The organism is Pseudomonas sp. YQ_6 (assembly GCF_043103245.1).
Lineage (GTDB): Bacteria > Pseudomonadota > Gammaproteobacteria > Pseudomonadales > Pseudomonadaceae > Aquipseudomonas > Aquipseudomonas alloputida.
The window spans coordinates 113618-170713 of the sequence record NZ_JBICJR010000053.1 but is presented as its reverse complement, the minus strand read 5'-3'; the positions used below and the strand labels follow the sequence as shown (position 1 = coordinate 170713).

General features: G+C 55.4%; 49 protein-coding genes and 1 pseudogene (1 of these 50 running past the window's edge). 27 read left to right on the top strand and 23 right to left on the bottom strand.

From position 1 onward, the window contains the following. Positions 1–175: 175 nt before the first annotated feature. Entirely contained in the window at positions 176–1042 is an 867-nt protein-coding gene (dapA, locus tag ACF8FG_RS17985; RefSeq protein ID WP_392519046.1) for a 4-hydroxy-tetrahydrodipicolinate synthase, read from the top strand. A gap of 223 nt (positions 1043–1265) precedes the next feature. On the opposite strand, the gene ACF8FG_RS17980 is transcribed toward dapA, so the two are convergent. Next, positions 1266–1901 (bottom strand): LysE family translocator, encoded by a 636-nt coding sequence (locus ACF8FG_RS17980; protein ID WP_392519044.1) that lies wholly within the window; start codon positions 1899–1901, stop codon positions 1266–1268. Positions 1902–2340: 439 nt separating this feature from the next. Between ACF8FG_RS17980 and ACF8FG_RS17975 the strand changes: the two genes are divergently transcribed. After that, positions 2341–3234, top strand: a complete 894-nt coding sequence (locus ACF8FG_RS17975; RefSeq protein WP_392519043.1) for a dihydrodipicolinate synthase family protein — start codon at positions 2341–2343, stop codon at positions 3232–3234. A 140-nt stretch (positions 3235–3374) separates the two neighbouring features. On the opposite strand, the gene ACF8FG_RS17970 is transcribed toward ACF8FG_RS17975, so the two are convergent. From ACF8FG_RS17970 to ACF8FG_RS17950, 5 genes are all read right to left on the bottom strand, one after another. Then, positions 3375–4787 carry an aspartate ammonia-lyase gene (locus tag ACF8FG_RS17970; RefSeq protein WP_392519042.1) on the bottom strand — a complete coding sequence of 471 codons (1413 nt, stop codon included), beginning with the start codon at positions 4785–4787 and terminating at the stop codon, positions 3375–3377. Then, a complete protein-coding gene (locus ACF8FG_RS17965) occupies positions 4774–5739 on the bottom strand; it encodes a LysR family transcriptional regulator (protein ID WP_392519103.1) in 966 nt (321 codons plus the stop codon). The genes ACF8FG_RS17970 and ACF8FG_RS17965 overlap by 14 nt, the downstream gene beginning before the upstream one ends. 81 nt (positions 5740–5820) lie before the next feature. Further along, positions 5821–7182: an MFS transporter gene (locus tag ACF8FG_RS17960; protein WP_392519040.1), complete on the bottom strand. Its 1362-nt coding sequence runs from the start codon at positions 7180–7182 to the stop codon at positions 5821–5823. A gap of 754 nt (positions 7183–7936) precedes the next feature. Continuing rightward, positions 7937–9247 (bottom strand): OprD family porin, encoded by a 1311-nt coding sequence (locus ACF8FG_RS17955; protein ID WP_392519039.1) that lies wholly within the window; start codon positions 9245–9247, stop codon positions 7937–7939. Positions 9248–9353: 106 nt separating this feature from the next. Next, positions 9354–11057: a thiamine pyrophosphate-binding protein gene (locus tag ACF8FG_RS17950; RefSeq protein WP_392519038.1), complete on the bottom strand. Its 1704-nt coding sequence runs from the start codon at positions 11055–11057 to the stop codon at positions 9354–9356. A gap of 354 nt (positions 11058–11411) precedes the next feature. On the opposite strand from ACF8FG_RS17950, the gene ACF8FG_RS17945 reads away from it, so the two are divergent. The 6 genes from ACF8FG_RS17945 to ACF8FG_RS17920 all read left to right on the top strand — a co-directional run bounded on the left by ACF8FG_RS17945 (position 11412) and on the right by ACF8FG_RS17920 (position 17539). Continuing rightward, positions 11412–12110 (top strand): aspartate/glutamate racemase family protein, encoded by a 699-nt coding sequence (locus ACF8FG_RS17945; protein ID WP_392519037.1) that lies wholly within the window; start codon positions 11412–11414, stop codon positions 12108–12110. 32 nt (positions 12111–12142) lie between these two features. Next, positions 12143–13438, top strand: a complete 1296-nt coding sequence (locus tag ACF8FG_RS17940; RefSeq protein WP_392519035.1) for an NAD(P)/FAD-dependent oxidoreductase — start codon at positions 12143–12145, stop codon at positions 13436–13438. Positions 13439–13590: 152 nt separating this feature from the next. Beyond that, the gene (locus ACF8FG_RS17935) at positions 13591–14436 is read left to right on the top strand and encodes a transporter substrate-binding domain-containing protein (RefSeq protein WP_392519034.1); all 846 of its coding nucleotides are present in this window, start codon (positions 13591–13593) and stop codon (positions 14434–14436) included. 5 nt (positions 14437–14441) lie between these two features. Further along, entirely contained in the window at positions 14442–15116 is a 675-nt protein-coding gene (locus ACF8FG_RS17930) for an amino acid ABC transporter permease (RefSeq protein ID WP_392519033.1), read from the top strand. A 1-nt stretch (position 15117) separates the two neighbouring features. Beyond that, entirely contained in the window at positions 15118–15897 is a 780-nt protein-coding gene (locus ACF8FG_RS17925; RefSeq protein ID WP_392519032.1) for an amino acid ABC transporter ATP-binding protein, read from the top strand. A gap of 724 nt (positions 15898–16621) precedes the next feature. Continuing rightward, the gene (locus ACF8FG_RS17920) at positions 16622–17539 is read left to right on the top strand and encodes a LysR substrate-binding domain-containing protein (RefSeq protein WP_392519030.1); all 918 of its coding nucleotides are present in this window, start codon (positions 16622–16624) and stop codon (positions 17537–17539) included. A gap of 349 nt (positions 17540–17888) precedes the next feature. Here the strand turns inward: ACF8FG_RS17920 and ACF8FG_RS17915 are convergent, their stop codons facing one another. From ACF8FG_RS17915 to ACF8FG_RS17905, 3 genes are all read right to left on the bottom strand, one after another. Next, on the bottom strand, positions 17889–19136 hold the full coding sequence (locus ACF8FG_RS17915) for an OprD family porin (RefSeq protein WP_392519028.1): 1248 nt from the start codon (positions 19134–19136) through the stop codon (positions 17889–17891). A 302-nt stretch (positions 19137–19438) separates the two neighbouring features. Further along, the gene (locus ACF8FG_RS17910; protein WP_392519027.1) at positions 19439–20725 is read right to left on the bottom strand and encodes a CitMHS family transporter; all 1287 of its coding nucleotides are present in this window, start codon (positions 20723–20725) and stop codon (positions 19439–19441) included. A 105-nt stretch (positions 20726–20830) separates the two neighbouring features. Beyond that, complete coding sequence (locus tag ACF8FG_RS17905; RefSeq protein WP_392519025.1) at positions 20831–21763, bottom strand: SMP-30/gluconolactonase/LRE family protein; 933 nt, start codon at positions 21761–21763, stop codon at positions 20831–20833. 390 nt (positions 21764–22153) lie between these two features. Here ACF8FG_RS17905 and ACF8FG_RS17900 point away from each other — a divergent pair, with 390 nt between their 5' ends. The 6 genes from ACF8FG_RS17900 (at position 22154) to ACF8FG_RS17875 (ending at position 27442) form a co-directional block, all read left to right on the top strand. Then, positions 22154–23095, top strand: a complete 942-nt coding sequence (locus tag ACF8FG_RS17900) for a hydroxymethylglutaryl-CoA lyase (RefSeq protein WP_392519023.1) — start codon at positions 22154–22156, stop codon at positions 23093–23095. Next, positions 23092–24294, top strand: a complete 1203-nt coding sequence (locus ACF8FG_RS17895) for a CaiB/BaiF CoA-transferase family protein (protein WP_313364742.1) — start codon at positions 23092–23094, stop codon at positions 24292–24294. The genes ACF8FG_RS17900 and ACF8FG_RS17895 overlap by 4 nt, the downstream gene beginning before the upstream one ends. 178 nt (positions 24295–24472) lie before the next feature. Further along, entirely contained in the window at positions 24473–25792 is a 1320-nt protein-coding gene (locus ACF8FG_RS17890; protein ID WP_392519021.1) for an MFS transporter, read from the top strand. A gap of 136 nt (positions 25793–25928) precedes the next feature. Then, a complete protein-coding gene (locus tag ACF8FG_RS17885) occupies positions 25929–26714 on the top strand; it encodes an IclR family transcriptional regulator (protein WP_392519020.1) in 786 nt (261 codons plus the stop codon). Positions 26715–26856: 142 nt separating this feature from the next. Continuing rightward, positions 26857–27066 (top strand): hypothetical protein, encoded by a 210-nt coding sequence (locus tag ACF8FG_RS17880; RefSeq protein ID WP_392519018.1) that lies wholly within the window; start codon positions 26857–26859, stop codon positions 27064–27066. Between the two features lie 166 nt (positions 27067–27232). After that, positions 27233–27442: a hypothetical protein gene (locus ACF8FG_RS17875; protein ID WP_392519017.1), complete on the top strand. Its 210-nt coding sequence runs from the start codon at positions 27233–27235 to the stop codon at positions 27440–27442. Between the two features lie 7 nt (positions 27443–27449). Here the strand turns inward: ACF8FG_RS17875 and ACF8FG_RS17870 are convergent, their stop codons facing one another. Both ACF8FG_RS17870 and ACF8FG_RS17865 read right to left on the bottom strand, forming a co-directional pair. After that, the gene (locus tag ACF8FG_RS17870) at positions 27450–27977 is read right to left on the bottom strand and encodes an SH3 domain-containing protein (RefSeq protein WP_392519016.1); all 528 of its coding nucleotides are present in this window, start codon (positions 27975–27977) and stop codon (positions 27450–27452) included. A gap of 284 nt (positions 27978–28261) precedes the next feature. After that, complete coding sequence (locus tag ACF8FG_RS17865; protein ID WP_392519014.1) at positions 28262–28594, bottom strand: hypothetical protein; 333 nt, start codon at positions 28592–28594, stop codon at positions 28262–28264. A gap of 293 nt (positions 28595–28887) precedes the next feature. Here ACF8FG_RS17865 and ACF8FG_RS17860 point away from each other — a divergent pair, with 293 nt between their 5' ends. The 4 genes from ACF8FG_RS17860 to ACF8FG_RS17845 all read left to right on the top strand — a co-directional run bounded on the left by ACF8FG_RS17860 (position 28888) and on the right by ACF8FG_RS17845 (position 31709). Beyond that, the gene (locus ACF8FG_RS17860; protein ID WP_392519013.1) at positions 28888–29214 is read left to right on the top strand and encodes a hypothetical protein; all 327 of its coding nucleotides are present in this window, start codon (positions 28888–28890) and stop codon (positions 29212–29214) included. Continuing rightward, positions 29214–30392, top strand: coding sequence for a hypothetical protein (locus ACF8FG_RS17855; RefSeq protein ID WP_392519012.1), 1179 nt, complete (start codon positions 29214–29216; stop codon positions 30390–30392). Before ACF8FG_RS17860 ends, ACF8FG_RS17855 begins: the two co-directional genes overlap by 1 nt. A 72-nt stretch (positions 30393–30464) precedes the next feature. Continuing rightward, the gene (locus ACF8FG_RS17850) at positions 30465–30833 is read left to right on the top strand and encodes a histone-like nucleoid-structuring protein, MvaT/MvaU family (protein ID WP_392519011.1); all 369 of its coding nucleotides are present in this window, start codon (positions 30465–30467) and stop codon (positions 30831–30833) included. A gap of 405 nt (positions 30834–31238) precedes the next feature. Then, the gene (locus ACF8FG_RS17845) at positions 31239–31709 is read left to right on the top strand and encodes a hypothetical protein (protein WP_392519009.1); all 471 of its coding nucleotides are present in this window, start codon (positions 31239–31241) and stop codon (positions 31707–31709) included. Positions 31710–32078: 369 nt separating this feature from the next. Here ACF8FG_RS17845 and greB (ACF8FG_RS17840) read toward each other — a convergent pair whose 3' ends face one another. From greB (ACF8FG_RS17840) to gmtY, 4 genes are all read right to left on the bottom strand, one after another. Then, positions 32079–32570: a transcription elongation factor GreB gene (gene greB / locus ACF8FG_RS17840; protein WP_392519007.1), complete on the bottom strand. Its 492-nt coding sequence runs from the start codon at positions 32568–32570 to the stop codon at positions 32079–32081. Positions 32571–32866: 296 nt separating this feature from the next. Next, entirely contained in the window at positions 32867–33460 is a 594-nt protein-coding gene (gene gmtX / locus ACF8FG_RS17835) for a gamma-mobile-trio protein GmtX (protein WP_392519006.1), read from the bottom strand. After that, entirely contained in the window at positions 33460–37467 is a 4008-nt protein-coding gene (locus ACF8FG_RS17830) for a VPA1269 family protein (protein ID WP_392519004.1), read from the bottom strand. The genes gmtX and ACF8FG_RS17830 overlap by 1 nt, the downstream gene beginning before the upstream one ends. A gap of 560 nt (positions 37468–38027) precedes the next feature. After that, a complete protein-coding gene (gmtY, locus tag ACF8FG_RS17825) occupies positions 38028–39401 on the bottom strand; it encodes a gamma-mobile-trio recombinase GmtY (RefSeq protein WP_392519003.1) in 1374 nt (457 codons plus the stop codon). A 497-nt stretch (positions 39402–39898) separates the two neighbouring features. Here gmtY and ACF8FG_RS17820 point away from each other — a divergent pair, with 497 nt between their 5' ends. Together ACF8FG_RS17820 and greB (ACF8FG_RS17815) are read left to right on the top strand one after the other, a co-directional pair. Beyond that, positions 39899–41263: a hypothetical protein gene (locus ACF8FG_RS17820; RefSeq protein ID WP_392519002.1), complete on the top strand. Its 1365-nt coding sequence runs from the start codon at positions 39899–39901 to the stop codon at positions 41261–41263. 262 nt (positions 41264–41525) lie between these two features. Next, a pseudogene (gene greB, locus ACF8FG_RS17815) lies at positions 41526–41873 on the top strand (transcription elongation factor GreB); the annotation flags it as partial. A gap of 63 nt (positions 41874–41936) precedes the next feature. On the opposite strand, the gene ACF8FG_RS17810 reads toward greB (ACF8FG_RS17815), so the two are convergent. After that, a complete protein-coding gene (locus ACF8FG_RS17810) occupies positions 41937–44444 on the bottom strand; it encodes an FtsX-like permease family protein (RefSeq protein ID WP_318078899.1) in 2508 nt (835 codons plus the stop codon). Then, positions 44441–45127: an ABC transporter ATP-binding protein gene (locus ACF8FG_RS17805; protein ID WP_020192892.1), complete on the bottom strand. Its 687-nt coding sequence runs from the start codon at positions 45125–45127 to the stop codon at positions 44441–44443. The genes ACF8FG_RS17810 and ACF8FG_RS17805 overlap by 4 nt, the downstream gene beginning before the upstream one ends. A gap of 10 nt (positions 45128–45137) precedes the next feature. Here ACF8FG_RS17805 and ACF8FG_RS17800 point away from each other — a divergent pair, with 10 nt between their 5' ends. The 3 genes from ACF8FG_RS17800 to ACF8FG_RS17790 all read left to right on the top strand — a co-directional run bounded on the left by ACF8FG_RS17800 (position 45138) and on the right by ACF8FG_RS17790 (position 47183). Continuing rightward, positions 45138–45743 (top strand): arylesterase, encoded by a 606-nt coding sequence (locus tag ACF8FG_RS17800; protein ID WP_014591667.1) that lies wholly within the window; start codon positions 45138–45140, stop codon positions 45741–45743. 58 nt (positions 45744–45801) lie between these two features. Next, positions 45802–46092: a hypothetical protein gene (locus tag ACF8FG_RS17795; RefSeq protein WP_014591666.1), complete on the top strand. Its 291-nt coding sequence runs from the start codon at positions 45802–45804 to the stop codon at positions 46090–46092. A gap of 113 nt (positions 46093–46205) precedes the next feature. Continuing rightward, entirely contained in the window at positions 46206–47183 is a 978-nt protein-coding gene (locus ACF8FG_RS17790) for a L,D-transpeptidase family protein (protein ID WP_110159754.1), read from the top strand. 133 nt (positions 47184–47316) lie between these two features. Here the strand turns inward: ACF8FG_RS17790 and ACF8FG_RS17785 are convergent, their stop codons facing one another. Then, positions 47317–47568, bottom strand: a complete 252-nt coding sequence (locus tag ACF8FG_RS17785) for an Lpp/OprI family alanine-zipper lipoprotein (RefSeq protein WP_003250288.1) — start codon at positions 47566–47568, stop codon at positions 47317–47319. A gap of 508 nt (positions 47569–48076) precedes the next feature. Between ACF8FG_RS17785 and ACF8FG_RS17780 the strand changes: the two genes are divergently transcribed. After that, complete coding sequence (locus ACF8FG_RS17780; RefSeq protein ID WP_014591664.1) at positions 48077–48358, top strand: GNAT family N-acetyltransferase; 282 nt, start codon at positions 48077–48079, stop codon at positions 48356–48358. Between the two features lie 69 nt (positions 48359–48427). On the opposite strand, the gene ACF8FG_RS17775 is transcribed toward ACF8FG_RS17780, so the two are convergent. Then, complete coding sequence (locus ACF8FG_RS17775; protein WP_014591663.1) at positions 48428–49504, bottom strand: 3-deoxy-7-phosphoheptulonate synthase; 1077 nt, start codon at positions 49502–49504, stop codon at positions 48428–48430. Between the two features lie 232 nt (positions 49505–49736). On the opposite strand from ACF8FG_RS17775, the gene ACF8FG_RS17770 reads away from it, so the two are divergent. The 3 genes from ACF8FG_RS17770 to cysB all read left to right on the top strand — a co-directional run bounded on the left by ACF8FG_RS17770 (position 49737) and on the right by cysB (position 52409). Then, on the top strand, positions 49737–50684 hold the full coding sequence (locus tag ACF8FG_RS17770; RefSeq protein WP_318078900.1) for a putative 2-dehydropantoate 2-reductase: 948 nt from the start codon (positions 49737–49739) through the stop codon (positions 50682–50684). A 124-nt stretch (positions 50685–50808) separates the two neighbouring features. Next, positions 50809–51306, top strand: coding sequence for a universal stress protein (locus tag ACF8FG_RS17765; protein WP_003250295.1), 498 nt, complete (start codon positions 50809–50811; stop codon positions 51304–51306). A gap of 128 nt (positions 51307–51434) precedes the next feature. Next, the gene (cysB, locus tag ACF8FG_RS17760; protein ID WP_010953293.1) at positions 51435–52409 is read left to right on the top strand and encodes an HTH-type transcriptional regulator CysB; all 975 of its coding nucleotides are present in this window, start codon (positions 51435–51437) and stop codon (positions 52407–52409) included. 169 nt (positions 52410–52578) lie between these two features. On the opposite strand, the gene ACF8FG_RS17755 is transcribed toward cysB, so the two are convergent. From ACF8FG_RS17755 to ACF8FG_RS17740, 4 genes are all read right to left on the bottom strand, one after another. After that, positions 52579–53313: a phosphoadenylyl-sulfate reductase gene (locus ACF8FG_RS17755; protein ID WP_318078901.1), complete on the bottom strand. Its 735-nt coding sequence runs from the start codon at positions 53311–53313 to the stop codon at positions 52579–52581. A gap of 78 nt (positions 53314–53391) precedes the next feature. Continuing rightward, positions 53392–54732 carry an aminodeoxychorismate synthase component I gene (pabB, locus tag ACF8FG_RS17750; protein ID WP_392519000.1) on the bottom strand — a complete coding sequence of 447 codons (1341 nt, stop codon included), beginning with the start codon at positions 54730–54732 and terminating at the stop codon, positions 53392–53394. Positions 54733–54940: 208 nt separating this feature from the next. After that, positions 54941–55921 (bottom strand): alpha-L-glutamate ligase-like protein, encoded by a 981-nt coding sequence (locus ACF8FG_RS17745; RefSeq protein WP_010953295.1) that lies wholly within the window; start codon positions 55919–55921, stop codon positions 54941–54943. Next, positions 55921–57096 carry the 3' portion of an inactive transglutaminase family protein gene (locus ACF8FG_RS17740; RefSeq protein ID WP_014591660.1) on the bottom strand. The gene runs 360 nt beyond the window's last position, so only the last 1176 of its 1536 coding nucleotides appear in the window; its start codon lies off the right edge, out of view — the gene reads right to left on this strand; it ends in the stop codon at positions 55921–55923. Before ACF8FG_RS17740 ends, ACF8FG_RS17745 begins: the two co-directional genes overlap by 1 nt.

Below are 57096 nucleotides of genomic sequence, written 5' to 3'. Positions count from 1 at the left end.
CGCACGTCTGTGCGTTGCCGTTGCTAAGAAATCCAAGAAACAGCCGCTCATCTGACCGAGGCGCGCTGTCTCGTCAGGTGGGCTGACGAGACAGATGGCGCTAGGTATCCCTACCAGACCTCTTTCGACTCTTACCCCTCTGACGGTCACTTTCTGTCAGTAATAGGAGTTTTGCATGTCGAGTTTTTGTGGAATCTGGATTGCCCTGGTTACACCATTCCAGTCATCTGAGATTGATTTTGATGCTTTAGAGCGTCTGGTAAAGAAGCTCATCGCTGATGGCATTGCCGGGTTTGTGGTCTGCGGCACCACGGGAGAGGCAGCTGCACTTTCAAAAGCTGAGCAGTTATCGGTGCTTGATGCTGTGCTCACTTGGGTGCGGCCATCGCAGGTCGTGATGGGGCTTTCGGGCAACAACATGCGCGAGATGCTGGCATTCCAGTTGGAAATTCAGAAGCGTGAGATCGCAGGCCTACTGGTACCGGCACCGTATTACATCAGACCCTCGCAAATAGGTATTGAATCCTTTTTTACCGCGATTGCGGATGCAGCTTCCGTTCCGGTTATTGTTTACGACATCCCTTATAGGACTGGAGCTCGGATCGAACGGGAAACGCTTAGAAGGATCGTCCAGCATCCACGTATCAGAGCGGTCAAGGATTGCGGTGGTGATAGTGAAACCACCATGGCGTTGATCCAGGATGGCCATGCTCAAGTGCTAGCGGGCGAAGATTCGCAGCTGTTCAACAGCCTATGTCTGGGCGGGTCGGGCGCTATCTCCGCCTCGGCGCATGTCAGGGCTGATCTTTACGTGAAAATGCAGGAGCAATTGGAGGAGGGCGATGTGTTTGGAGGTCGAGAGACTTTCTATCGCCTTCTGCCCTGGATGCAGATGGCCTTTGTTGAGCCCAATCCGGCTGTTGTAAAGGCTGCTCTAGAGGTTCAAGGCATGCTGAATGGCGAGCTGCGCGAGCCGATGCAGCGTTGTACTGCCGTTACACGGCAGAGACTGGTTCACATACTGAGCGAGCTTGAAATCTAGGACAGCACGCGGGTCTCTATTCGGAGGATCGGTGGCCGTCGTGATGGCGAGCCCCCGATGTAACAGGTGTAAGCTTTTTACAACGGCTGCATTAATGACTTTTGTAGCCGCAAGGGTACAGGCTTGGTCGTTGTTGCTGGCTTTGGCTGAGCACACCCTTTGCTGAGGGCGAAGAGCTAAATTGTGGCGCAGGAAGCCAAGGCAATTTAGATATGGAAAGACCTCAGAAACGAGTAAACAGCAACTTTAGCCCTGCAGCGCCAAACACCATAGCCAGAGAGCCTTCAATGAGGCGACGGGCACGCTGGTAGGCACGAATCATTGGTACCGTCGAAAAAACAATCGCATAACCACAGAAAATTGTGACACTTAGAAATGTGCACCCTGTAAGGATGATAGCTACGGTTGATTGTGAGGCCTCTGCACCCAGGCCTAGGCTCATGGTTGCGATCCAACCCAGGAGAGCTTTGGGGTTGGTCAAGTGCATCAGGAGGCCTCGTTGATAAAGCAGGAGTCCAGACGCGCTCCGTGGGACGCTAGCCCCATTAGCAAGCTGCTCATCGGTCTTCAACGCGGATCGAGCTGCTTTGAACCCCAGGTACAACAGATAAGCCCCGCCCAAAATCTTCATGATCACTAGGGCCTGGGCATATTTTGCCAGCACTGCTGATATCCCAGTGGCTGCCAGGCTCCCCCAGAACAGTGATCCGCTTACCACGCCGGCAGCAAGGCACAGCGCTGATTTGCGCCCATCCTGCATAGCGACCCCCATTATCCGCATGTTGCTTGGCCCTGGGCTCGCAGCACCAATGATGTAGACCAAGAAAACTAGCAACATGTGATGCAGATCAGCTTGCATGATGGCCTCGCGTGGGGCGGTTAGGTCTGTAACTATAGATTTCATTGACCGATACGGTCAATATAACGACCTTGACGCTGACGGGGAATGGGCAGCCAGTTGAATCAGGCGGTATGAAGACGCGCAGGATCCCTAGCTGTCTTGGTGACTTCTTGGTGCAGCACATTTCCTAAGGCGCCTCAGCCTTGTGGTGAGGGAGGCTGGCTGCCGTGCCCAAGGTTCAGCCTGCGTGCGCCGTTGTTGGTGGGCGTAGGAATGGCTGCGCTGGGTCATGCGAGCCTTGTGCTGCCCATTTTGAAGCGGCCCTCAGAGAAACTTCGAAGATAGGCCGAATTTGGTAGCTGTAGCATTGCCGAGTAGAAATTTGCCAATCCAATGCGGCATAGAGGTTAACTCTTGAAACCGCGGTGTGCTTTGGGATCAATGAGAGGTAATTGGTATGTTTACTGGCTTGTGTGCTTTTCCATTAACCCCAATGAACGAGGATCAAGTCGATGAAGCATCATATGTTCATTTGATCTCACGCCTCGTCAAGGCTGGTGTCGACTCGATTGGCGCGCTTGGTTCGACTGGTAGCTATGCCTACTTATCGAGAGCTGAAAGGGCGCGCTTAGCACAATTGGCTGTTGAGCATGCCGAGTCCACGCCTGTCATGGTCAGCATTGGCTCTTTGCGTACGAAGCACGTCTTGGAGCTCGCTGAGGATGCTCAGAAGGCAGGGGTTACCGCTGTCCTACTGCCTCCTTTGTCCTACCAAGCGCTGAATGAAGCTGAGGTTTTTGACTTTTACAAAACAGTCACATCAAATTTGTCCGTGCCACTTTGTGTATACGACAACCCAGGCACTAATCATTTTACGTTCTCGGATGAATTGCACGGTCGCATTGCTCATCTCCCTAACGTGCGTTCGATCAAGATTCCAGGTGTGCCAGCTTCGCTCCCTGAGGCGAAGGCACGCGTGGATCGGCTTAGGGCGCTGATTCCTGCACACGTGAGTATTGGTGTGAGTGGAGATGCCTCTGCCGCTATCGGGCTCAATGCTGGATGTGAGGCTTGGTACTCGGTGATCGGAGGATTGTTCCCTGAAGTAGCGCTGGCCATCACACAAGCAGCCCTGCGCGGTGATGCTGAGGAGGCCGAGAAACTCTCAAATCGTCTGCTGCCGCTTTGGCAAATTTTTGGCCGTAGCGGTGGGAGCTTGAGGGTGGTTGCCGCAGCGGCGGAGCTCCTATCTTTGGTGTCCGCCCCAAGTCTTCCTCAGCCACTCAGAAGTGTCGAAGGCCAGGCAAGGGAAGAACTCAATGCACTACTTGAAGCGCTTGAACTGAGCTAGGTTGCCCACTGGCTCAGCGCCCCGCAATGTGCGGGGCACTGAATATTTTAGCTTGTGGCTGAGGTGAATTGGATTTCCATCCGTACCTGAACATTGCATTCAAAAGAGAGCCTTCATCAGGCCCTCTTTCAATGGCCAGCTCAGTTATCGAAAACTGGGTATGACGCTTTGTCGATCGCGGCCATCGCATCTTCATGCGACAGAATTCCAGATTCATTCAGGATGGTGAGCAAGGAGCGGCCTTCAGCAACGGATTGACGGGCCAGCTTGCTGACCTGCGCATAGCCAAGCGTCGGAACCAGTGCGGTAGCGACAGCCATGGATTCGGTGAGGTGCTGCTTGTTGCGCGCCTTATCAGCAGTGATGCCCTTCACACACTTTTCGCGGAAGCGCTGGATGCCTTCCTTGAGCAGAGTGATGCTGTCAAAGACTCGGGAGGCGACCACAGGCTCGAAGTGGTTGATTTCAAGCTCACCGTACTGAACAGCTTGTGCAACTGCCGTATCGTTACCGATCACGGCGAAGCTCAGTTGAATCATTGACATTGGTAGAACAGGATTAACCTTACCTGGCATGATCGAGGAGCCTGCCTGGGCTTCAGGAAGCTTCAGCTCGCCCAAGCCGGCGACTGGGCCAGAGGACAGCTTGGTCAGATCAACGGCAATTTTTGCCAAGGATGCCGAGCAGGTACGTAGCTCGCCAGAAATCCGGGAGAACACATCCATGTTCTGCATAGCATCGAACGAGTTCGAGGGCGCCAAATACTCGACGCCGGTGATCATCTTCAGGTGCTTGAATACGTGGGCACGGTAAGCCGGCGGCGCGCCAAAACCGGTGCCGATCGCAGTTCCGCCCAGGGGCAGCGTGAGAAGCTTTTCACGCACCGCGCCCAGTTCGGCCGCAAGTCGGTGAGCGAGTGAGGCGTAGCCGGAGAAGAGTTGGCCTAGACGCATCGGCTGGGCATCCTGCAGGCAAGTGCGGCCTATGTGCAGAATGTCTGCGAATTCATGGGCCTTCCGGTCGAATTGGCGAGCCAGTTCCTCAACCTCTTTGATCAGCGGGCCCATCATCGAGTACGTCGCAACTTTCATCGCTGTTGGATAAACATCATTGGTGGACTGCGAGATATTAACGTGGTCGTTGGGGTGAACAACCTCGTAGCTGCCAGGAGCGCTACCCAGCACCTGCTGAGCACGGTTAGCGATGACTTCGTTAAAATTCATGTTTGTGGAAGTGCCTCCCGAGCCCTCAAGCAAATCGACAATCAGAGAGTCGTCGCACAGGCCGCTCTGGACGTCGCGGCACGCCTGGACGATCGCATCACATATTTTCTGGCCCAGCACGCCGCTATCGAGGTTGGCCAGGGCGGCAGCCCATTTGCACTGGGCGAACGCGTTACGGAACTCAGGGTAATGGGCAACCGAGAGAGGCGACACGCTGAGGTTGTCGAAGCCCCTGACGGTGTTGACACCGTACAGTTTGTCTGCAGGAATTTTAACTTCCCCGACATAATCCCGTTCGGTTCTGGCGGTATGGTTCTCAAAAGTACTCAACTGATTCCTCTCCATCTAAATAGACTAGGGTATCGACGCCATTGCCCATGGCTTTCAGCCTGGGCAAGAAGGTATCGAGCACAACTTCACGTGCCGCTTTGCAGGCATCTTCAAAGAAAACGCTGTATTCATCTCGCCGGGCTACCAGGTACAACGAACGCTCAAGATCAAGGGTGGGGTTAACATGGACATCCACCTTGTCCGCCCACGCAGCTGCTTGCATGAAGCACAACGGGCTGGTGACTGCCCATCCAATACCGTCTGCGACCATAGAGGTCACGGCATCAGCTGTATCCAGCTCGAGTCGGTTGGGGACTCGGATATTCAAACTGCGCAGGTAGCGTTCGATTTGTAGGCCCACCTGGGAGCCTCGGTTGAACCGAACTACCGGAAGTGTGTTAGCCATGGCCCGCACATCATCGAGTGTCTTTAGTCGCGACCCTGCGCCTGGCGTGGTGATGACGAAATATTTTTCAGTCAGCAGCCGGTAGCGAATGACGTCATTCGTATCCATGAGCGGATCGCTGGTGACGATCAGATCCAGATCCCGACGCATGAGCGCTTCACCTTGCTGAGGGCTCAAACCTGTCCGGATAGACAATTGAGACACTCTCTCCAGTAGGCGCTTGGTGAGCGCGGAGCCGCACGTTGATGCGAATGAATCAACCAGACCAATCCGCACATCAGGTTTGACGCCTCGCCCTGCGTCGAGCACTTGGGCTTTCAAGTGCAGAAGCTCTTCACTGAGCACCGTCCCTCGGTTTCTTAGCGCGACCCCAAATGATGTCAGCGCCAGTGGACGGGTAGAGCGGTCAACTAAAACTACACCCAGTTCCTCCTCAAGCTGACGAATCAATTGAGAAACGCCCGATTGAGAAATACCCATTCTCTGTGCTGCGCCCGACATGCTTCCTTCCTCGGCTACAGCTAGGAATACTTGTACGGAGTGCATATCGATCATTTTTGTCGTGGGCATTGGCGCTTACTCAGTAGGTGAGGGAAAACATGATTGTCAGTCATGCTTTCCGGCACGTCATTGCTTGACTGCGGTGCCGCCTGCGGTAGCTATGGAATTGGACTTCGCATCCTGCGGTAACATCGATGCTAGGCGTTGGGTGCTCGTCTCTGGGGCGAACAGATGGCAGAACACGCCACCGATCAGCAAAACACCTACACAAACGCCCAGAGCGGTCTGAACGCCGAGATTCTGAACAGCGATGGGGAGCAGGAAGGTTGCGAACGCGGAACCAAAACGGCTTGCGGCCACTGCGATGCCGATACCCGAGGCGCGTAGATGAGTAGGGAACAGCTCAGGCGGGTAGACAAACTCCAAGTTCACAGCAGCCGCCAGTACACAGGCGAAGATGCCGAAAGCGATGATCGTTCCAGTAGGCCCAAACCCGCCGTAGGCCAGAGCTGCCAAACCAATTGCACTCAGGTAGAAGGTGCCAATCAGGAAAACACGTCGAGAAATGCGATCAATGCACAGCAGGCCCAAAATCGCTCCGAGCATCAGCAGTACGTTGTAGACCAGGCCACCGATGAACTTGTCCTGTACGTTCAGCGCTTCGAGCACGCGAGGAGAGAACGTGCCCAGCGCAAAGAAGGGGATCACTTGGCAGGTGTAGAAGACGCATCCGACCAAGGTATTCTTGCGCCACTGTCTGCTGAACAGTTCAGCTAATTTGCTACCCGAGTTCGCAGCTGGGGTCGTGACCTCAGGCAGCGTAACGTTCGGGCCAAATTTGTTTTTTACAATCTCTTTAGCTTCAGCGACCCGCCCTTTGGCCATGAGCCAAATAGGTGACTCAGGTACACCCATGCGCAAAGGAAGGACGAGCAGAGCAGGGATACCGCTCAGTGCGAGCATGACCCGCCATGCATCTGGCCCAGTGTCGCGGACGGCGAAACCTAAGAGATAAGCTGCGACGTAACCACCGGCCCACGCGGCTGCTAGGATACTCAATAGGCGTCCACGATACTGCCGTGGGGCGAACTCGGTAACCAGGGACTTGCTGACGACATAGTCAAAGCCAAGGATCAAGCCGAGGAGCAAGCGCAGCACAAGGAGCTGTTCTGGGCTACTCACGAAGAACTGTGATGCAGAAATGCCTGCGAATAGCAGCATGTCCCAAGCGAAGATGGTTCGACGACCATGTTTGTCTGCAAGAGGGCCGGCAATCAAGCTGCCTAGGAAAAGACCTGCGAGCGAGGCCGCACCAAGAAGCCCCATCCATAAGGCGTTGAGTTGAAGTGGGCCGGCAGCCATGCTGACCGCGATGCCGATGATCCCGAGGACGAATCCGTCGCTAAATTGACCACCAGTACCACTCACAACCGTCCGGATATGGAATCGGCTAAGCGGTATATCCTCGAAGGGAATGGGCTTGCTCATGAATTGACCTCGGCTTTGTTATTAAATGTTCGTTCAGCTCTTTGGCTGGGTCGGGAACCGAGTCTATGAGGAACTTTGTCAAAATACAGCAGGTGATGAGGTAGTATCAGCGTAGCTAATACTATGATGCATACTGGCTGATCCTGACATCCCGGAAGACTGTAAAGTTAATGTTTCAGGGCTGTCGCAAAATAAAAAACGCTAAAAAATTCAGTATGCTCAAAGCCATGTCCATCGGTTTGCGTCTTAGGCAGAACGATTTAGCGCGGTAGGATAAACTCGTGTCCAACCAAAACTTACCTCGGCGTATGCAGGAAACTCGGTCTCTCGCAGAGCTCAAATGAGGAATCTGTTGGGGGCAGCGGGTACTCGGATTACGCGCCGCCCTATGCCGGGTAACGAGCCTTAACGAACGAGGTTATCCTTCGCCAGCGAGTCGTATGAGATGACCCATGAGCGGATTATCCGCTTCGTGTCGGATTTCGGTCTTCAGCATTTCCTTCTAGATGCAGTGGAGGCTCAGGGAGCCTTCTTCGCTGGTTTAGCTGCGAGCGGTTTACTGAGTTTGCTTGGTAAGATTGAACCCTAGTCTCAGATGCTGCTGAGTGGCTGAGACCTAGGGCATGGGCTTTTCTTGGGGAGCTGTGTCTTAATGCCAGCGTGGGGAACAGGTACCATTCTTTATAGAAATAGACCGGATGCGCCCACCTGGGGGCGGGCGCACCACGAAGTTACTACTGTGTATGACCCGTTTTCAAAAAATCGACAGTGGGTAAGAGGTGATGATGCGGAGTTCGTTGAGGTCGGCCAACGCGTTGGCGTCTGAGGATCGAGCTGTTGCATACCGTGCCTGAACGGTGAGGTTCTTGGCCGGGCCCGACTGAACAACATACTTCAAATCAATGTCTCTTTCCCAGTGCTTGACGTCTTGCCCATATTTATTTGCATAGAAGCTGTTTGCGTTAGTCCCGTCGATGTCCCAACCTCTCACGTAGCGGGCCATGAAACTTAGCCCAGGAATGCCAATTGCGGTAAAGTCATAATCATATCTCAGTTGAGCAGACTTCTCGTTGGGGCCGTTGAAGTCAGAGTGCTGGACTGAGTTGGCTAGCCATAGTCTCCCATATTGCCCAGGTGTGCCCTGATGGTCGAATGTTTCGTCACCATGAACTTGCTGGAATGCCAATCCAATACGGTGGGCACCATATTTTATGCCGCTGGCAATACTCCATGTGGTATTAGCAATGTCGCCCGCTTTTTCGGAACCCTCGCTAACAGTCCTATACAGGTTCGCTGTTGCATCCCAGGTCATGCTTTCCGATATTCGGGACGTGTATGTACCACCTAGGTAATATTGCCGCCAGATATCCTCAAGCTCTGACCCGTACGCATATATAGAAGTGCTGCTTGAAGGCTTGATAACGATGCCTGCATACTTAGCAGAGTGAGCGTCAATCGCATTGTTCGCGTTTGTGAATGTCAGGCCAATTGGGCTGTCGTGGCCTCGGTCAACTCTCGAGCTTCCGCTTGTGAAATACCCGAGGTCAAGCATTGCCGAATCAAATTCATTGCTTTGGAGTGAGAATCCAGTATAGCTTTGAGGCAGAAGCCGGCTATCGGAATAGTTAAATACGGGATTCTCTGGCTGAAGATTTCCGTATTTCAGCGTCGTTTCAGATACGCGCATTTTCACAGCTGCGTCGACCCGTTGCTGATAGTCGTCGGGAGTTCCGTCCGCTCCCACTGGCATCAACCCCGAACCCACCCGTCCTGGGCCGCCATCAAGCTTCTGTGCTGTGTAGCTTTGCAGGTCAACACCGAAGCCTACAGTTCCTTGAGTAAAGCCAGAACGGTAGTTGAGCATAAGGGCATGGGCCCATTCTTCAGCATAGTTCTGAGTGTTTGACGGACGATTAAGAAAATTCCTGTGGAAGTAGAAATTCCTGTACAACAAATTCATTGAAGAATCTTCGATGAAGCCTAGTGCTTGGGCTTGCGATGATTCAGTTGCGGAGGCGTAGAGCGGTGACATTGCCAGCATTGCTAGAAAAATTGAACGCTTCATATAAACCCCGACCTAATTTGGCAGATTTTGGTATGTGCCAGTATTTGTTATAAGTATTGTCACAGCGGTCGGGCGAGCCCCAATTGATGGGGCTCGCCTACAAAGGTTAACCCATCCAAGCGCTTACGGGGGCTTGAGTCTCATGCAATTCTCTCACGGTAATCTCCACAAGGCTCGGGCCGTTGTGAGCTAGAGCTTCACGTATTGCGGCTTGTACGTCTTCATCTTCTTGCACGCGCCAAGCTTTGATTCCGTGGGCTTCCGCTACTTTGGCGCTGCTGGTTTTGCTGAAGTCAACCGAAAAGTATCGCTCGCCGTAACTCGCAAACTGTCCGGCTTTGATCCAGCCGTAGTTGCTGTTGCTAAGCACGATCAACGTAACAGGAATGTTCAGGCGGAAAATTGTTTCCAATTCGCTCGATGAGAAACCAAAGCTTCCGTCCCCCATGATTGCAACACATTTCTGATCTGGCCTAGCGTAATAGGCACCCACGACTCCGGGAAGCGAGTACCCCAGTCCGCCATGGAAGCGGTTATAAACTATGTTGTTGCCAGGCTGCGTTACGTCGAGATAAGCAGAAAGAAAGGGGGTGGGTGTGCCAGGGTCAATCACCAAGACTGCGTCTTCTGGAAGACTGGCCTTTAGTGCTTTCACAACCACCTCGGGCTCTATTTGCCCGGATTTAGAATTAATAGCTCGATTGAGCGCATTGCTTCTGGCGGACTTGACAGTGGCAATCGCATCGATCATATCCGGACGATCTACTGCGCTGTCTAATTGGGCAACTTCAAGCAGTTGTTGAAGGACGGTGCGAGCGTCTCCCAACAGTGGGAACTGAGTATTATAGTTGCAACCGATCACGTGAGGATCGATGTCGATGTGGCCTATCTGGCGGTCACCGACTTTAGGATTGCCCCACTTTTCGGTCACTACTGACCCTGCCCTCGTACCCAAGAAAATCACGAGATCACAGGTTTGCATGAATGCCCGTGCCTCAGGCGTCGACCCGTTGGTGCCCACCACACCTACTGCAAGGGGATTGGCGTCCGAAACCGCACCCTGGCCGCTGATTGATGTTGCGATAGCGACATCAAGGTAAGCGCTTAGCTTTTGCAGCTCGTCGCAGCCCCCTGAAAGGATTACCCCGCCAGCACACACAAATACTGGTCGCTTGGAGTCTCTGATTGCTTTTACGGTAGCTTTAACGACCTCAGGGTCTGCTGCAGGCCTGATAGATGGGAACTGATTGAATTGCTCGAAAGCATAGACTTCACTTTCGTCAAGTTCGCCCTTCATCACATCGTAGGGAACTGCAACATGAGCAGCCCCTGGCGCACCAGACGTCATTTCCAAAAAGGCAGTTCGCAGAACTTTAGGAAGACGAGCTGGAGTCTCAATCACTGAGTTCCACTTTGTGACAGGCTTAAAGAGCGCCTTCATGTCCAGTTCGGTCAGAACGAATTTGTCTCTACCCGCAACTGGAATATCAGAATTGATACCTAAAACACATACCGAAGAACCGTTAGCCTCAGCGATACCGGGCAGCATATAGGTTGCCCCGGCGCCACTCGGCCCCTCGCAAACTCCTACCTTCCCTGTGAGCTTTGCATAAACGTATGCCATGTAGCTCGCACAGCGCTCATCTCGTGCCAGAACGTGGGTTATCCCGTGATCAAGACGGTACAGTGCATCGTAAAAAGGGAGGCTGGTGTCACCCGTAACGCCAAATATATGTTTTACACCCTGCAGTTGCAACATGCGCACGAGCGCATCGCCACCGGTGATTGTCTTCTGACTAATGTTCGTCATGGGAAGATAAACCTTTCTCTATTTGTTGCGGAAATTTTCAGCCGCCTACAACGTGGTAAGTAGAGCAACTCAAAAAGTTGGGGCATGTACGCTTACCTGGTTGCTTAAAACGCGTTGTTGTCGGAATACGAGAACTCATGGATCAGCGGTGGGGCAATTACGCATTGAAGACGAGAGGATACGCAAGCGTAAATAAGTGTTGAGAGATTGACTTTTTATCAGGATGGTTTCGCCATGACAAAAAGTAATGATCGGAAAACTTATATACGCTTGTCCTTGGGTCTGTCTTCCGCGACTATGCAGAAAACGTCCCCATCATGAGGCCGTACTAGCAAGGGTAACGAGGGGTGCAGCATGTCACAGAATGGGTTCAAGCTTGGTGTAGTCATGCTAGCTACCAATTTCCCGAGGCCTCTAGGTGACATCGGAAATCCGCAGTCGCACGGGCATCCTGTTGATTTCCTTGTAGCTCCCGCTGCAACCCCATCATCAGTGGTTTGCACCCATGCAATTCATGCTGATGTGGTGGAAAGCTTCGTAATAGCAGCGAAGGCATTGGTGGAAGGCGGGTGCCAAGCGATCACCACATCGTGTGGATTCGCGTGCGCTATTCATGATGAGCTCCAAGCAGAGTTATCGGTACCCTTGGTCACATCGTCACTAAACCTGGTACCAGAAATTGCAGCGCGATATGGTCGAAAAGTGTCTCTTCCTGTAATCACCTATGATAGTCGCATTCTTTCTAAGTATCACTTTGGCCGGTTTTGGTCGCCTGGTGTCGTGCTCCAAGGTATTGAGAAGGGTAGCGAGCTTTACTCTGTGATCAAAGAGGATCGGTCTGAGCTTGATTTAGAACGTGCAGAAGGCGACGTTTTGGATAGTGTGGCGAGAATATTGAATAGATACCCGGATAGTAAGGCTATTCTTCTTGAGTGCACAAATCTCCCCCCATATCGCAAGGCAATAGAAAATCGGTTTGGGGTTCCTGTGTATGACATATTTTCTGCGCTTGAAATCTTGCTGGATAAGCCAGGTTTCCGAAACTTTGGTTGATCGCTATTCAGCGCGAAAATAAGGAAAATAAAATGAATGTTGTAGTAATTGGTGCCGGCATTGTCGGAGTCTGCACAGCGTTAGAGCTGATTAAAGCAGGAGCGAAAGTTACCATTGTTGAGTCTGAGTTGCCTGGCGGAGAACAGTCAGCTAGTCATGGTAACGGGGCTTGGTTGAGCCCAGCATCTGTAGTCCCGATGTCGATGCCTGGTCTCTGGAAGAAAGTGCCTGGATACCTTCTAGACCGTAGTGGCCCACTTACAATCCGCTGGAAGTCTTTGCCCGGACTCGCTTCTTGGCTATTTAAGTTTACATTGGCTGGCTCGACCACGGCTAAAGTTGAGAGAACATCAAGGGCCTTGAATAAGCTTCTTCGTGATGCGCCCAGTAGGCACATGCGTTTAGCAGAAGAGGCGGGTCTGGGACATTTGATTCGCCAAGACGGTTTGCTGTATGCGTATCCAGACAAAGCTGCCTTTGCTGCCGAGGCACTCTCTTGGAGGCTGCGAAAAATAAATGGCGTCCGCTGGCAAGAGTGGGATGAACGGATGATAAAAAGCGCCATCCCCCACCTTGCCAGTAAGTACAAGTTTGGTGCTTGGGTGCAAGACGGAGCTCATTGCCTGAATCCAGGAGAATATGTGGGTGGTTTGGTTAACTATGCGGTTTCTTTAGGTGCAGACTTTATCAAAGGCACCGTGACAAAAATTGATACGAAAGGAAATTTGTATATTAATGGAGAGCTGGTTACAACAGATAAAATTGTAATCGCTTGTGGTATACATTCTAGGGTGTTGGCAAAGATGATTGGTGATGACGTACCGATGCGTAGTGAGCGAGGCTACAATGTCGTCATTAAAGATCCAAAGTTTCAGTTGACAGTGCCAGTTATGCCCAGCGATGGACGAATGGCCAATACTTCCACAAACGAAGGGCTCCGGCTATCAGGACAAGTTGAACTTGCAGATGAAAACGCGGCTCCGGACTGGCGTCGTAGCGATATCTTATTGCATCATGCTGCTAATACATATCCATCGCTTGTAGGCCAGAAATATGATCCTGCAACCATGACTAGGTGGATGGGCAAGCGGCCTTCAACGTCAGATGGATTACCTGTGATCTCTCCATCTCGTGCTAGCTCGAAGGTTGTATACGCGTTCGGACATGGCCACGTAGGGTTGGCTGCTGCACCTAAAACGGCGGAAATTATTTCTCAGATCGTCATGGATCGAGCGGTGCAAACGAGTTACAGTGAGTTCTCGGTGAATCGTTTTTATGGAGGTGCTGATACTTCTAGTTCTGTTGAAGGAGAGCAAAATTTGCGTTGATGGGGCAAGTTGTTAGGATTAAAAATTTAAAAGCCTTTAGAGGTGTAGTAGGGCAAGGATATTTCCAGGGAAAGGATGAGGAGCATTGACGCTCATTTGAATTGGTTGCTGCCTCGAAAATAAATTTTCTAAAGATACGAGGGGTGTGCGAGATGAAATCTCAATTTGATAAAAAAACCTTCCGTGCAGCGTTTGGCGCAGCGATTTTTGCTACAGCTTCATGCTTAGCTACATTTGCACACGCCGAAACTTCTATGGAGAGGGTGGAGCGAACAAAAGTCCTTCGCGTGGGTGTCGTGAACGGTGCTACTCCATATTATCATAAAAGTCTGACAACTAATGAATGGTCTGGGTTTGGCCCAGATTTCGCCAAGGATTTAGCAAACGACCTGCAGGTAGATGTCAAATATGTTGAGACGACTTGGGGTAACGCTGTTCTAGACCTTCAGGCTAACAAAATTGATGTGATGTTTGGCATGGCATCAACACCTGCTAGACAAGAAATGGTCAACTTCTCAACGCCAATATTTCAAAATACTTACACCATGGTGTGCAAGAATGGCTACCCGGAAAAGACCTGGGATCAGTTCAACTCCCCCGACTCTAAGATTTCCGTTGATGTAGGATCATCAATGGATAACTTTGCAACTACCATGCTTCCAAATGCCGCTTTGTCCAGGCTAGAAAGTACCAGTGCCGCCACCATGGCATTGCAGTCAGGTCGAGTGGATTGTCAGATTTTGGTCATTTTGCTAGCTCAGCCTCTCCTCAAGAAGCTTCCGACTATTGGGACTATTCAAGTCCCCACACCAGTTTTGGCTGCACCAGTCACAATTGGGATGCAAAAAGAAACAGACCCTGCTTTCAAAGAGGCCGTAAACCGGTGGGTGGATAAAGAGAAAAAAAGCGGTGAGATCCGAAAAGTTATTCTCACGAACATGCAGAAGCTTGCAGGTGTAGATCCAGCTTCTTTCCCCACTTCGGTCAAGTTTGAGTAGTAGTCATGCCTTCTTATATTTGGGATTTCTCATTTTTACTCGGTTACCAGTCGTTATTCTTGACCGGAATCTGGTACACCCTCCTGTACACTGCGATCTGTGTCGTTCTAGGGATGTTGGTAGGGGTTTTGACTGCGCTTCCAAGATTGTCTAATAACCCTTGGATCTGCGGGCCATTCCGCGCTTATGTAGAAATCTTCCGCTGCACGCCAGTATTGGTACAGTTAGTGTGGTTCTACTATGCGCTACCTGTCTTGACAGGTATCCAGATTTCAGCAATGACTGCAGCTGTCCTGTGCTTGTCGCTTTACGGTGGTGCGTTTTACTCTGAGATATTTCGAGGCGGTATAATTTCAGTCGACGAAGGTCAAACCGAAGCGGCGAAAGCCCTGGGCATGCGACGTGGTCAAGTGATGTGGCGGGTCATACTTCCACAGGCTTTAAAACGGATGGTGCCTCCATTGGTTAATCAATCCATTATGCAGTTGAAGAATACGTCGCTGCTGTCGGTATTGGCACTTCCGGATCTGCTCTATCAAGGTCAAGTTATTGCGCACGATTCTTACCGTCCGCTTGAGGTCTATTCTGTTATTGCACTCGCTTACTTTGTTATTCTCCTGCCTGCCACCATGTTGTCGAAACGACTTGAGCGCCGCATGAGCCGAAATGTAGGAGCATGAAATGACTACACCTATTATTACAATTAGCAATCTCAAAAAGTCATTTGGGCAGCTCAATGTCCTGACGGATGTTTCGTTGGAGGTTAACAAGGGCGAAGTAGTGGCTCTCCTTGGCCCATCGGGATCCGGGAAGTCGACTCTATTGCGATGCGTTAATCTTTTGACCGTCCCTGATGGCGGCTCGATAAAAGTAAATACTCACTCGATGAGCTTTGGTAATGGCCGTCGCTCAAAGCTACCTAAGGACAAAGATCTGGCTGGATTCCGTGCTAATACCGGTATGGTATTTCAGCAGTTTAATCTCTTTCCTCACATGACCGTTTTGCAGAATGTTATGGAAGGGCCTGTGACCGTGAAGAAGACGCCAAAGAGTGCAGCACGTGAACTGGCTTTAGCGCTTCTCGGCAAGGTAGGTTTAGCCGATCGAGGTGACTATTACCCGGATATGTTGTCGGGGGGGCAGAAGCAACGTGTTGCTATCGCTCGTGCACTAGCGATGGAGCCTTCTGTGATGTTATTCGATGAAGCGACTTCTGCATTAGATCCGGAACTTGTGGGTGAGGTTCTCGGCGTGATGAAGTCCCTGGCGAGCGAGGGAATGACTATGATTTTGGTCACCCACGAGATTGCATTTGCTCGTGAAGTAGCTGATAAAGTCGTCTTCATGCGGGACGGTGTTGTTGTGGAGTCTGGGCCTCCTTCAGTTGTTATCGATAATCCCAAGTGCGAAGCCACGCGAAGTTTTCTCAGTCACTTTTATGGCAATAGCGTAGTTGCCTGAGCCTAGAGTGTGATTCCGTGGTGGGTGTCATTGTGGTGCGGTAATGTTCTCTTTCCGCGCCACAAATGATTATTTTCTGAACGTAATTGCATCTATTGTGTTAGGGAGGTAGTCAGGTATTACCGGATTCTTAAGTCGGATTTTGAGGCTAAATCAATGTCTTCAGTTTTAACTGTCTACGGGCTTGGTACTCGTTTGGCTGGACATGTTTTTTTTAAGGTGCTGTGGGTGCATATATATTGCTGCCCAAGATTAGTCCCCTGTTAAGTAAATTTATGTCTCAACTATTTGCATGAGAAATATTTTGTTTGGTTGTCTACACTGAGTTATGGTGTTTTACAATAGCAAAGAACTAAATCAAAAGCTCTTCTGTTTCGCAATGCTACGGATGGGTGGGCCTGGCTTCCAGTTAGTGAGCGGCACGGGGGCTAGCAAAGCTGTGACATCGTCTTTTGACCTGCAGGCCGCAACCATGGTGCTTCGCCCTTTAGAGGCCGATAATAAAATCGAGTGGGGATTTTGGCCTTTTGACTGAGTGCCCTGATCTTTTAGCCATTTCTCATTTCAAAGACTCGTCACACCTGCGCTTGACCTCTCATACTTGATGTCTATACCTATTCAGTTCTAGGATTATCCTGGGGTTCTGGTGGATAATTTCCTGGCTGAGAGTGCTTTTTGCGTTCACTCAGGATACCTTGGATAAGTGAATAGTAAGGTACAAGCCATGCGTCGTTTTCTTCCGTCTCTGTCAGCGTTGCAAGCCTTTGAAGCCGCCGCTCGCCATCTAAGTTTTACCCGCGCCGCGGAGGATCTGCAGATCACACAGAGCGGGGTGAGTCGCCAAATCTCAAATCTGGAAAAACAGCTTGGGGTGGAGCTTTTCCAGCGTGCGGGGTCTCGCTTGATTCTGACCGACGCGGGCAAGAAGTATCTTCGTGACGTGGATGTCATGCTCAATCAGTTGGAAGAAATCACGATTGACATCGTCAGAGGGCGTAAAGCTGACTCGTCGTTGAAAATCGCTGGCAATCCTACCTTCCTTTCTCGCTGGCTAGCACCTCGCTTAAAGGGGTTCGTCAAGATCGCTCCAGGAGTGCCCATAGAGATATCGCCGGTCTCCGCAGACATCGATTTTCAGACGTGTGTAACTGACATCGTTATCACTAGGGGCGCAGGGGCATGGGCAGCAGCGCGGTCTGTTGAGTTATTCGCAGAGGAGTTAGTCGTTGTAGCGTCTCCTGATTTAATTCCTCCAATGCAAAAGCTCAATTTCTTGGATTTTTCGCAAATTCCCACCCTACAGAACTCCACCAGGCCAAGCCTGTGGTTGCAGTGGTTGCGGGCGTCCCGTATAGAGCATAGCGGGCTGATCCAAGGGGTTCGTTTCCCTCAGAGTGACATGCTCATTAATGCTGCAATCAGCGGGCTTGGCCTCGCCGTCGTTCCAGTTCACTATGTGAGAGACGAGCTGGAAAGTGGACAGCTTCATCTGCCGTTCGGGGCGGCTGTTCGATCTAGTGACTCCTATTGGATCGTCTGCCCGGAGCGGAAAATGCGCAAACATCATGCATTGATCTTTCGGGACTGGTTAACACAGCAGGTGCGAAAAGAGTTTCGTGTGCCTCCTGTGATGAACGAGTAGCACGGAGCGTGCGAAGCAGGGCGTATTGGTATCGTAGCTGAGTATTATGGTTCCGAATAGGCAGTGGGCTAGGCGACTCGTGGACTGCTGCTCCGCTTGAATTTGTCTAGTGGGCACAAAACAAGGTGAGCGCGCAGGCGAGGATGGAAGCCCGTCAGGGCTGAACCCTGGCGAAGCCAGGGTTCGTGCAAGACCGCCGCCCCGCCGAAGGGGCACGTCCAAGGGTGAGAGGCCTAGCCACAACTGCTTTGGTTGCTCCAGAGCCTCGGGCTACGGTGGGAGCGATTGTTGGTTGTCGTTGGCCTCGAAGTGGCGGGTCTGTGCAGATGTGTGCCATGGGGCTTTGCAGCTACAGCAATGGAATGCTGTAGCTGATGATGAGCCGGTTTTCGTCAACGCCTCTGGCGAAGTCCGATCGATAACTTGCGTTTCGCCAGCGGATCCCGAGGTTCTTCAGTGCGCCGCTCTGGAATATGTACTGCAGTTCAGTGTTTCGCTCCCACTCATTGCCGGTGGCATTACTAGCGAGCTCGACGTCATGACCCTTCACGTACCGAGACATGAAGGTCAGGCCTGGTACTCCCACAGCGGCAAAATTGAAGTCATACCGCAGCTGCCATGACTTCTCTTTGGCGCCGGCAAAATCGTTGATCTGGACGAAGTTAATCAAGTAGGGATCGGTGCCATCAATGTAAGGGAAGGCTGTGTCACCTGACATCTGCTGATAACCGACGCCAAAACCGTGCCCCTTGACGCTGTACGTCATTATGCCGTTGGCTGACCGGTTATCTATTTTCCCTGCCGCTGAACTGCCGCTATCTCTACTGATAGCAAGTCGTAGATCTGCCTTCAACTGACCTGCAAGTAGCGGTACAGATCCAACAAGGCCGAAGAAGTGCTGGGCATAGATGTCCTCGAGTGCGCCGTACTGGTAAGAGCCGACAAGGTTTTTGGAGAAGCTGTAGTCGAAGCCTGCCAAGTCAAAATGATCAGCAGCAATGCCTGCCTGGAAGCGACGGTTCTTGTTGTTCAGCACTAGGTCTTGAGCAGCAGTTTGGTCGCGATCAGTGACTTTTGTGAGACGACCCGCTACGACATCAAGGGACTCCACTTCTCCAATGCGCAGCAATCCACCTTTGAAGGTCTGCGGCAAGATGCGTCCGTTGTTGGCTTTAACGGTAGGCATGTCCGGGATCAGCGTTCCTATCTCAAGCAGGCTTTCTGAAAACCGTGCTTTCGCTGTCAATCCAAGCTTGGAGTATTCGTCTGGAGCTCTGCCATCATCATGTACAGGCAGAAGCCCGGTGCCTGTTCGATCGGGGCTAGAGTCCAGCTTCAAACCGAGCATCCCGATGGCATCAATACCAAAGCCCACAGGGCCCGGCGTGAAGCCTGACTTAGCATCGAGAATGAAGCCCTGAGCCCATTCATCGCGCTTGTTCTGGCCCGCACCATCTCGAAAGTCCCGATTCAGATAGAAATTCTTCGTTTGAAGAGAGACCTTCGAATCTTCTAGGAAGCCGTCAGCTAGTGCGGGAGTGGCAAGATTGCCAAGGCTGAGAAAGGTGCAGATCGGGATTACGTTATGTGCCTTCATGATTACTCCTGGCGTTTACTGCGCACACAGGAGATGGGCACGCAGAAACAGCCAAATTGTTTTTGTTGGTTGGAGTGACGCGTTATTTCTGCTGGGTTACCGGGGAGGGACACGTCACCAAGGTTCGCTTACGCCCAGCGTTTGTGGCACTGAGCAGCTCACCCAAAATGGTCAAACGACCGGTTTACGTCCCGAGCTTCTTGTAAAGGGCCGGAGTCGCAATCTGGCTTCATTGGAGAAGCTGATCACTTCAACCACAGGTGAGCTTGCCCACCTGTGCATTGCTTGGTTAAGGAAGGCCCTCAGTTGAAAATGTCGATGGTTCCAATCGCGATAGCCGCAACGAACATCACCAGGCACGTACCGATGCTCCAGCCGATGGACGCTCGTTGGTTGTCTCCGTAGTCCAGGTCAAGCAGTCCACAGAGCAGATAGGTTGAGGCAACCAGTGGGCTGAGCAGATGTACTGGCTGCCCGATCAATCCGGCGATGGCCATTTCTTTAGCGCCGATGCCGTAATGGCTCGCAGTCTCGGCCAGGATGGGAAGGATCCCGAAGTAGAAAGCGTCGTTGGTCAGCACGTAGGTGAAAGGCATGCTGAGGAACGCAGTGATGACCGACATGAAATGGCCAGCGGATTCAGGGATCACATGGATCAGGCTTTCCGAGATCGCTTTGATCATCCCTGTGCCGGACATGATCCCGACGAAGATGCCAGCGGCGAAGATCAGCAGGGTTACCGCCATGACGTTGTCGGCGTATTTTCCGATGACTTCCTTTTGGTCTTTGACGCTCGGGAAGTTCACCAAGACGCCCAGGCCGAAGGCAAGCATAAAGAGGATTGGAAGGGGCATGAGGCTGAGCATCATCATGGTAATCAGCGTGATGGTGAGTACAGCGTTGAAAAGGAAGCGCCAGTCGGTCAGTTTAAACTCGGTGAAGTGGCTCATGACCTCATCGTGATCGAGTTGCACGACACCCAGACGACGGCGCTCCCGGCCACCGAGGTAAAAGGCCGCGAAAATTACCCAGCCCGCTCCAGCGATCATGAGTGGCAGCATCTCGATGAACAGTTCAGTGATGTCGACGTGCATGGCGCTTGCCGCACGCGAGAAGGGCCCCGCCCAAGGGAGGATGTTCATCACCCCGTTGGTCAGCAACAGAACGGTGGCCAGAACCTGAAGGCTCATCCCTGTGCGTCGGTATAGCGGAAGGAGTGCTGCGGTGGTGATGATGTAGGTCGTGGCACCATCACCATCCAGCCCCACGCAAATTCCGAGCACTGCAGTGCCGATGACAATCTTCAGCGGGTCGCCTTTCACGCACTTCAGGATCAGCTTGATCAGCGGATTGAACAAACCTGCATCGGTCATCATGCAGAAGTAGAGGATCGCGAAGGTCAGCATGATCCCTGTCGGGGCCAGCATCTTCACGCCATCGAACATCATGGGGCCGAGCTGGGTTGCAAATCCTCCCAGGCTTGCGAATGCAACCGGCACCAGAATCAGGGCAACCAGTGGTGAAAGGCGTTTGCTCATGACGAGGTACATGAAGCAGACGATCATTGTGTAGCTCAAGAGAGTGAGCATGTAGCCCTCTTATTATCTGTTTTGTATGAGTAATAGTTTTCGCTGGCCGTTTTTTAGCCGAGCAAAGCCCGTGCGCCATATGCACAGGGCCGCACCACGAAGTCGTTAGGCTGGAGCGTGCGAGAACATTCGCTTTCCTGAGTGGCCGGGGTCAGCCCTCAAGATGTGTCCTGTCGACGAGTCGGTGATGAACAGGCCGCGATTACCTTCGCCACCAAAGGCGAGGTTGGTGAGCGTGCGGCCTTCGGTGCATGACTTGAAGCGATAGAGCGGCACAGCGTGGGAATCAAATGCCCACACACATCCATTGCCTGCATCGCATACATACAGATTTCCTGACTCATCCAGAGCCATACCGTCTGCGCCACTCACACCCCCGGCCATAGCGGTGAACACACCCACCTTGGACGTAGTGCCATCGGGTTGAAGCGGGAGTCGCCATACTGCGTTTCCGCGAGTCATCGCTACCAGCAGTGCTTTCTCCTGAAGATCCATCACCAGGCCATTAGGGCTAGGGCCGTTATCCAGCAAACAATCCAGGCGTTGTTGCTCCAGGTCGTAGCGGAAAACTCGACCCGTTGGATCATGCATGCCTGTCTGGCCTTGATCGGTGAAGAAGAGGCGCCCCTGTCGGTCAAAGAACAGATCATTTACACCCTTGAAGCCTTCACTTCGACGATGCGTCAGGAACGGCTCGATGCGTCTGCTGATAGGGTCGAGAACGAGGATCCCGTTCTTGTAGTCGGCAATGAAGATTCGCCCGTCACGATGGATTTTCAAGCCGTTAGGCCAGCCGTCGTATTCAACAACCAGTTCCCAGTCACCCTGTGGGGAAATTCGAAAGATCCTGCCATACGGGATGTCTGTGACATAGAGATTGCCGGCCTGGTCGAAGGAAGGCCCTTCCAGGAAGCTCGCGACCTGCTGGCCTGGCTTGTTGGCTCTGACCCAGTCGGAATCCCCGTCACGCCAAAACTCTTTCGGCAGTCTGCTGAAGACTTCTGTTGGGCGTTCCTCGGGAGGGGCATACAGGCTCATGGCAAATCTCCATGTGAAAACAGACACACGACGCTGAGGCTCAAACGGCCGAGTCTGGGCCAATCTCATCAGTGTACGTTGCCTGGGATATCTTGTTGTTTCGAGCGACTGTTCTATTCGGTAGAACGTCATTGCTCTTGGTAGAACACTTTCCAAGCTATTTTCTTTGCTGTCAAGTCTCGCTCGAAACTCACGATCGCTCTCAATAGCCAGCGAAAAGCCGACCTTATCCTTTCATCGTCAGCCTCATTGACAGGTGTGAAAATGTGGGTAGATACTAAAACAGAACTTAATTCTGCCTGACAGAACAATCATAAAAACTGCGCTTCGCCTCGCAGCCGCACTGAGTGAATGTTCGGACAGGCTCTCCCCAGTAACAGGAGAACCTCCGTGAAAGAAGCGACAGATATCGACATCCTCGTCAGCGAAGTCGGGCCCAGAGATGGCTTGCAGAGCGTCAAGGCCACCATGCCTACCGAATTGAAGCTGGAGTGGATTTCAGCTTTGGCGGGCGCGGGCTTGAGAGAGATCGAGGTCGGCTCGTTTGTATCTCCGAAGCTGCTGCCGCAGATGGCCGATGCGGCCCAGGTCGTCGCTCATGCCCTGACCCTGCCGAACCTTTTCGTCACTGCCCTGGTGCCGAATCTCAAGGGTGCCGAAGCCGCTTTCAACGCTGGTGTGCACAAGATCACGCTGCCCATTTCCGTTAGCGAGCAGCACTCGATATCAAACATCCGCAAGACACACGCTCAAGTCTTCGATGAGGTTCAGGCGGTGGTTGCCTTGCGTAATGAGCGCTTCCCGAATGTCCTGATCGAGGCCGGCGTTTCGACAGCCTTCGGTTGCACACTTCAAGGCGTCGTAACCGACGACGAGACCATGGCGATTGCCTTGAAAATGGCGGAACTAGGGGTAGACGAAGTCGGCCTTTCAGATACGGTCGGCTACGCCAACCCGGTTCAAGTGCGTCGACTTTTCACTCGTCTGTTCCAAGAGCTCGGCGCGCTCGCAGGCAGCGCCCACTTCCACAACACTCGGGGCCAGGGTCTGGCCAACGTCGTCGCTGCACTGGACGCAGGCGTGAAGACGTTCGATGGCTCTCAAGGCGGCTTGGGCGGCTGTCCATACGCGCCGGGTGCTTCGGGCAACATCGTCACTGAAGATTTGGTGTACCTCCTTGAGTCGATGGGCCTGAAAACCGGCGTCGACATTGATCGCTTGGTTGCGGCACGTGAGGCACTACGCCGTGGGCTTCCCGGAGAGCCTGTCTACGGCTTCATCCCAGATGCCGGCGTTGGCAAGAATTTCACCTATGCGAAGGAGGCCATATGAGCCTGCACGAAGAACAATCTCTCCCCCTGTCTGGCATTCGCGTAGTTGAGTTTGTCCACATGGTAATGGGCCCAACCTGCGGGCTGCTTCTTGCGGATCTCGGCGCCGAGGTTATCAAGGTGGAGCCCGTGCCGGAGGGCGACAACACCCGTCGACTGATGGGATCGGGTGCCGGCTACTGGATGACCTACAACCGCAACAAGAAGAGCTTTGCGGTGGACATCAAGTCCGAGGAAGGCATGGCCGCTGTGAAGAAATTGCTCGCCACGGCAGATGTCGTGACTGAAAACTTCCGTCCTGGCGCCATGGAGAAATTGGGCCTGGGCTACGAGCAAGTCAAAGCCATCAAGCCGGACGTCATCTACAGCTCGATGAAGGGCTTCCTGCCAGGCCCCTATGAGAAGCGCACGGCGCTGGATGAGGTCGTACAGATGATGACGGGCTTGGCTTACATGACTGGGCCTGTCGGGCGCCCATTGCGCGCCGGAGCCTCTGTCAACGATGTGATGGGCGGTATGTTCAGCACTGTCTCAATTCTTGCCGCCCTGCTGCAGCGCAAAGAGACTGGCCGTGGTCAGTTCGTACAGACCGGTCTGTTTGAAAACTCGGCCTTCCTAGTCGCTCAGCACATGATGCAGAAAGTCGTGACCGGTAAAGCGGCAGCACCAATGCCGAGTCGAATTTCGGCTTGGGCTATCTATGACGTTTTCGAGACTGCCCAGAATGGTGAGCAGGTCTTCATGGGCGTCGTCAGCGACAGTCAGTGGGTCTCATTCTGCGAAACCTTCGACTTCCCTGAATTTGGAAAGGACGCCGAACTGAGTCGGAACAACCAGCGCGTTCAAGCTCGAGACCGAATAATTCCTATGGTGCGGGAGCGCTTGTCTGGCATGGATAAGCAGACCGTGATGGCTCTCTGTGAGAAAGCCGGCTTGCCGTTTTCCCCCATTCAGCGACCGGAAGACATGTTTGAGGATGAGCACCTTAATCAGTCTGGCGGTATGGCAGAGCTGACGTTGCCAGATGGCGAGCAGGTGAAGGTGCCGATGCTGCCTTTTGAGATGAATGGCCAACGCTTTGGCGCTCGTCTCAATGTCCCGACCCTAGGCAGCCATTCGAGAGAGCTGCTTGCACAGCTGGGTTACGGTGACGACGAGATCACTCAGCTCGAAGCTAGCGGCACGGTCAAAACTGCCTAATCACAACTGATGCAAGCCTCCTGCCAGGGCTCGCTAGCGACACCCTTTTCACATCGAGCTCGAAATGACTCTCGGGCGAAATCAGCAGCGCTACTGGTACTGGATGTACTAGAAGCCTGTGCTCACCGATGGCCCATCCAGCCACGGTATTCATAACAACAAAACCGAGGATACAGTCATGGCTAATGTCACGACCCCGGATACCCATTTGTCCATGCCGCAGCCTGAAGTCACATCTCTGTTGCAGCAAAGAGCAATGAAGAAGGCCGCTTGGCGGCTTATCCCATTGCTGGCACTGGCCTATTTCTTCAACTACCTGGATCGCACAAGTGTCGGTTACGCAGCCCTGCAGATGACCGACCAGCTCGGGCTGACTGCTGCTCAGTTTGGCCTGGGTGCAGGGATCATGTTTGTGGGCTATTGCCTTTGCGAAGTCCCCAGTAACCTGGCCATGTACCGGTTCGGCGCACGGCTCTGGATGGCTCGAATCATGATCACCTGGGGACTTGCCGCAGCAGCCACGGCATTCGTTATCGGCCCCTATAGTTTCTACGTTGTTCGTTTCCTCTTGGGTGTTGCCGAGGCCGGCTTCTTTCCTGGAGTAATCTTCTTCCTCACCCTCTGGTTCCCTGCCCAATACCGTACTCGGGTACTGGCTTGGTTCACAGTTGCAACGCCGATCTCCTTCCTTGTAGGTGGCCCACTTTCTATTTACTTGCTTCAAATGCACGGTGCTTGGGGGCTCGCGGGATGGCAGTGGATGTTCATCATTGAGGGTTTGCCAGCTTGTGTCCTGGGGCTCATCACGTTGAAGGTGCTTGCCAATCGGCCTAACGAGGCCAAGTGGCTGTCCCAAGAAGAGAAGGACGCTCTCACCGGCATGCTGGAGAAGGAAAAGGCGAACACCAAAAAAAGCCACGGCTTCGCTGCAGCACTGAAGGATCCGCGAGTGTGGATCTTGAGCTCCATCACCTTCAGCTTCACCATCGGCACCTACGGTATCGGTATCTGGCTGCCGCAAATGCTGAAGGCGCAGGGCGTAGAAATAAGCTTGATCGGATGGGTCGCTGCAGTACCGTATTTCTTCTCAACCATCGGCCTGTTGTTCTGGGCCAAGCATGTTGACCGGAGCGGACGCGGGATCTTGAACCTGATCACAGCGTTGGTACTGGCCGGCCTTGCTTTGATCTTTGCGGTGAATATGAACGCCCTGATTCCAGCGCTGGCAGGCATCACACTGGCCCTGGTGGGAACAATCTCGGCGAAAACGATCTTCTACACGCTGCCGGCGAAGTTCCTGAGTGGCCAAGCTGCTGCTGGGGGTATTGCTCTGATCAACTCCATAGGTGCATTTGGCGGGTTCGTCGGGCCATACCTGATGGGTTTCCTGAAGGACTACACCCAGTCTTTCACGGCGGGCCTGATGGTCATGGGATGCATCCTATTCTTCGCCGCCGTGATGGCATTGTCCCTGCGACTGTTTATGCATGATGCCTGAAGTCTGATGTTGGTAAAGCAGAACGTTGTTCTGGACAATGGACTAGCTGCTAACCGTACTCACAGGTAAGGTATCAGCCATCTGAACGGCCCCTTCAAGGGGCCGCTTTTTCACGATTGTGCCGAGAAGAAGTCTGATGTCACCAAAAAATGAGCCAACGGTAGCCGAAGCTTCCAAGAACAATGCTGACGGAGGGGTGGCAGCGGTTGATCGAGCCTTTGCGATCCTTAGAGCTTTCGAGCCTGATCAAAGCACTCTCCCGCTAGCTGAGATCGCTCGTCGCACTGGTTTGTACAAAAGCACCATCCTTCGACTCATGAGCTCTTTGGAAAGGGCTGGATTTATCAGGCGCCTGGCTGACGGGCAGTATGCTGTGGGCCATGAGCCTCTGCGATTGGCTCAGATTTACCAATCCTCTTTCCGTCTACGCGACACGATCTATCCGGTGCTTGAGGCACTGACTGAAGAGAGTGGCGAGACCTCTTCGTTCTACGTGATCGAGAACGATATCCGAGTGGTACTTTTCAGAGTAGAACCCAAGCGAGCAGTGCGCTTCAGCATCCATGAGGGTGACCGATTCCCGCTGCATGCCGGAGCCTCCGGAAAGATCCTCAGGGCATTTGGCCCGCCAGCTGATCGCGCTTTAGCTGAGGTGCGGGAACAGTTCTGGGCAGCTTCGTTCGGAGAACGTGACCCAGACACATCATCGATCTCTGCTCCTGTGTTTGGTGTCGGCCATGAGTTCAAAGGTGCTCTCACGCTGTCAGGCCCCTCCGAGCGTTTCAACAAGGATCAGCTCCAGGCGGCTCGACTATTGCTGTTGAAGCGTGCTGCCCAGGCGACAAGTCTGCTCGGGGGAAGCAACAATGAGTTACTCGCCGCTTTACAAAAGGCGGGGGAAAATAGGATTGCAACTTTTTAAATTGGGTCGGTTGCTGCCATTTACCAATGACAGTTGTGGATCGGAGGCAGCCATTCGCGAAAGTCAGTTAGTGGCCATTTGCAACCATTCGATGTGTCTACGAAACCAAAAGCGAGTCAGTTAACAACGCAGAGGCAAGCAGATGAAGCGAACACTGCTGGGAATGGCGGAGGCAGGTGAGCCTCTACTGAACCAAGCGCTGGAGGCCATCAGGGCTTACAACGAGGCAATGGCCCAAGGCCGATCCGACGCCGATCTCGAGCGCCTTCGCATCGAGGCGGATCATCTGTACCAGACTGTGATTGACTATCAACTGCACAAAGCCGGTACACTAGGCGAATCAGTACACTAATTCGAAATGTGCCGTCGGCAGGCCGCTTACGTAGCAAAGCTGATTGCGAGGCTGTCCTCAATTAGATCTCACCTCCTTGGAAGTGCCCAAACTGCTACCGCGGAAGCTAACGTAATTCAGGCAGGCTATGGTTCAGCTATTCGCATAGACCCTGAGGATTTCCATAATGGCGAAGGATCTCAACAGCGTTCTACCTCCAGATCATCCAATGTACTCGGACGCTGTAGAGGCTATGAAACGGTATCACCAGGCACAAGCCGGAGGTATCACCGGAGCGGAGCTTGAGCGTTTCCGGCTGCTGGCTGAACATCAGTTTCAGGCCGTTACTGACTATCAGCTAAGCGTCCTTGGCGGCCCAGCCAAGCCCAATCATTAGCGATAAGTTAAACGCCATACCGTTTGTTTCCCCCAGATGTGATGCAGTAGCGGCCGCCTCTAGGGCCTATGCAGACACGACCAGAGGAGCAGGGGCACGATGATCCATATTCAGGTGTTGAGCTGCGAACTGGTTGCGGAGCAGGGCGCTCCCTTTTGGGCTGCGAGGTGACAAAGCAGTTCGAGCCGCTGCAGAGGTTTTTGTAGGAGATCCATCGTTGTGGTTGGCCGTCGAGGCTGATTCGCGCCCATTCCGCTTTTTGCTCATAGACCTGAACCTTCTCCCCTCGCTTGAGGCTGGAGATCACTTTCCCTCCCGGTTGAGCGCGCAGATTCAGCTTGTCCGCGTTGACGAAATGCTCGGGTGCCGAGGCTTGTGTAGGTTGTGGTGCTGGTGATGAAGTTGAGGCCAAAGTGCTAACCGGCGCCCGGCTGACTGGTGGCTCAGTTTTAGGAGAATCCTTCTTGCCAATGGCCCAGATCATCACGAAGAGAACCAGCAGAGGCAGGAGCCATGATTGACCTTTCTTGCGCATATCCTTTGCACCCTCTAAATGATTCTGTCCTTTTTAGCGGTGGCTAGCTGGGGCCTAGCGAGCAATTCTCCATCTGCCACCACCGATGTTATTCAGCTTAGCCGAGTGAGGCGGCTGTGAGCGGCAGCAGCCTTAGCGGCATCAAGCCGTCTTCGGAAGATCACTGAATGAGAGACACCAAGCGGAGCGCGCCGGGCTGATAAAAGGCCTGCCAAGGGCTGAGTCGTCGCAAGGCGATGGCTCGGTTCACGACAGCCGGGCCAGTAGGGCACGCCCTCAACGCTCTACAAAGCTTTCAACATGCGCTCCAGGCTCTGATGCTCCCATGTCGATAACAGAGCAACCGGATCTGTCCGGTCACCAGGATCGAAATCCCAGCGCTGCCCATCCGGGCTCACGCACCGCTCGCAGTAATCCAGTTCGTCACAGTCGTTGTAGATCGTGATCCGCCATCCATCTACATCCACTTCAAAATGGCAGGCGTACACCTGCTCCCAGGACTGGCTGCCAATCTTGGTCATTGTCCGGCGCCCGAACACCGCTTCTCGTAACACCTGGCTCACGTCCCGGGCCGTTAACGCGCCTGATGGTATGTCGTGCCGGCTGTGTTCGGTCATACGCTGCTTGAGCCTCTCAGTGATCAGCCACCGATAATAACCTGTGTCAAAGGAGCTCCGTAAACACACAGGGTAGGGGCGTTTGGTGGATGCAGTGACAGGAAGAGGCTGGAGTACAAATGTGCTCCGTGTGCCTAGGGAAAGCTGACTTGCTCCATCTCGTGCATCCGGCTGGCAGGTTGCGCTGCCTCCACGAGCGACAGTTCAGGCAACGTGGCGATCCGTCTTCTTCTGGCATGCAGCCTTTGAGTCATCTCTGGTGTCTTTGATGTATCGCTAACGAGATCCGCGCTATGAATCCAACGACACCAGACGGACGCTACTTCGTTGTCAAAGGTGAGCTCTGGCGCAGCACGAATCCTTCATTGAGTGAATGCGAGCGGCAACGCCTTGTGCATGCCCTAATGGATGCTCGACGAGATGTCAAAAAGGCCAAGCGCGCTGACGATTCGAGCATGCTCAAATCTGCGCGTGAGCGAGTGAATGCTGCCAAAGTGGGTCTGGGCGAGCGGGGGCCCGTTTGGTGGGACGACGGCAGCCCGGACTACAATCGCTGTCGGGTAGACCTTTCGCCATACGCTGATTGGTACAACGCTTTGGATGCCACAAAGGGTGAGTAATGTACGTCGAAAAGACCTTCACACCTCAACAGCTATTTGAAATGGTGTGGGAGCGATCTGTCCTCATCATCGCAAAGGAAATAGGTGTCTCGGATGTGGGCTTGTCGAAGGCCTGCCGCAAAGCGGGGATCACTTTGCCTACCCGGGGGCATTGGGCCAAGCCAGTCTCAAAACGCCCGCGTCGTCCAAAGCCCCCAGCCTCCACCACGCCAATCACGTTTCACGTTCTAAATGTCGAGAAGGCTGCCAGGCTGAGGCCAGAAAATGTGATCAAAGACCCTAAAATCTTGATCGTGCCAACGGAGTTATCTGACCCCCATCCATTGGTAAAAAAATGGCTAAGTGCAGCGAGGAAGGCCAAAGAGCTCAACAATGCACTGGTATTCGACAGAACAAAGGTATTGAACTCGCACATCTCCAGGAATGAGGTGGATCGCTGCGCGCTTCTCTACGATAGCTTGATCAAAGCCAGTGAGTCGTCGGGGTACACCTGGGGTATTGGTAGTAACGGTAGCTTCGTGCAAGTTGACGGGGAGGAGCTACTGATCACAATCCAGGAGCGGATAAAACGCTTCGATATTCCACCGCCCCCTCCGAAACCTTTCAAGCCTGGGCAGCAATGGAGGCCTGACGTTACCGCGATGAGAGCGGCTCGCTTTGGGTGGGAGCCCACTGGCGTAATTTCCCTCATCGTCGATGCACGATCCGAGGTTCTCATTCAAAAAACTTGGACTGACAGCAAAACAGGGATGCTTGAGTCGAAGCTCGGTCAGATCCTCACAGGTTTCGTTCGTATCGCCCAATCTGTGAAAGCCCAACGATCATCCGAAGAAGCTAGTCGCCGTCGATGGACTGAGGAGGAGCGGGTGCGCAAAGAAAGGATTTACCAGCAACGTCGTTTGGAGAACCTGCGCCAGAATTTGATGAAAAATCTAGTAAGCTGGGAGCGCGCTCAACGGCTGCAAGCATTCATCCAAGCGACGGTTCAAAGTTCGCCTCCGGACGAGGCAACTCAAATGGCATTGGCAATGTGGGTTAGCTGGGCTACACAACAAGTCGAGCTGCTTGATCCATTAAAAGTAGATATCCCGAAAGTTATTGAGCTGTCCGTGGACTTGCCAAACTCAGAATGTGGCTACTGGAGCAGCAGCAAGCAAATCGGGGACTGGTGGCCCTGATTTTCATTTGGTTTTGAACTTGAACTGCGTTAGGATTCTCTTAAGATCATCTACACACTACGGAGTATGCACATGTCGCGGCTTGCAGAGTTTAGACAGCTTGAACAAAAATTGGCTGCCCAGCTGGCAGAATTGGAGGCCATGAAAGGCAGCTCTGAGCTGCAGAAAGAGATTGAGTTTGAAACCAAATTGCGTGGTCTTTTGGCCAAATATGGCTACAGCTTGCGCGATATCGTAAATATTCTGGATCCAGCAGCAACTCGTCGTGTTGCTTCTCCTGCTGTATCGCAGAAAGCGCCTCGCCGGGAACGTCAGGTAAAACGTTATGTCCATCCTGAGAACGGCGAAGTTATAGAAACGAAAGGGGGTAATCACGCGGGCCTGAAGGCCTGGAAAGCTCAGTACGGTTCGGATGTCGTGGAAAGCTGGCTCGCCCGCTAAGCTAATTCCTCAGCCCGGTCAGAACCATTGATCGGGCTGATATCATAGTTTCTTTGAAATAGTTACAGTGTAACTGGCATCTCGCGTGTGGCATTCATTGAGCTAGACGGTATCGTGGTCTACAGTGGCTACCATATGCGCTGCATACCCATCTCACGATTGAAAAAGGGGCTCTTCCCTCGGCAGACCCTGATGCTTGCATCCGACGCGACTGACGAAGTTGATGGCATCACCCATTGGGAGCAGGACAAAGCGGCAAAGTCCCCCTTCTGACGTGGGTCAGGGGGTGGATGCTGATGAGCGCGGCCCTCTGCTCAGCGAAGTCTACACCCGCAAGTACGCAGGCTAGGAATCGATGGGATCTGGAGGAAGGTGCGCAAATGAAAGATAGCTATGGGGCTAGCTATGAGCAAGCATCAGGTACCTAATAAGCTTTCCCAGCTCGCCTTTGAGTTCTTCTACTGGTTTTCGCGATTTGAGTTTTGCCTAAAGGAAAACGGCTACCTCAAATCGGAAAAAGCCGGGGATAGGGCCGAGCCAGGTTGGGGCGCGTTTGTAGGTGCATTCGCGCAGAAGTATGAGCTCTGCGCTATTGCCTGCGAGCTCCTCGCCGCCCCACCGGATCGGCAAGTTGTCGGTGCAAACAAGTCTCTGGACTGGAGGCCTCTGCGGTTTGATAGCTGTGGCTCTGATCTTGAGAAGGTTGTCCTGTCGGTGAAAACTGTACGCAACAACCTGTTTCATGGTGGTAAGCATGGCGCTGCCGGCTGGGACGACCCACAGCGAACTCATTCGCTGATCACCTTGAGCTACAAGGTGCTGGAAAACCTTGTAGAGCTCGCAGACTTTCGAGCAGACTATGAGCGAAGGTACTGAGGGCTTGGGTTAACTAAAGGCACATAGGAGCCTAACGGTGAGCCATGGTGGCTCGTCTAACGTGTCACCAGTCTCTGGCCTGAGCCAGTTTCTCTCTGAGCTCCGGCACGAGGAAAGCGGTGTCACGGTTATAGGTTGGATCTGTTGGAATGCGGCTTCGTGGTTCGCCATTCCCTCTTTCATAACCTGTATGCGTCGATGCCAAGTACGCTTGGTGTCCTGATCTTTTAGGTATTGCTCGTTGCCATAAAGCCTCAGCGCCCAACCAAACGCGTAGAGGTAGTCCTTGTAGTGATCGAAAGCCGTGTTGGCGACGTTTACCCGATTATCTTGCTGAGTGAAGTCAGGAGGGCGGATGAGTAAAGGCAGTCACGGTTGTGAGGGCGCATGGTGCTCATACGATATGCTTGCGACATACCAGGTCGCTTCGCCTGTTGGTGTTTGCACCACTACCTCATCGCCTTCTTCTTTTTTCAAAAGCGCACGCGCCATGGGGGAGTCTATTGAGATGTAGTCATTTCGTCCATAAATCTCATCATAGCCAACAATTCTGAATCGCTTGCTCTCACCGCCCTCATTTTCAATTTCGACCCAGGCGCCGAAGAATACTTTGCCTTCTTGCTCCGGGGAGTAATCGACGACGCGAATATCCTCAAGCCGCTTCCTTAAATAGCGAATTCGTCGATCAATTTCACGCAGCAGCTTCTTGTTGTATTGATAATCTGCGTTCTCACTCCGATCACCAAGGGACGCCGCCCAAGTGACCTTTTGGGTGATCTCGGGGCGATAGGTGTGCCAGAGATGGTCGAGCTCTGCCTTCAGGGCGTTATGGCCTGCGCGGGTGATGATGTTAGTGGCCAATCTCGGCTCCTATGGTTAATCGGGCACCGAGCGCTCTTCTATCGGGCGCTCGACGATTGCATGATGACGGTGACATTTTACCGCTTCGGCTGAGAGCCTTGAGCCACCACGTATCCTCTGTGCGAGCCTATCACGCTGAGGAAGGCAGAGTGCGATGAGCAAAGGGGGTCTTCACGCAGTGTTGCTCATGATCGATCTCTAACTCGGTGGAGAAGGGTGAGGTCAACTGCACCACAGTAAATGGTGCAATCTTGGTGTACAGCTTGGGAGACCCGCAAGCCCGGCGGGGCAAAAGGCTAGAGATGCTTCAAGGCCTTATCAATCGCATTCATTGTACCTGGTCTGAAGAGCTCGTCATTGTTTGGCCCGTAGACCTCGCCTCGTGGCCCGCGCGTGAGTGAACGCTTAGTAAAAAAGACTTCAGAACTGATGTATTCCAACGCCCGTCGCTCTCCTGGTAGTAGCTTGAACTGTGCTGCCGGCTGTTGCCGTAGGTCGATTTCAAACACTCGATCGCTTGGCAGCACCTCTTTGATTATCCGTTGTGCTGCCCTGAGCTCCGCCAACAGCATCTTGGCCAAGAGCTTCGTTTCCCCCGTTGGTAGCGCTTCAATCCACCCGTACGGCCCGGTAGCTTTAGGCTCCTTAGGCCCTACTTTGGGTGCAAACGAGTCGATCAGTGCGCGGTAGTTGGCACCGCTCGCATTATGCAAGCTCTGTGTTGCCGGGACGCCGTATGCCTTGCCAACGCGAGAAATCATCGCGTAGCTGAAATCGGTGCTGCCTCGCTCGCGTTGCTCATTGCATGCCATGTAAACAGCATCGAGCGTTTTGTGCGTGCGGGGTTTGCTGGTGGCTTTAAGCTGTGCCAAGAGCTCTTCGGGGGTCATCAGGCATACTCCTCATGCGATTGCAGAACTACCGATTCGCCCACCTGCTCGAACGTATATTCGATCACACCCGCGTCTTGGGTATTGCGTGTTCGTTGAGCGTTATCATTTTCGAGAGCGTAGGTAAGCACCGCGCTGGCTTTCTCCCCCTTCAGTAGCATCTCGAAGGATTGCGTGGTGAGCCTTTGGTTTTCTGGTAGATCTCGCATCAGCAATCGTCCATCTACAACTGCGTCCAGGTTGTCCCATGATCCCAGGCGTGAAAGCAGGAACTGGGTAGCCTGATTGCCGATGACCAGTTGCTGCCGCTTGTCCAGCCGGAAGAATGTCGGCTGAAGCTCGTTCAGCTGCAGAAGTCGATCCAAGTGCTGAGAGCGTGTCGTGAGCGCCAAGTCGGCTTTGGCTGAGACGTAGATCTGAGCATTTTCGCAGACCTCGCTCAACTGTTGGAAAAAGGATGTTTCCTCAAAGGCAAACATTACCTCATGTTCTTCTTGAATGATAAGTTGAGTGGCGTTTGAAGCATGGTCGTTGTCAACCTGTTCGTTGAGGGCGGCTTGGCACTGTTCCACTAGTCGCTTGATTCCATTCATGTCCGACAGATACATGTCTGCCGTCCGGGAAGCAGTGGAAATTTGTCCATAGTTGCCATTGATCTGAGATTCAAGTTCATCTAGCTCTGTGGTATCGTAAGTCCCACCCGCATTTTCAATGTCACTCTGATCTTCCCTGCATTTTTTGGCGCGCTGCTCCAAGTCGTAGTTGAGCTCTTCCATATCATGGATGTGGTCAAACTGGAACTTTGCCGCAAGCGAGATCTCATTGCTCAGAGATAGCAGGCCTCCCAAGAAAACTGGCCCAGTAATGAAATGTCTACAGCGAATGCAGTTCTCACTTCCAAGGTAGCCCGCAGGTACGTATGTCCACTTTCCGACTTCTGCCATGAAGCCGTCGTGGCAACGATCAGCAGCATAGGGGCATAGTCCGTAATCCCTGAACAACGTACTGCCTGGCGCTAAACTTCCTGCAAATCGAGCAATGGCTTCAGAATTGTTTGTGATCAATGCATGTCGCACCTGCTCGGTGCGACCCTGCTGGATTTTCTGCCAGTCCTCTCTAGCCTTGGAGGACAGGGCCCGCTTCTCTGCCTCCGTAAATTTTAGCCGCATCATTTTTTCATTGATTTTCACGTAGTACATAGTCATGACAACAGAGCTGTGACCTACGATCTTAACGATCATTTCCATAGGAATACGCTCGTCCATAACATAGGCGGTAATCAAGCTGACCCGCATGGTATGAGGAGTATAAATAGAGGTGTAGGAAGTGACTCCATTCGGATTTCCGTTTAGTGTTGCCAGTTCGACACTTTTAGGTTGTGAGTTATAAAGAGCGATGGCGATACGGTTGTGAAGTCTAGGGGAGAAGCTTCCGCTGCATTCTTCTGCTCCGAGCTCGCGGAATAAAAAGCAATTGCTTCCCTTGGCCAGAAGATCATTTTCTGAATAATTTGTATGGCGGCACTCAATCCAAGGCATCGCCCTGATGATCGGATTATATTTAGTCTGCCATTCCCTGAGTCTGATACACCACAGGCCAAGTGCTGCTGGCATCCAAGGCACGTCATAGGTTTGGCGCTTGCGTGAAGTTTTGTTGGTTGTGACATGCATGCCAATTTCATCGTCGTCATACCGTTTGATGAATCCCTGTGGCTTAGGCTTGCCTTTAATTCGATTGGGATTGTTAATCCATGCAATTTTACCATCACGAATGACAGGGATTTCCTGGTCACCCTCCCCGGAGTCAGCGTAGGCAATCTGAATACCGCGTAGCGGCACTGAGGCAAGGGCGTAAGTATGCATCCAGGCGGCTGGGAACCAGATACGGCACTTTCCGTTCACGAACTTGTAGACGCAGTTAGGGTCGTCAGGGTCAATCAGGTTTTCATCGAATTCATACCAGTCAGCCTCAAACTCATGCAGGTGAGTGAGGTCTGAGAAACTCTGAGCAGTAGGGGGAATAATCCAGTCCCGCAATCCGGCTACGTGGTGGAATGCCAGACAAGGTTTGACGGTTTCACTTGGCTGAAAAATGGGTGCGATTGCCGGATTGATCACCATGAATGGATCCCGGGCTCCCTCAATCATGATACGTTCGCGGGTATCTTCGCACTCAATGCTCAAATTGCTACTAATATAGTGTTCAGAAAACTCCTTGAGCGCGTTAACTACCTTGCGCTGCAGCGTTTCCTTTAGGGTGGTGATATAGAGTTTAAATTCATCTGTGTTGAAGCGGTCTGATGTGAAAATGTCGGTTGGATGGCGACCGATTTTCCTGGGGGCGAGAAAGTCGCGAACGTAGCGGACAATGTAGTTCTCTTTGGTCGAAGCGCCCCTGACACTGCGTAAGAACTTTACGATTGCCGGTTGCCACTGCTCATAAGGCGCACGCAAGGTCGAAATAGTATAAGGCTCTGTTTTTCCAAGGAAAGAAGTCCAGTTGATCCACTCATCATCATATACCTTGTCAGGTGTGAGTGGAAAACGATTGTCGCCAGTTTCAATGATATGGGCCTTGTACTCTAATGCAGAACTAAGGCCGAGCGGCTGAAGTTTTGCAACGACTTCCTCGTAAGAGTATGGCTTGATCATGTCGCATAGATCAAACCAGTTTACCCAGTCGTGAGGGAAACACCGCTCCGGATTCGCAGGAAGGCATGGGTGTTGCGATAGCTTTTCTCGATACTCTACACTGTTTTTTATGCCGAGATACTTTACGGCAAATTTGAGTTCCTCAAGAGTAGAGCACTTCTCGGGCAAGATAAAGTCGGCCCAAGTGGTGTAATCCTTATATACGTCACGTGGGGCTCCGGGAAGTTTTGGGTCTCCGTGCCGAAGCCGCGCATAATCGGTAATTGAAACAACGCCCAAGTCACGTGCGGCTGCCGCTGCCGCGCGCATCGTTGGGTAGAATGCACCAAAAAGGAAAGCGTGCCATCCGGTCTTCGGCCATGCTCGCTGATAAAAGATGTCTGGCCTTTTGGGGAGCATGGGGTCTTCGCTGAAGCGGGTCAGATAATCATTTTTGACATCGATCCCGAGTTTGCGGACGGCAGCAGTAGCTTCTTCGATAGTGGGATACTTTGGTTGCCCGCCCAGGAAGTCTTCCCAGTCTTTCCAGTTGGGATACGCTCTATCTGGCGATGGGGGGAGGCGAGTATCTTCAGAGAAACATGCATGATATTCGCCTTTCGTGGCAATACCGAGCGCCCGCACGGCAGCCTGGGCTTCATGATAGTGTTCGTAGGGTTTTCGAGCCAGCCCCAGAAAATGCAACCACCCGTGCCACATTTTCTTGTAGGTAGACTCAGGGCCTGCGGGGAGGCGAGGATTCTCTGCTCTCAATTTAATGTAGGCCGCTCGAGTTGTTATGCCTGCATTTCGTACCAGATCTCGCGCATCTTCGTATTTGAGGAGTGCTTCCTTGCCCAGACCCAAGTAATCATTCCATCCATTCCATTCCTTATAGGCTAGCTGAGGAGCTGCATAGAAGCGTGGGTCAATATCGATGCAGGTGTCTCGATAGTCCGACGCAGTACGGAAATGGTAAGAGCGTGCGATTGCGCGGGCCTCATAATAATCTGAATATTTTTGCTCTTTGTCGAGAAAGTCAATCCAGCCCTTCCATTCAGAAATGTATGTTTGGTCTGGTCGAGAAGGGAGTCTGAAATCTCTTTTGTAAAGTTTTAAATATTCGGCGGATGAGGTAATGCCAAGTCTCAAGACTGCACACTTGGCATCTTCAAAGCTGTGGGTTTCGGGTTCGGCTTGCCCGATGAAATGCAAATGGCCACGCCATTCTTCTGGATAGTATTCATGAGGGGCGCTCGGTAGGCGAGGATCCTCTGTGCGGCGCTTTTTATATTCTCTAACGGTTGTGATTTTCAAGCGAATACACGCTTCGCGTGCTTCTTCAAACGTTGGGTAGAAATTTTTTATCTTGCCCATTTGGGGGCTCCAGTAAATTAATAAAAGAAAATTGATATGCGGTCAGTTTTTAATCAGGTACTACTTGATGTGCCGCATCCGTTCGCCGAGTTGCTGCGTAGCGTGGAAGGAATTTATCCGCTGGCGGAGAGGCTTTGTGGCTAGGTTTATGGGTGTGGGAGAATTTGAATGCTTGTTTTCGAGTCTTGCTGTCTGCCTATTTGGATTTCTCAAGTTAAGGTCTCCTTTCTCTGGCTGGTTAAGCAGAGTTAGCTTCCCCCGGTTGTCCTCGTCGGCTTTCTCTGTGGTCTGATTGTCGATGTTGTGTAGGGCAGATAGGAAGCCGCCAGCCGTCTGTTCAAGATAATTGTCCAGAGTGTCGGTGATGCGCTTTAATGATGTTTGACTGCTGTGCATTCTTGGCTCTCTGGAAATTACATTGACTAGTAGGTGCTCGGGGTGTTTTTATAGGGCGAGCGCATTCATGCCTCGAAACCTTCGTCGTAGGTTTAAAGGCGTCTTCAGTAGGCCGATGGCACTTTACTGATAGGTGTGCGAGCCTTTGTGGGTCTGGGTAGAATCTATGGTGATTGCGGTGCGTCCGAATTTGGGAGCGTGGCTTTATGCGCAGCCTCAACTTGGCGCATTTTCTTGCGAAGATCCGAGTTGGTCGGTTGGATATACACTTGGCAAGAGGTTACGCATTTATGGTGCATGGCTTTTTTGATCTCGACAGCACTGAATCCAGCCTCTGCAAGTCGATAGCCATAGGCATGTCGATGTCCGTGTTCGGTAGTGCCATGGTATTTGGCCGGCTCCAGACCAATTCTCTCTACGGCGGCACGATGCAGACGCTGGAAATTCTTGATGGTTTCAGGCTCGCCATTACTGTTGGTAAATGCATACGGGTGTCCCAAGCCTTTCGGTTCTACGCGCTGATAAAGCACGTAATTACGAAAGGCCAAGAGAAATTCTTGAGCTTTCGATGGCGGGAAGAACTGAACTTCAAAGTAACGTTGATTGTTAATGGCGGGCGCCTTCCAGCCGGCATGCTGGGATTCTGATTTCAAATAATCTGTGCGTGGCTTTAGCCGGAATTTTTTAAGTAGATACTCTCTGCGGTTTGCATAGTTGTCGTTCTTGACTTTCCCATCCGATGGATGGTGGATGGTCACGACTGCTTCCATTAGATCTTCATCAATATCTATGTCGTCAAGGTAAATGTGAAATGCCTCGCTTTTACGAATGCCGCCACTGTTCATCAGGATTGTTATGCACTGACTTTTCCAATCGGTACGCAGGTTTTTTTCCTCGTCTTGCTTGCCTGCAATCACGAAACCTTCATCAAGAAGCCTGTGGAAGTGCTTTTCAGGAAAGCGCTTTACTTCATCGACAATCACGCTTGATTGTTGCCGTCCCACCTCGCGGGTAAAGAAGTTCGCCTCTGCTTGCGCGTCGCTCGTTAAGTGATTCAAGAGCTTGTTGTCTTGGCGATGATGGTAGGCGCACCAATTCAGCCGCTCCTCATAGCCAGAGGCGTCCCTGATCGGGTTCATGAGAACCCCACTGTGGCCTGGTTGACGAGTGAGCCAGTCGGTGTATCCCGTCAATAGGTTGATCAGGTCGTCGGCAGTCTCCGTCGTGCGGGGCCCCCAGTACAAGCCTGTCGGGTCTTCCAGGCGCTCGTCGACTGTTCCGTAATACAGCGCATGCCGAAAACCTTTGAGGAGGTCTGTGGGCGAGGTGAAAGGGATGCCGCCGTGGTCAACGAAGGTGAGCAGCAGCCGGACGACCAGGTTCACTTTCTGGTGCCACGATTGGCTCCGATGCTGCTCACTCTGATACTGCAGCAGGGAGGTCAGGATGCCCTTGTCGGTCAGCACAGCCGGCAAGCGAATCGTCTTCACATTGGTCGGCCCCCGGTAGTCGACCTTGACCTTGACGACAGCGTTCATCGATCGAGATCTCGGATGAGGAGGGGACGAATGAGCTGGGGGCGCTTGTTGATGTGGGGCCCATTCGAAAGCGGGGCGACGGTGCCGATGTGGGTGGAGGTCTGATTGTCGAGGCGCATGCAAAATAGATCCTAGATTTTGGGAGTGGGGGCTTGACGTCTTAGGTATACTCGGTATATATTGTTAATAGCTATAAATATATGTTAGCACTATTGCTTTTTCTTTAGGAAGCGCTTTTGCGTTTTTCCTACTATTTTGTGCCTGCCTGCCTGCCTGCCTACCTACTCATCTGTCTGCCTCTGTCTCTCTGCTTGATCGATTCCTTGAGCTCTTCCATCTGTCGCTGCTTGGCAAGCAGATCTGGAGGCGGCCGGGTGTTGGCATCCGCTGTGAGGGAGCGCACCCATTCCGCCTCTGGCGCCTTTATATAGAAGGACGCAGACTCAAGGTGTGGCGACCGTGTGGTCGGGATGGTGATCGCAAGGAGTGTGGTGCGAGTGATTGCTGAGTTGAAGGATGATGATTTCCCAGAGATCTACGAGTCCCTGGTGGGCTTGCTCCCCGATAGGCCGTGGGTCAAATGGGTGTCGAGCTTGGAGCATCAGCTTGGCGAGGTGCCTCTGATGCGTTCGTTTCTCTGGAGCCGGAACATCATTGCCTACGGGCTGAGGGAGTTTGATTCTCACGGGTTGCAGCCGCCAACCTCAGAGTCGTGGGGTGCCATCAAGAGTGCGCTGATTTTTGCGTCGCAGGTCTTGTTGCTCTGTCGGCAACACTCATCTGATGGCGGCGCGGAAAGTCAGGGAAAGCTTTTGGGTCGGGTGCGGCATGCCATCAAGGCTCCAGATGGTATGCGTGGGCTTCGCTTGGAGCTCATGGTGGCAACGCACCTGAGTCGGCAGGGTTGCGAAATTCAGTGGATGGAAGAAGACGTGGGAGTTGGTACCTTCGACTTGCTCGTCAAGCTTCCTGGCGGTGCTTCGGAGGAATCAGGTGGTGCTTCGGAGGAGCCGGGTGATGTTTGGGTGGAGGTCGAGTGCAAGAGTATTTCCGCTGACCGGGGAGAGCCATTGACAGAGGAAGAATTCCACCTGCTGGTCGGCCCCATCCTCCAGCTCATTGAGCCGCGTTTGCTCCAAGTGGAGCGCCATTTTTTTGGCATCTCGGTTGTCTTTACAGACAAGCTGCCCAAAGGGGCGGCGCGAGGGGCGGTCGTCGAGGCTGTGGCGAGTGCAGTTGGCAAAGCGAGATCTGGAGAAGATGCATTTGAGGTGCCAGGCGTTTGCCTGGTGCGAGTAGTTCTCTCTGATCTTAGGGAGGTGGTGGTCAAGGGTGAGGGGCTTGTGAGGGAGGAGGCCTATGCGCTCGCCGATCATCTGATCGGGGCGGGGAACGGTTTTCGCTTCATCAAGGGGTTTGGAGATGAGTGCTACCTTTCGATTGATTTTCAGGCCGCGCTCCCGAGCAATTTCGAGGCCGGGCTCGGCAGTGTTGCAAAGCGGGCTGTTCGCAAGCAGATGACTGGCACGCGCCCGGGGTGTTTGGTTGTCGGGGTTGAGCGTCACTCCGGGGCTTCGCTCGAACAGGTTTCACGCCAAGAGTCTGATGAATTGGCGCAAAGGGCTGCCAAGCTGCTCCGTGATAGCCCGCACCTTGCTTCAGTCGTTTATGTCAGTGCGCCGATTTTGGAGCGAATTGAGGCTGCGGATGATGGTTGGAGGCGGGCAGGGGGATCGGCAGCGCTTGAAGGTCAGGAGGAGGGGCTTGTTTCCGAGGGGGAGCTCAGTCGCACGTATGCGTTCGACAATCATGCTGGTCATTACCCGCACCTTCGGCTCAGTCGGCTTTTCGGGGTTGGCTGAGCATTGAGTCTGATTTGGGCTGCACCAGACTGGTGTCAATCGCGTCCGGGCCTCAGCGCACCTTCAAGGGCGTGTGCCTCTCTAAGGTTTTCCCCGATGAGTCCGCTGCTGCTATTTGGGGGAGGACTTTGAGTGTGCGCTTACCGCGCCGGCGATTGATCCAGTCGAAGGTGCTCGGCCCACTGTAGCCGTTGTGGTGCCGGGGCTTGAGGGGCTGAGGGGCGGGTTGCTAGAAATAGTAGGGCTTGGGGTGGGGTGATAATACCAGTACAACAAGAAGCTGCTGCGCGAAATCGACCGCAGGGTGCGATACCTGCGCAAGCGGCTTGAAGATGTGAAAGTGGTGGCGTACTCGCCCGAGCAGGAAGGCAAAGTGTTTTTCGGTGCCTGGGTTGAGATCGAGAACGACGAGGGCGAGACCATGAAGTTTCGCATTGTCGGCTACGACGAGATCTATGGGCGCAACGATTACATCTCGATCGATTCGCCCATGGCCCGTGCCTTGCTGAAGAAGGAGGAGGGTGATGAGGTGGTGGTGCATACACCTACCGGTGAAGCGACCTGGTATGTGAGCAGCATCCGTTACGGCCAGGGCGTATCGACGAACTGACTGGCCCGCCTTGCGTCAGCTTGAGGCATGTGCTGTCCCTGCAGAGGCTCTGACAGCCAGGCCTCAAGCCTCGCGCAACACCGCCAGCGGGCTGGCATTCAACGCCCGCCGCGTTCCCAGCACCCCAGCACCACCCACCAGCAGCGCCCCCGTCAGCGGCAACACCAGCAGCCACGGGTGCGGGCTCCACTGCAAGTCGAAGGCATAGCGGTACAGCACCCAGGTAATCAGTTCGCAGCCCACGGCCGCCAATAGCCCGCTGGCCGCACCCAGCAGGCCGAACTCGATACGCCGGGCCTTGACCAGCAACGGCCGCGCCGCGCCCAGTGCGCGCAACAGTGCGCCTTGGCGAATGCGCTCGTCCAGCGTGGCCTGCAAGCCAGCGAACAGCACTGCCAGCCCGGCGGCCAGCACGAACAGCAGCACATACTCTACCGCCAGGGTTACCTGGGCGAGAATGCTGCGCAGCTGGTCGAGCAAGGCATCCACCTGCAGGATGGTCACCGCCGGAAACGCCCGTGACAGCGCGACGACATCCAGGTCATGCCCCGGTGCCAGGTAGAAGCTGGTCAGGTAAGTGGTCGGCAGCCCCTGCAGCGTGCCAGGCTGGAAGATCATGTAGAAGTTCGGCTGGAAGCTGTCCCAATGCACGTTGCGCAGGCTGCTCACGCGGGCCTGGCGCTGCTGGCCGCCAATATCGAACGTCAGCAGGTCGCCCATCTGCAGTTTCAGGCTGCTGGCCAGCTCCGCCTCCACTGAAACCCCGGGGATGTCGTTGTCGGCTGGCAAGGCTTGCCACCAGTTGCCGGCGGTCAGCACGTTGCCTTCGGGCAACGCGGCGGCCCAGGTCAGGCTGAGGTCGCGCTGCACGGCGCGCTCGCCTGCCGAGTCCTTGCTGACCACCTGCTGTACCGGTTTTTCATTGATTTGCACCAGGCGCCCGGGCGTCACCGGGTACAGCGGCGCTGAAGCGGCATTGACCTGGTGCAGGTGTTGAATGAACAGCTCACGGTCATCTGGCAGGATGTTCAGGGCGAAGTGGTTAGGCGCATCCTTGGGTAGCTGTGCTTGCCAGGTATCGAGCAGCTCTGCGCGCAGCAGGGCGACCAAGGCCATGGCCAGCAGTATCAGGCCGAATGCCAGGGCTTGGCCTGCTGCCGCCATGGGGTGACGCAATAGCTGGCCCAGCCCCAGACGCCAGGTGAGTGGCGCACCGGCCAGCAGCTGGCGCAGGCTGCGTAAACCGAGCAACAGCAGGCCGCCGAGCAGAAGTGCAGCGACCAGACCGCCACCGAGCAGGGCAAAGGTGAGCAGCAGATCGAGGCTCAGGCGCCACATGATCAGGCCCAGGGCGAGCAGGGCGGCGCCGTACACCAGCCAACTGCTCGCAGGTATCGGCAGCAGGTCACGGCGCAGCACACGCAGAGGCGGTACTTGGCCCAGTGCTGCAATCGGCGGCAGGGCAAAGCCAGCCAGTGCGACCAACCCGGTACCGATACCTGCCAGCGCTGGAACGATGCCGCCGGCGGGCACCACGCTCGGCAGCAAGCCGTGCAGCAGGCGGAACAGGCCCAGCTGAGCCAGCCAGCCGAGCAAGGCGCCGGCCAGGGCAGCGACCAGGCCGAGCATGGCCAGTTGCAAGCAATACAAGCCCAATGCCTGGTGGCGCGACAGGCCCAGGCAGCGCAGCAGAGCGCTGGCGTCCAGTCGGCGTGCGGCATAGCGACTGGCCGACAGTGCCACGGCCACGCCTGCCAGCAGCACAGCTACCAGGCTGGCCATGTTCAGGTAGCGTTCGGCTTTGCCCAGCGCGCCGCCGATCTGTTGGTTGCCATCGCGGGTGTCACGCAGGCGCTGGTTGGCGGCCAGGTCTTTTTCCACGGCCTGACGGTACTGCGCCAGCGCCTCGGCATTGCCGCGCCACAGGTCACGGTAGGTGACCCGGCTGCCCGGCTGGATCACGCCGGTGGCTTCCAGGTCGGCCAGGTTCATCATCACGCGTGGGGTAAGGCTGTAGAAGTTGTTGGCGCGGTCCGGTTCGTAGGTAAGCACGCGGCTCATGCGCAGGGTTTTCATGCCCACGTCGATGCTGTCGCCGATCGCCAGCCCCAGTGCCGCCAACAGGCGCGGTTCGACCCACACTTCGCCAGGGGCAGGGCCGCCGCCGGGTGTTTCTTCGGCATAGGGTGCCGGAGCGCTGCGTACTTGCCCGCGCAACGGATAGGCGCCGTCGGCGGCCTTGACGCTGGACAGCTGGATGCCATTGTCGCCGCCGACCACGCTGGTGAACTCGACCACGTGTGCGTGGCGCAAGCCCAGTGCCTTGCCGGCATCGAGTTGTTGCTCGCGGGCCGGGGCGCTGCCCTGCAGTACCAGATCGGCGCCCAGGAACTCGCTGGCGCGCAGCTGCATGGCGCCGTTGAGGCGGGCGCCGAAATAGCCGATGGCGGTGCTGGCGGCTACCGCCACCAACAGGGCAAAGAACAGCACGCGCACTTCACTGGCGCGAACATCGCGCAGCAACTGGCGCAGTGCCAGGCCACACAGGCGGGACAGCGGCATATGGCTCACCAGACCTCCATCGGCGCCACAAGGCGGCCCGCGTCCAGGCGTATCTGGCGCCGGCAGCGGCGGGCCAGGCGTTCGTCATGGGTGACCAGCACCAGGGTAGTGCCGCGCTCCTTGTTCAGCTCGAACAACAGATCGCTGATGCGCTCGCCGGTGTGGCTGTCGAGGTTACCGGTGGGCTCATCGGCGAACAGCACCGCAGGCTGCGCGGCGAAGGCGCGGGCGATTGCCACGCGCTGCTGCTCGCCGCCCGAGAGCTGCCGAGGTGTGTGGCTCAGGCGCTTGCCCAGGCCGACCCGCTCCAGCAAAGTGCGAGCCTGTTCGCGGGCATCGCGGCGGCCGTCCAGTTCCAGTGGCAGCATGACGTTTTCCAGTGCATTGAGGCTGTCGAGCAACTGGAACGACTGGAACACGAAACCCACATGTTCGGCTCGCACACGGGCACGCTGGTCTTCATCCAGTGGCCCCAGGTCGTGGCCGGCGAGCATGACGCTGCCAGCGCTGGGCCGGTCGAGGCCGGCGAGCAAACCGAGCAGGGTCGACTTGCCAGAGCCCGAGGCGCCGACGATGGCCAGGCTGTCGCCTTGGGCCAGGTCGAGAGACAGTGCGTGGAGGATGGTAAGGTCACCTTCCGCGCTGGGGACCACTTTGCTAAGGTTCTGCGCAACGAGAATGCTGGGGCTCATGGAGAATCCGATGCGAGTGTGGTGGTTGAGTGCCGGTCTGGCCCTGTATTGCCTGGCCCAGAGCGCAGCGGCAGGAACACTGCTGGTTGTTGGCGATAGTATCAGCGCCGGTTTTGGCCTGGATAGCCGTCAGGGCTGGGTGTCTCTCTTGCAGGCCCGCCTCAGGGACGAAGGTTTTGACGACAAAGTGGTCAATGCTTCGATCAGTGGCGACACCAGCGCAGGTGGCCAGGCGCGGCTGCCGGCGCTGCTTGCAGCACATAAACCGAGCCTGGTGGTGCTGGAACTGGGCGGCAACGATGGCCTGCGCGGGCAGCCGCCTGCACAATTGCAACAAAATCTTGCCTCGATGATCGAGCATTCGCGTCAGGCAGGGGCCAAGGTGCTGCTATTGGGCATGCGCCTGCCGCCCAATTATGGTGTGCGTTACACCACCGCCTTTGCCAAGGTGTATGAACAGCTGGCAGCGGACAAACAGGTTCCTTTGGTGCCGTTTTTCCTCGAAGGGGTAGGGGGAGTGCCTGAACTGATGCAGGCTGATGGCATCCATCCGGCCCAGGGGGCTCAGCAGCGCCTGCTGGAAAATGCCTGGCCGGCGATAAAACCCTTGCTGTGAAGCTTTAAACGGGGCCGCCTTTGGGCTAATGTTGCGCCCCCCGTTTCGAGTGCTCCAAATGCCGCGCCCTGCCTGGTCCCTGTATGCCTATCAACTGATCGAGCCCGACGAGCAGCTCGACCTGTTCGCCTGCCAGGAAAGCCGCGTCCACCTCGTGGCCCGCCAGCTCGAGCTGGGCGTGCCGGTCGACCGTACTTTGTGTGGCGGCCTGCTGCCAGCCCAGCCGCGTTGGTCGGGGGTGCCGCGATCGATCTACCGCGATGGTCGCCTTTGTGAGCTGTGCCGTGCCATCCTCGATGCCCAGCGACGTGGCATGCGTCCGGTGTGGCCAGAGCTGCACGGCAGCTGAACGAAAAGCACCTTTCATCATCTGAAACGCTTGCAACGTGCCAATGCCTCCCGCTTGCATCGGCGCGGGTGTACAATCGATCCTCTTGACCCACCTTTCGAAGGATTTACCGGATGTTGCCGCGCTTTCCTGCCGTCACCCGTAGCCTGTCCCTGGCCGCCCTGTTGGTAGCGGGCCCCGCTGCTGCGCTGGAGCTGCCACTGCCACCGCCCGGTGAAGACATCGTCGGCCAAGTGCATGTGATCAAGGCAAAGTACGAGGACACGTTCGCCGATATCGGCACCGCGAACGACCTCGGCTACCTGGAAATGATTGCCGCCAACCCCGGCGTGGACCCTTGGCTGCCGGGCGCCGGCACCGAGATCATCCTGCCAACCCGTTTCGTTCTGCCGCCGGGCCCGCGCGAAGGCATCGTCATCAATCTGGCTGAGTACCGCATGTACTACTTCCCCAAGGGGGAGAGCGTGGTGTACACCTTCCCGTTGGGCATTGGTCGCGAGGGGTGGGGGTCGCCGATCGCCAACACCAAGATCACCGCCAAGACGCCCAACCCGACCTGGACGCCGCCCGCTTCGATTCGCAAAGAGCACGCCGAGGACGGTGATATCCTGCCAACTGTGGTGCCGGCTGGCCCGGACAACCCGCTGGGGCCGTTCAAGTTCACCTTGGGCGTACCGGGCTATCTGATCCATGGTTCGAACAAGAAGTTCGGTATTGGCATGCGCACCAGTCACGGTTGCTTCCGCATGTTCAACAACAACGTGCTTGAACTGTCGAAAATGGTGCCGGTGGGCACGCCAGTGCGCATCATCAACGAGCCTTACAAGTTCGGTATCAGCGCCGGCAAGGTCTATCTTGAGGCGCACACGCCGCTGGATGACCAGGGTAACCCGTCAGTGGTCGACAAACACACCGCAGTTATCAATGCCTTGCTCAAGCGTGAAGACCTGGCCAATAACCTACGCATGAACTGGGACATGGTGCGTGACGTGGTGGCTGCAGAAGATGGCATGCCGGTAGAAATTGCCGTGCCGGTGGAAAACCAAGGGGCCGCACCGATGGTGTCGAGCATTCCGCCCGAACTGCAGTAAGGTAATTTCGGCGTACCCAGGCCTGCCCTTAGTGCAGGCCTTTTCGTACCTGATGACCGCGTTTACCGGTTTCAAGGGCAATAAAAAAGCCGACCCACAAGTGGGTCGGCTTCTTAACAATCCGTGAGGATTATTACTTGCGGCTGGCTTTGTCCAGCATACGCAGGGCGCGCTCGTTGGCTTCGTCAGCGGTCTGCTGAGCCTTCTGAGCGGCTGCCATTGCGTCGTCAGCCTTACGGTAGGCTTCGTCAGCACGAGCTTGAGCGCGAGCTGCTGCGTCTTCAGTCGCAGTCAGACGAGCTTCGGTTTCTTTGGATACGCTGCTGCAACCGGTAGCCAGAACTGCGGCCAGAGCCAGAGCAGAGAATTTCAGAACGTTGTTCATCGTGTTCCCCTTCAAGGACTTTCTATTAAATAGCCATCTCTCAGGAAAGAGAAACTGGCCGGCGTACATAGTACCCATTACTTGTAGTAAGTAAACTGACAGAGCGCAAGAACTGCAAAAAAAATGTTGCTTGACTCCGCGCCGACAAGATTTGCGACGTGTCTGTGAAAAAAATCTGCAGGGTTCGCAAGCGGTTGTGCTGCAGGAACTTTTTTGTTGAACTAAGGGTGACTTTAACTGTCGATCAGCGTCTTAAGCCCTAGAACATCCGGTGGCTGTTGGGGCGGGCTTGGGAAAGTCACCCGGGCGGCGTTTCGACCTTTTTTAACCGCCACCACCTTGAGCATTCCCGCTCGGGGTGCCTACTATCTTGTGAGTGCCAGGCGATCCGAACGATTACAATCGTCCAATGGTCGAAGCGGCAACAGGTGGCGTAGAGGATTCTGTGCCGGATAAACCACCATCGGTTAAGGTAAGGGTCTGCCGAGAAGACCTGCGAGGAGTAGTGATGAGCGAAGCGCTGACCATCCACCATGACCAGGCCGGTCATCAGTTCGAGACCAACGTGGACGGTCATCGTGCCTACTTGACGTACATGGATCTGGGCAAGCAGACGCTGGACATCTATCGCACCTTCGTGCCCAACGCCCTGCGCGGCCGTGGGATCGCTGCCGCCCTGACCGAGCGGGCTCTGGAGTACGCCGATCAGATGGGTTACACGGTGATCCCGTCTTGCTCGTACGTGGAGCGTTACATGGAGCGCCAGCAGCGGCATTCGAGCAAGGCCTGAGCTGACGACAGGCACCAGACACAACAAAAAACGCCGGGCAGTGCCCGGCGTTTTTCATTCCCGCAATGTTCAGCCGCGCTTACGCTGCGGCAGCACATCCTTGAGCTTGGCATGCATGCTGCGCAGGGTTTTCTCGGTAGCCGACCAGTCGATGCAGGCGTCCGTGATCGACACGCCATATTGCAAATCGTCCAGGTTTTTCGGAATGGACTGACAGCCCCAGTTCAGGTGGCTTTCGACCATCAGGCCGATGATCGACTGGTTGCCTTCCAGAATCTGGTTGGCGACGTTCTCCATCACCAGCGGTTGCAGGGCCGGGTCCTTGTTGGAGTTGGCATGGCTGCAGTCGACCATGATGTTGGCCTTGATCTTGGCCTTGGCCAGGTCCTGTTCGCACAGGGCGACGCTGACCGAGTCGTAGTTCGGCTTGCCATTGCCGCCGCGCAGTACCACGTGGCCGTATGGGTTGCCCTTGGTGGTGACGATCGACACGCCGCCTTCCTGGTTGATGCCCAGGAAGCGGTGCGGCTTGGACACAGACTGCAGGGCATTGATGGCAACGGTCAGGCCGCCGTCGGTGCCGTTCTTGAAACCCACCGCCGAGGACAGGCCCGAGGCCATCTCGCGGTGTGTTTGCGATTCGGTGGTGCGGGCACCGATGGCCGACCAGCTGATCAGGTCTTGCAGGTACTGCGGCGAAATAGGGTCGAGCGCTTCGGTGGCGGTCGGCAGGCCCATTTCGGCCAGGTCCAGCAGCAGCTTGCGGCCGATGTGCAGGCCGTCCTGGATCTTGAACGAGTCATCCAGGTACGGATCGTTGATCAGGCCTTTCCAGCCGACGGTGGTGCGCGGCTTTTCGAAGTACACGCGCATTACCAGGTACAGCGTATCGGACACTTCTTCGGCCAGCACTTTCAGGCGCTCGGCGTATTCGTGGGCTGCCTTGATGTCGTGGATGGAGCAAGGGCCGACCACGACGAACAGGCGATGGTCCTTGCCGTCGAGAATATTGCGCACCACTTCACGGCCGGCAGTCACGGTCTGCAGGGCCTTGGCGCTGAGGGGGATTTCCTTCTTGAGCTGATCAGGGGTGATCAGGGTCTCGTTGGAGGCAACGTTCAAGTCATCGATCGGTAAATCAGCCATCGTGTTACTCGTCAGGTCACGGGTGCCGGCCGCCAACTATCCCCGTGCGGCCCAGCAGCAAGAATAATCGCAGCGGGGAGCCGAACCTTAGCGCGTTACAGATGGCACGACAATGGGCTGAACCCAGTCATTGTGGGGTTTTTACCTGAGCGAGGGTGTTGCGCGCGTATGGACTGCCCAGCGCTACGTAACCTGTGTAAAAAGAGTGCTGACCCTTTACCTGGAGATTGTCATGCATTCGCACCCCCCTCGCATCGGCATCATCGGCAGTGGCGCCATCGGCGGCTTTTATGGATTGATGCTGGCCCGGGCCGGTTTCGATGTGCATTTTCTGTTGCGCAGCGAGTACCAGGCCGTTTGTGAGCGCGGACTGAGCCTGGACAGTGCCGTGCATGGCGCACTGCACATGAATGTGCAGGCTTACGTCAGTGCCGCCGACATTCCGCCCTGTGACTGGCTCCTGATCGGGGCCAAGGCCACCAGCAACGAGCAGTTGGCACCGTTGATCGTCCAGGCTGCTGCGCCCGGCGCCAAGGTGGTGCTGTTGCAGAATGGCCTGGGTGTCGAGGAGCAGTTGCGTCCGGCCTTGCGCAGCGACATGCACCTGCTCGGCGGCCTGTGCTTCATCTGCGTCAACCGTCAGGCGCCAGGTGTAATCCGCCACCAGGCGCTGGGGGCGGTCAACCTGGGGTATCACAGTGGGCCGGCCACCGATTGCGGTGTCGCGCTGGTGAATGAAGGCGCCGGGTTGTTCCAGGCTGCGGGGATCGACTCGCAGGCCATGCCGAACCTGGCCTTGGCGCGCTGGCAGAAGCTGGTGTGGAACGTGCCTTACAACGGGCTGTCGGTGCTACTGGGGGCCAGCACTTCGCCACTGATGGCCGACAGCAATAGCCGCGAGCTGATACAGGCCTTGATGGCCGAGGTGGTGCAGGGGGCGGCAGCCTGTGGCCATGTACTGCCCGCGGGCTATGCCGAGCACTTGTTCCAGGTGACCGAGCGCATGCCCGACTACTGGCCGAGCATGTATCACGACCATGTCCACAAACGCCCGCTGGAGCTGGAGGCCATTTACGCCGAGCCGCTGGCACGCGCACGGGCGGCAGGCTGCAGCATGCCGCGCATTGAAATGCTGTACCAAGCGCTGAGTTTCATCGACAGCAGCGGCCGGCCGGCCTGAGGGTGGCCGAGGCTACGGCAGGGCCCTCCAGCCCACGGCAGCAGCGCGCCGGACGGCAAAGCGAGCGTCCGGCGCGCTGCTAAGCTGAAGCTTGCTCTGCCGCTGCGGCAGTCGAGGAGGTCGAATGATCCGCTCCATGCTGTACGCCACCGACCTCGGTGTCTACGCCCCTTTCGTGATGCAACACGCACTGGCCCTGGCGCGCACGTTCGGTGCCGAGTTGTATGTGATCCACGCGGTCGAGCCGATGGGCCAGTTCGCCGAATCCCTCCTGCAAAGTTACCTCGATGAGCAGACGCTCGATCAATTGCACAGCCAGGGGGTGAACACAGTGATGGCGAACATAGAGCAGCGTGTGCTGGAAAACTTTCGCGACGAGCTGGGCGAAGAGGCTGACCTGGCGGTGATCAAGGCCGTGCGTGTGCGGCAGGGTGACCCGGCGCAGGTGATTCTCGACCAGGCCCAGCGGCTAAGCGTCGACCTGTTGATATTCGGTAGCCACAGTGCCGGTGCCGGGGTGGATGTACCGCTGGGGCGCACGGCGGTGCGGCTGCTGCAGCTGTCGCCGGTGCCGGTGTACATGGTGCCCTTGGCGCAGCATCTGGGGCGTAGGAAAACGTGAAGATAGGTGCAGTCCATTTCCGTGGGCATGTAACAAAATAGTTCTAGATTTATTTCCAGAACCACTAATATAGTTATATATCGTCGCTGCCTGCTGCCGCGGACTCACCGCTGAACCGAGGGAAACCTATGAAGCTTCAACAACTGCGCTACATCTGGGAAGTGGCGCACCATGACCTCAACGTCTCCGCGACGGCGCAGAGCCTGTATACCTCCCAGCCAGGTATCAGCAAGCAGATCCGCCTGCTCGAAGACGAATTGGGTGTTGAAGTCTTTGCCCGCAGCGGCAAGCATCTGACCCGCGTGACCCCGGCCGGTGAGCGCATCATCAATACCGCAGGCGAAATCCTGCGCAAGGTCGAGAGCATCAAGCAGATTGCCCAGGAGTTCTCCAACGAGAAGAAGGGCACGCTGTCCATCGCCACCACCCACACCCAGGCGCGCTATGCGTTGCCGCCGGTTATCAGCAGCTTTATCAAGCAGTATCCGGAAGTGTCCCTGCACATGCATCAGGGTTCGCCCATGCAGATTGCCGAGATGGCTGCGGACGGTACGGTCGATTTCGCCATCGCCACCGAGGCGCTGGAGCTGTTCGGCGACCTGATCATGATGCCGTGCTACAAGTGGAACCGTTGCGTCGTGGTGCCACAGGGGCACCCGCTGGCCAAGCTGCCGAAACTGACCCTGGAAGCCGTCGCCGAATATCCGATCGTCACCTACGTGTTCGGCTTCACCGGGCGCTCAAAGCTGGATGAGGCGTTCAATCACCGCGGCCTCACGCCAAAAGTGGTCTTCACCGCGGCTGACGCCGACGTGATCAAGACGTATGTGCGCCTGGGGCTGGGCGTTGGTATCGTTGCCGGCATGGCTGTGGACGCCAAGCTCGACAGTGACTTGGTGGCGCTGGATGCCAGTGAGCTGTTCGAAGCCAGCATCACCAAGATCGGCTTCCGTCGGGGTACCTTCCTGCGCGGCTTCATGTGCGACTTCATCGAAAAGTTTGCCCCGCACCTGACTCGTGAAGTGATGGCCAAGGCCATTCAGTGCCATAACAAGCAAGAGCTGGAAGAATTGTTCGAAGGCGTCGAACTGCCGGTGCACTGATTCGGGGGTGATGGGGTCGCTGTGGGAGTAACGGCCCTTGCTCAATGTCTAAAAGCTGGCGCGATCCCTGTGGGAGCGGGCTTGCCCGCGAACACGGGCGAAGCCCGTGCCATCCACCGCGGTGTCTTCTTCGCGGGTAAACCCGCTCCTACAGGCCGCCCTAGCTATCTCAAGCCTTGCTGATCAGGTTGCCCGCATGCAACCCGCATTCCTTCTGCGTCGACTCTTCCCACCACCAGCGCCCTTCGCGCTCATGCTGGTTTGGCAGCACCGGGCGGGTGCATGGCTCGCAGCCAATGCTGATGAAGCCACGCTCGTGCAGGCTGTTGTACGGCAGCTCGAGCATGCGGATATAACCCCATACCTCTTCACTGCTCATCTGCGCCAGTGGGTTGAACTTGTACAGCGTGCGCTCAGGTGTGGAAAAGGCGCTGTCGATTTCCAGTGCCGCCACCTGGCTGCGGGTGCCTGGGCTTTGGTCGCGGCGCTGGCCGGTGGCCCAGGCGCTGACGGTGGCCAGCTTGCGTCGCAGCGGCTCGATCTTGCGAATGCCGCAGCACTCGCCATGGCCGTCCTTGTAGAAGCTGAACAGGCCCTTTTCCTTGACGAACGGGTCGAGCTTGGCGCGGTCGGGGCTGAGGATCTCGATCGGCAGGTTGTACTGTTCGCGTACCTGGTCGATGAACCGGTAGGTTTCCGGGTGCAGGCGCCCAGTGTCGAGGCTGAATACCTTTACCAGCTTGTTCAGCTTCCAGGCCATGTCGACCAGCACCACATCCTCGGCGCCGCTGAAGGAGATCCACAGGTCATCACCGAAGTGCTCGAAGGCAAGCTTGAGGATGTCCTGCGGGGACTTGTTGGCATAGGTCGCGGCCAGGGCGGCGACGTCGAAGGGTTGGCTCATCAGGCGGTTTCCATCTTGGCTGTGGCGCTGTGCGCTCGTAGTAGGGGGATGGTAACAAAAAACGTGGTCTGGATGGGCTCACAAGCCCTGCAGGGTCTGCATCAGCACCCGCACTTTGGCGATCGACTCTTCATACTCGGCCTGCCACTGCGAGTCGGCTACCACCGCCCCGCCGCCCCAGCAATTGACCTGACCATCTTTGATCAGCAAGCTGCGAATGGCGATCGAACTGTCCATTTCGCCGCGCACATCCACATACAGCAGCGAGCCGCAGTAAAGTGCGCGGCGCGCGGGTTCCAGTTCGTCGATGATCTGCATGGCGCGGATCTTCGGTGCGCCGGTGATCGAGCCGCCAGGGAAGCTGTCGCCGATCAGGTCCAGCGCATCCTTGTCGCTGGCCAGCTGGCCGGTGATGCTGCTGACCAGATGGTGCACGTTGGGGTAACTCTCCAGGCTGAACAGTTCCGGTACCTTCACTGAGCCAATCTCGCACGTGCGCCCCAGGTCGTTGCGCAGCAGGTCGACGATCATCAGGTTTTCCGAGCGGTCCTTCGGGCTGTGCAGCAGCTCTTGGGCATTACGCTGGTCTTCCGCCGGGTCGCTGGCGCGTGGGCGGGTGCCCTTGATCGGCCGGGTTTCCACCTGGCCCTGGCTGACGCGGATGAAGCGCTCGGGCGAAAAGCTCAGCAGGGTACTGCCGTCGGCCAATTGCTGGTAGCCGGAGAAAGGGGTCGGGCAGGCCTGGCGCAGGGCCTGGTAGGCCCGCCATGGATCGCCTTGGCAGGGCGCGCGAAAGCGTTGGGTGAGGTTGATCTGGTAGCAGTCACCGGCCTGGATGTAGCGTTGTGCCTGGTCGAAAGCGGTTTTGTATTGCTCCGGCTCCAGGTCACCGGCCATCGGCGCGAGCAGCCGGAAGTCGCCGGTGGTGGCGCTGGTGTCCTGGAACAGGCTGATAAGGCGTTCGCGTTCGTCGCCGGCCAGGCTCGGGTGGAACACCAGCTGGCTGGTGCCGAGCAGATGATCGCTGACCAGTGCCCAGGCATACAGGCCCAGTTGTGCGTCTGGCAGGCCCAGGTCGTCCACGGCCAGACTTGGCAGGTGTTCCAGGCGGCGGCCGAAGTCGTAGCTCAGGTAGCCGATCAGGCCCCCGGCAAAGGGCAGTTCTACACCGTTGGGCAAGTCGGCGTGGCCCAGTTGTGCCAGGCCAGCGCGCAGGCGCTGGAGGAAGGCGCGGCCATCTTCATCGGGCTGCGCCTGCAGTTGTTGCAGCGGCCAGGCGCTGAGCAGGTCGAAACGCCCGCGTTCGGCACCGGGGCGCGCGCTGTCGAGCAGGATCGCACCGGGGGCCTGGCGCAGGTGGGCGAAATAGGCGGCAGGGTCGGGCTGGTAGGGCAGGGGGTGTAGCGTGCAGGTCGGCATCAGTATGGACGGCGATGTAAAAGCGAGGAGGGCGATTGTAGTCCTGTGCAGGAAAAGCGCCTAGCGCTGGGTACGACATTCAACATTGTGTTTGGCCCATACGCAGCACAAGGCAGTTCCTGCAGGTTGAGCGAGGCGCTTGAATCAACTGCAGTGCTTGCAAGAGCAACCGTGTGCTGCGAATGGGCTGCAAGGCAGCCCCTGTATTTCAGCGGTTGGGCACATGCCCGAACAGACCCTGTGCTACCCGTACCCGCTGCTCGGCGTCTTCGGTCACACCCTCCTTGGCCAGTGCTTCGATGTGCGCCTCGATGGCATGAGTGCGCTGAGTCAGGCCGCAGTCGTTGGCAATCTGGATGTTCAGCCCCGGGCGGGCGTTGAGCTCCAGAATCAGCGGGCCCTTGTCCTGGTCAAGCACCATGTCCACGCCGATATAGCCCAGGCCGCACAGTTCATAGCAGCCAGCGGCCAGCTTCATGAAACCGTCCCAGTTCGGCAGTTGCACGCCGTCCACCGCGTTGGTGGTGTCCGGGTGCTTGCTGATGATGTTGTTCAGCCAGGTGCCGCGCAGGGTCACGCCAGTGGCCAGGTCGACACCCACACCGATGGCGCCCTGGTGCAGGTTGGCCTTGCCGCCAGACTGGCGAGTCGGAAGGCGCAGCATGGCCATCACCGGGTAGCCCATCAGCACGATGATGCGGATGTCCGGTACGCCTTCGTAACTGATGCTCTTGAATATCTGGTCCGGGGTCACGCGGTACTCGATCAGCGCGCGGTCGCGGTGCCCGCCGAGGGAGTACAGCCCAGTGAGGATGCTGGAAATCTGGTGCTCGATTTCCTCATGGCTGATGATCTTGCCCGACACTGTGCGGTAGCGGTCCTCGAAGCGGTCGGCGATTACCAGGATGCCGTCACCGCCGGCACCTTGCGCCGGCTTGATGACGAAATCGCTGCGACCGCCGATGATCTGGTCGAGCTTCTCGATCTCTTTTTCGGTCTCGATGATGCCGTACATTTCCGGCACATGGATGCCGGCCGCCAGTGCGCGCTCCTTGGTGATGATCTTGTCGTCGACGATCGGGTACAGGTTGCGCTTGTTGTACTTCAGCACATAGTCCGCGTTACGCCGGTTGATCCCCATGATGCCCCGGGCCTCCAGGGCTTTCCACGTCTTGATGAGGCCAAACATCAGGTGTCTGCCTTGTTCAGGAAGGCTTTGAAGCGCACGAGCTCGGTCAGGCGGTAGCCGCGATAACGGCCCATCGCCAGCATGAAGCCCACCAGGATCAGCAGCACCGCCGGGAAGGTGAACACGAAGTACACCAGCTCCGGCACCATCATCAGCAGGTGTGCCAGGGAGGCGGCGAACAGGGTGCCGATGGCCACTTTCATGGCATGGCCGCCACCACGCTCCTCCCAGGTGATCGACAGGCGTTCGATGGTCATGGTCAGGATCACCATCGGGAACAGTGCTACCGACAGCCCGCGTTCAAGGCCCAGCTTGTGGCTGAACAGGCTGATGGCGGCAATCAGCACCACGACGAAGGTCAATACCACCGACAGGCGTGGCAGCATCTGCAGTTTGAGGTGTTCCAGATACGAGCGCAGCGACAGGCCCAGGGCTGTGATCACCGTGAACAGCATGATACCGAAGCCCAGCTGGGTTTCGCGGAACGCCAGGGCGATCAGCACCGGGGTGAATGTGCCCAGGGTCTGGATGCCGATCAGGTTGCGCAGCACCAGGATCACCAGCACGCCGATCGGGATCATGACCATGATCATGAATGTTTGCTGGGTTTGCAGCGGCAGGCCGTACAGTGAGTATTCGAGGAAGTCGGCGTCGGTGTTCTCGTCGGTCAGCTTGGCCAGGCGGATGGCGTTCATCTCGCTGTTGTTCATGCTGAAGGTGACGGTGGCCTTCTTGCCGCCATCGACGGTGATCAGGTTGTCGTCACCGGTCCACCACAGCAGGCGGTCGCTCGGCAGGCCTTGCTCACCGGTGTCCGGGTTGAAGTACAGCCAGTCGTCGCCGTTGAAGCTGCGCAGCCACAGCTCTGGGGTTTGCGGGGTGTCGGCCAGCAGGCGGATGGTGTGCACCTTTTCCATCGGCACGTGGGCGATCGACAGCAGCAGGTCGATGACCTGGGCCTTCTTCATCGCCGAAGTGTCGCCGGCCAGCAGCAGCTTGACGTTGTCGTCGTTGAGGTTGTTGACCCGCTTGATGGTCTCGCTGACAAAGGTCTCGACGTCGGCCGAGTGCTGCCGTATAGGCGCCATCAGCGCTTCAGCGGCGATCTTCTCGGGACCCTCGACGGCCAGGCTGTCACGGAAGGTCGGGCCTTTGACCTTGGTCTTCTCGTTGCT

What these genes read in the sequence shown, in the direction of transcription:
- dapA (WP_392519046.1), top strand. Translation starts at nt 176, where the DNA reads ATGTCGAGTTTTTGTGGAATCTGGATTGCCCTGGTTACACCATTCCAG.
- ACF8FG_RS17980 (WP_392519044.1), bottom strand. Translation starts at nt 1,901, where the DNA reads ATGCAAGCTGATCTGCATCACATGTTGCTAGTTTTCTTGGTCTACATC.
- ACF8FG_RS17975 (WP_392519043.1), top strand. Translation starts at nt 2,341, where the DNA reads ATGTTTACTGGCTTGTGTGCTTTTCCATTAACCCCAATGAACGAGGAT.
- ACF8FG_RS17965 (WP_392519103.1), bottom strand. Translation starts at nt 5,739, where the DNA reads ATGCACTCCGTACAAGTATTCCTAGCTGTAGCCGAGGAAGGAAGCATG.
- ACF8FG_RS17960 (WP_392519040.1), bottom strand. Translation starts at nt 7,182, where the DNA reads ATGAGCAAGCCCATTCCCTTCGAGGATATACCGCTTAGCCGATTCCAT.
- ACF8FG_RS17955 (WP_392519039.1), bottom strand. Translation starts at nt 9,247, where the DNA reads ATGAAGCGTTCAATTTTTCTAGCAATGCTGGCAATGTCACCGCTCTAC.
- ACF8FG_RS17950 (WP_392519038.1), bottom strand. Translation starts at nt 11,057, where the DNA reads ATGACGAACATTAGTCAGAAGACAATCACCGGTGGCGATGCGCTCGTG.
- ACF8FG_RS17945 (WP_392519037.1), top strand. Translation starts at nt 11,412, where the DNA reads ATGTCACAGAATGGGTTCAAGCTTGGTGTAGTCATGCTAGCTACCAAT.
- ACF8FG_RS17940 (WP_392519035.1), top strand. Translation starts at nt 12,143, where the DNA reads ATGAATGTTGTAGTAATTGGTGCCGGCATTGTCGGAGTCTGCACAGCG.
- ACF8FG_RS17935 (WP_392519034.1), top strand. Translation starts at nt 13,591, where the DNA reads ATGAAATCTCAATTTGATAAAAAAACCTTCCGTGCAGCGTTTGGCGCA.
- ACF8FG_RS17930 (WP_392519033.1), top strand. Translation starts at nt 14,442, where the DNA reads ATGCCTTCTTATATTTGGGATTTCTCATTTTTACTCGGTTACCAGTCG.
- ACF8FG_RS17925 (WP_392519032.1), top strand. Translation starts at nt 15,118, where the DNA reads ATGACTACACCTATTATTACAATTAGCAATCTCAAAAAGTCATTTGGG.
- ACF8FG_RS17920 (WP_392519030.1), top strand. Translation starts at nt 16,622, where the DNA reads ATGCGTCGTTTTCTTCCGTCTCTGTCAGCGTTGCAAGCCTTTGAAGCC.
- ACF8FG_RS17915 (WP_392519028.1), bottom strand. Translation starts at nt 19,136, where the DNA reads ATGAAGGCACATAACGTAATCCCGATCTGCACCTTTCTCAGCCTTGGC.
- ACF8FG_RS17910 (WP_392519027.1), bottom strand. Translation starts at nt 20,725, where the DNA reads ATGCTCACTCTCTTGAGCTACACAATGATCGTCTGCTTCATGTACCTC.
- ACF8FG_RS17905 (WP_392519025.1), bottom strand. Translation starts at nt 21,763, where the DNA reads ATGAGCCTGTATGCCCCTCCCGAGGAACGCCCAACAGAAGTCTTCAGC.
- ACF8FG_RS17895 (WP_313364742.1), top strand. Translation starts at nt 23,092, where the DNA reads ATGAGCCTGCACGAAGAACAATCTCTCCCCCTGTCTGGCATTCGCGTA.
- ACF8FG_RS17890 (WP_392519021.1), top strand. Translation starts at nt 24,473, where the DNA reads ATGGCTAATGTCACGACCCCGGATACCCATTTGTCCATGCCGCAGCCT.
- ACF8FG_RS17885 (WP_392519020.1), top strand. Translation starts at nt 25,929, where the DNA reads ATGTCACCAAAAAATGAGCCAACGGTAGCCGAAGCTTCCAAGAACAAT.
- ACF8FG_RS17880 (WP_392519018.1), top strand. Translation starts at nt 26,857, where the DNA reads ATGAAGCGAACACTGCTGGGAATGGCGGAGGCAGGTGAGCCTCTACTG.
- ACF8FG_RS17875 (WP_392519017.1), top strand. Translation starts at nt 27,233, where the DNA reads ATGGCGAAGGATCTCAACAGCGTTCTACCTCCAGATCATCCAATGTAC.
- ACF8FG_RS17870 (WP_392519016.1), bottom strand. Translation starts at nt 27,977, where the DNA reads ATGCGCAAGAAAGGTCAATCATGGCTCCTGCCTCTGCTGGTTCTCTTC.
- ACF8FG_RS17865 (WP_392519014.1), bottom strand. Translation starts at nt 28,594, where the DNA reads ATGACCGAACACAGCCGGCACGACATACCATCAGGCGCGTTAACGGCC.
- ACF8FG_RS17860 (WP_392519013.1), top strand. Translation starts at nt 28,888, where the DNA reads ATGAATCCAACGACACCAGACGGACGCTACTTCGTTGTCAAAGGTGAG.
- ACF8FG_RS17855 (WP_392519012.1), top strand. Translation starts at nt 29,214, where the DNA reads ATGTACGTCGAAAAGACCTTCACACCTCAACAGCTATTTGAAATGGTG.
- ACF8FG_RS17850 (WP_392519011.1), top strand. Translation starts at nt 30,465, where the DNA reads ATGTCGCGGCTTGCAGAGTTTAGACAGCTTGAACAAAAATTGGCTGCC.
- ACF8FG_RS17845 (WP_392519009.1), top strand. Translation starts at nt 31,239, where the DNA reads ATGAGCAAGCATCAGGTACCTAATAAGCTTTCCCAGCTCGCCTTTGAG.
- gmtX (WP_392519006.1), bottom strand. Translation starts at nt 33,460, where the DNA reads ATGACCCCCGAAGAGCTCTTGGCACAGCTTAAAGCCACCAGCAAACCC.
- ACF8FG_RS17830 (WP_392519004.1), bottom strand. Translation starts at nt 37,467, where the DNA reads ATGGGCAAGATAAAAAATTTCTACCCAACGTTTGAAGAAGCACGCGAA.
- gmtY (WP_392519003.1), bottom strand. Translation starts at nt 39,401, where the DNA reads ATGAACGCTGTCGTCAAGGTCAAGGTCGACTACCGGGGGCCGACCAAT.
- ACF8FG_RS17805 (WP_020192892.1), bottom strand. Translation starts at nt 45,127, where the DNA reads ATGAGCCCCAGCATTCTCGTTGCGCAGAACCTTAGCAAAGTGGTCCCC.
- ACF8FG_RS17800 (WP_014591667.1), top strand. Translation starts at nt 45,138, where the DNA reads ATGCGAGTGTGGTGGTTGAGTGCCGGTCTGGCCCTGTATTGCCTGGCC.
- ACF8FG_RS17795 (WP_014591666.1), top strand. Translation starts at nt 45,802, where the DNA reads ATGCCGCGCCCTGCCTGGTCCCTGTATGCCTATCAACTGATCGAGCCC.
- ACF8FG_RS17790 (WP_110159754.1), top strand. Translation starts at nt 46,206, where the DNA reads ATGTTGCCGCGCTTTCCTGCCGTCACCCGTAGCCTGTCCCTGGCCGCC.
- ACF8FG_RS17785 (WP_003250288.1), bottom strand. Translation starts at nt 47,568, where the DNA reads ATGAACAACGTTCTGAAATTCTCTGCTCTGGCTCTGGCCGCAGTTCTG.
- ACF8FG_RS17780 (WP_014591664.1), top strand. Translation starts at nt 48,077, where the DNA reads ATGAGCGAAGCGCTGACCATCCACCATGACCAGGCCGGTCATCAGTTC.
- ACF8FG_RS17775 (WP_014591663.1), bottom strand. Translation starts at nt 49,504, where the DNA reads ATGGCTGATTTACCGATCGATGACTTGAACGTTGCCTCCAACGAGACC.
- ACF8FG_RS17770 (WP_318078900.1), top strand. Translation starts at nt 49,737, where the DNA reads ATGCATTCGCACCCCCCTCGCATCGGCATCATCGGCAGTGGCGCCATC.
- ACF8FG_RS17765 (WP_003250295.1), top strand. Translation starts at nt 50,809, where the DNA reads ATGATCCGCTCCATGCTGTACGCCACCGACCTCGGTGTCTACGCCCCT.
- cysB (WP_010953293.1), top strand. Translation starts at nt 51,435, where the DNA reads ATGAAGCTTCAACAACTGCGCTACATCTGGGAAGTGGCGCACCATGAC.
- ACF8FG_RS17755 (WP_318078901.1), bottom strand. Translation starts at nt 53,313, where the DNA reads ATGAGCCAACCCTTCGACGTCGCCGCCCTGGCCGCGACCTATGCCAAC.
- pabB (WP_392519000.1), bottom strand. Translation starts at nt 54,732, where the DNA reads ATGCCGACCTGCACGCTACACCCCCTGCCCTACCAGCCCGACCCTGCC.
- ACF8FG_RS17745 (WP_010953295.1), bottom strand. Translation starts at nt 55,921, where the DNA reads ATGTTTGGCCTCATCAAGACGTGGAAAGCCCTGGAGGCCCGGGGCATC.